Source organism: Hallella absiana, from assembly GCF_025457485.1.
Classification (GTDB): domain Bacteria; phylum Bacteroidota; class Bacteroidia; order Bacteroidales; family Bacteroidaceae; genus Prevotella; species Prevotella absiana.
In genome coordinates this window covers 1-54,289 of sequence record NZ_JAMXSP010000020.1, presented here as the reverse complement: position 1 = coordinate 54,289, position 54,289 = coordinate 1, and the positions used below count along the sequence as shown (strand labels likewise).

General features: G+C 52.9%; 36 protein-coding genes, 3 tRNA genes and 1 riboswitch. Of the genes, 13 read left to right on the top strand and 26 right to left on the bottom strand.

Annotation, left to right across the window (positions count from 1 at the left end; genetic code table 11):
* Nucleotides 1–452: 452 nt before the first annotated feature.
* Together panD and panC are read right to left on the bottom strand one after the other, a co-directional pair.
* A complete protein-coding gene (gene panD / locus NG346_RS10415) occupies nt 453–797 on the bottom strand; it encodes an aspartate 1-decarboxylase (RefSeq protein WP_262279129.1) in 345 nt (114 codons plus the stop codon).
* Nucleotides 798–842: 45 nt separating this feature from the next.
* Entirely contained in the window at nt 843–1,712 is an 870-nt protein-coding gene (panC, locus tag NG346_RS10410) for a pantoate--beta-alanine ligase (protein ID WP_154535071.1), read from the bottom strand.
* Between the two features lie 251 nt (nt 1,713–1,963).
* On the opposite strand from panC, the gene rplU reads away from it, so the two are divergent.
* Both rplU and rpmA read left to right on the top strand, forming a co-directional pair.
* The gene (rplU, locus tag NG346_RS10405) at nt 1,964–2,281 is read left to right on the top strand and encodes a 50S ribosomal protein L21 (RefSeq protein WP_154535072.1); all 318 of its coding nucleotides are present in this window, start codon (nt 1,964–1,966) and stop codon (nt 2,279–2,281) included.
* A 19-nt stretch (nt 2,282–2,300) separates the two neighbouring features.
* Complete coding sequence (gene rpmA, locus NG346_RS10400) at nt 2,301–2,591, top strand: 50S ribosomal protein L27 (RefSeq protein ID WP_154535073.1); 291 nt, start codon at nt 2,301–2,303, stop codon at nt 2,589–2,591.
* Nucleotides 2,592–2,896: 305 nt separating this feature from the next.
* Here the strand turns inward: rpmA and NG346_RS10395 are convergent, their stop codons facing one another.
* A complete protein-coding gene (locus NG346_RS10395; RefSeq protein ID WP_262279130.1) occupies nt 2,897–4,021 on the bottom strand; it encodes a DNA-processing protein DprA in 1,125 nt (374 codons plus the stop codon).
* Nucleotides 4,022–4,049: 28 nt separating this feature from the next.
* On the bottom strand, nt 4,050–6,092 hold the full coding sequence (locus tag NG346_RS10390) for a RecQ family ATP-dependent DNA helicase (protein ID WP_262288699.1): 2,043 nt from the start codon (nt 6,090–6,092) through the stop codon (nt 4,050–4,052).
* A 329-nt stretch (nt 6,093–6,421) separates the two neighbouring features.
* Here NG346_RS10390 and NG346_RS10385 point away from each other — a divergent pair, with 329 nt between their 5' ends.
* Nucleotides 6,422–6,895, top strand: a complete 474-nt coding sequence (locus NG346_RS10385; protein WP_262288698.1) for a hypothetical protein — start codon at nt 6,422–6,424, stop codon at nt 6,893–6,895.
* A 10-nt stretch (nt 6,896–6,905) separates the two neighbouring features.
* On the opposite strand, the gene NG346_RS10380 is transcribed toward NG346_RS10385, so the two are convergent.
* The 3 genes from NG346_RS10380 to NG346_RS10370 all read right to left on the bottom strand — a co-directional run bounded on the left by NG346_RS10380 (nt 6,906) and on the right by NG346_RS10370 (nt 10,220).
* Entirely contained in the window at nt 6,906–8,189 is a 1,284-nt protein-coding gene (locus NG346_RS10380) for a histidine-type phosphatase (RefSeq protein WP_262288697.1), read from the bottom strand.
* Nucleotides 8,190–8,254: 65 nt separating this feature from the next.
* Nucleotides 8,255–9,409, bottom strand: a complete 1,155-nt coding sequence (locus NG346_RS10375) for an OprO/OprP family phosphate-selective porin (protein ID WP_262288696.1) — start codon at nt 9,407–9,409, stop codon at nt 8,255–8,257.
* A 46-nt stretch (nt 9,410–9,455) separates the two neighbouring features.
* Nucleotides 9,456–10,220 (bottom strand): phosphatase PAP2 family protein, encoded by a 765-nt coding sequence (locus NG346_RS10370; protein ID WP_396266813.1) that lies wholly within the window; start codon nt 10,218–10,220, stop codon nt 9,456–9,458.
* Nucleotides 10,221–10,666: 446 nt separating this feature from the next.
* On the opposite strand from NG346_RS10370, the gene NG346_RS10365 reads away from it, so the two are divergent.
* The gene (locus NG346_RS10365; protein ID WP_262279136.1) at nt 10,667–10,984 is read left to right on the top strand and encodes a type II toxin-antitoxin system RelE/ParE family toxin; all 318 of its coding nucleotides are present in this window, start codon (nt 10,667–10,669) and stop codon (nt 10,982–10,984) included.
* Nucleotides 10,977–11,339, top strand: a complete 363-nt coding sequence (locus NG346_RS10360) for a HigA family addiction module antitoxin (RefSeq protein ID WP_262279137.1) — start codon at nt 10,977–10,979, stop codon at nt 11,337–11,339. The genes NG346_RS10365 and NG346_RS10360 overlap by 8 nt, the downstream gene beginning before the upstream one ends.
* Before the next feature lie 230 nt (nt 11,340–11,569).
* Here the strand turns inward: NG346_RS10360 and NG346_RS10355 are convergent, their stop codons facing one another.
* Entirely contained in the window at nt 11,570–14,701 is a 3,132-nt protein-coding gene (locus tag NG346_RS10355) for a hypothetical protein (protein WP_262288694.1), read from the bottom strand.
* 21 nt (nt 14,702–14,722) lie between these two features.
* Nucleotides 14,723–15,283: a 5-formyltetrahydrofolate cyclo-ligase gene (locus NG346_RS10350; protein WP_262288693.1), complete on the bottom strand. Its 561-nt coding sequence runs from the start codon at nt 15,281–15,283 to the stop codon at nt 14,723–14,725.
* A gap of 948 nt (nt 15,284–16,231) precedes the next feature.
* Between NG346_RS10350 and NG346_RS10345 the strand changes: the two genes are divergently transcribed.
* The 3 genes from NG346_RS10345 to NG346_RS10335 all read left to right on the top strand — a co-directional run bounded on the left by NG346_RS10345 (nt 16,232) and on the right by NG346_RS10335 (nt 19,539).
* Nucleotides 16,232–17,035, top strand: a complete 804-nt coding sequence (locus NG346_RS10345; RefSeq protein WP_262279140.1) for a DUF5106 domain-containing protein — start codon at nt 16,232–16,234, stop codon at nt 17,033–17,035.
* A 93-nt stretch (nt 17,036–17,128) separates the two neighbouring features.
* Nucleotides 17,129–18,100, top strand: coding sequence for a cation diffusion facilitator family transporter (locus tag NG346_RS10340; RefSeq protein ID WP_262279141.1), 972 nt, complete (start codon nt 17,129–17,131; stop codon nt 18,098–18,100).
* A gap of 164 nt (nt 18,101–18,264) precedes the next feature.
* On the top strand, nt 18,265–19,539 hold the full coding sequence (locus NG346_RS10335) for a D-alanyl-D-alanine carboxypeptidase/D-alanyl-D-alanine-endopeptidase (protein WP_262288692.1): 1,275 nt from the start codon (nt 18,265–18,267) through the stop codon (nt 19,537–19,539).
* A 61-nt stretch (nt 19,540–19,600) separates the two neighbouring features.
* Here NG346_RS10335 and NG346_RS10330 read toward each other — a convergent pair whose 3' ends face one another.
* The 10 genes from NG346_RS10330 to NG346_RS10285 all read right to left on the bottom strand — a co-directional run bounded on the left by NG346_RS10330 (nt 19,601) and on the right by NG346_RS10285 (nt 39,051).
* Nucleotides 19,601–31,756, bottom strand: a complete 12,156-nt coding sequence (locus NG346_RS10330; RefSeq protein WP_262288691.1) for a DUF1565 domain-containing protein — start codon at nt 31,754–31,756, stop codon at nt 19,601–19,603.
* A gap of 53 nt (nt 31,757–31,809) precedes the next feature.
* The gene (locus NG346_RS10325) at nt 31,810–32,847 is read right to left on the bottom strand and encodes a hypothetical protein (protein WP_262279144.1); all 1,038 of its coding nucleotides are present in this window, start codon (nt 32,845–32,847) and stop codon (nt 31,810–31,812) included.
* Between the two features lie 10 nt (nt 32,848–32,857).
* Nucleotides 32,858–33,898: a hypothetical protein gene (locus tag NG346_RS10320; protein WP_262279145.1), complete on the bottom strand. Its 1,041-nt coding sequence runs from the start codon at nt 33,896–33,898 to the stop codon at nt 32,858–32,860.
* A 56-nt stretch (nt 33,899–33,954) separates the two neighbouring features.
* Nucleotides 33,955–35,604 carry a hypothetical protein gene (locus NG346_RS10315; protein WP_262288690.1) on the bottom strand — a complete coding sequence of 550 codons (1,650 nt, stop codon included), beginning with the start codon at nt 35,602–35,604 and terminating at the stop codon, nt 33,955–33,957.
* A 263-nt stretch (nt 35,605–35,867) separates the two neighbouring features.
* On the bottom strand, nt 35,868–36,452 hold the full coding sequence (locus NG346_RS10310) for a DUF3575 domain-containing protein (RefSeq protein ID WP_262279147.1): 585 nt from the start codon (nt 36,450–36,452) through the stop codon (nt 35,868–35,870).
* A gap of 323 nt (nt 36,453–36,775) precedes the next feature.
* Nucleotides 36,776–36,847 (bottom strand) — tRNA-Glu (locus tag NG346_RS10305).
* Nucleotides 36,848–36,896: 49 nt separating this feature from the next.
* A tRNA-Glu gene (locus tag NG346_RS10300) sits at nt 36,897–36,968 on the bottom strand.
* Between the two features lie 23 nt (nt 36,969–36,991).
* Nucleotides 36,992–37,080, bottom strand: a tRNA-Ser gene (locus tag NG346_RS10295).
* Between the two features lie 252 nt (nt 37,081–37,332).
* Nucleotides 37,333–38,142 carry a hypothetical protein gene (locus tag NG346_RS10290; RefSeq protein WP_262288689.1) on the bottom strand — a complete coding sequence of 270 codons (810 nt, stop codon included), beginning with the start codon at nt 38,140–38,142 and terminating at the stop codon, nt 37,333–37,335.
* A gap of 243 nt (nt 38,143–38,385) precedes the next feature.
* Nucleotides 38,386–39,051 (bottom strand): ParA family protein, encoded by a 666-nt coding sequence (locus NG346_RS10285; protein WP_262279149.1) that lies wholly within the window; start codon nt 39,049–39,051, stop codon nt 38,386–38,388.
* Nucleotides 39,052–41,021: 1,970 nt separating this feature from the next.
* A riboswitch (cobalamin riboswitch) is annotated at nt 41,022–41,210 on the top strand.
* A 38-nt stretch (nt 41,211–41,248) separates the two neighbouring features.
* On the opposite strand from NG346_RS10285, the gene NG346_RS10280 reads away from it, so the two are divergent.
* The 4 genes from NG346_RS10280 (at nt 41,249) to NG346_RS10265 (ending at nt 48,078) form a co-directional block, all read left to right on the top strand.
* Nucleotides 41,249–43,210: a TonB-dependent receptor plug domain-containing protein gene (locus NG346_RS10280; protein WP_262279150.1), complete on the top strand. Its 1,962-nt coding sequence runs from the start codon at nt 41,249–41,251 to the stop codon at nt 43,208–43,210.
* A 197-nt stretch (nt 43,211–43,407) separates the two neighbouring features.
* A complete protein-coding gene (locus NG346_RS10275; RefSeq protein ID WP_262279151.1) occupies nt 43,408–44,478 on the top strand; it encodes a YncE family protein in 1,071 nt (356 codons plus the stop codon).
* Between the two features lie 72 nt (nt 44,479–44,550).
* A complete protein-coding gene (locus NG346_RS10270; protein WP_262279152.1) occupies nt 44,551–44,799 on the top strand; it encodes a hypothetical protein in 249 nt (82 codons plus the stop codon).
* Nucleotides 44,800–45,066: 267 nt separating this feature from the next.
* A complete protein-coding gene (locus NG346_RS10265) occupies nt 45,067–48,078 on the top strand; it encodes a ligand-binding sensor domain-containing protein (protein ID WP_262279153.1) in 3,012 nt (1,003 codons plus the stop codon).
* Nucleotides 48,079–48,609: 531 nt separating this feature from the next.
* On the opposite strand, the gene NG346_RS10260 is transcribed toward NG346_RS10265, so the two are convergent.
* The 5 genes from NG346_RS10260 to xylE all read right to left on the bottom strand — a co-directional run bounded on the left by NG346_RS10260 (nt 48,610) and on the right by xylE (nt 52,021).
* Nucleotides 48,610–49,143: a hypothetical protein gene (locus NG346_RS10260; RefSeq protein ID WP_262279154.1), complete on the bottom strand. Its 534-nt coding sequence runs from the start codon at nt 49,141–49,143 to the stop codon at nt 48,610–48,612.
* Entirely contained in the window at nt 49,100–49,237 is a 138-nt protein-coding gene (locus NG346_RS10255; RefSeq protein WP_262279155.1) for a hypothetical protein, read from the bottom strand. Before NG346_RS10255 ends, NG346_RS10260 begins: the two co-directional genes overlap by 44 nt.
* Before the next feature lie 81 nt (nt 49,238–49,318).
* On the bottom strand, nt 49,319–49,834 hold the full coding sequence (locus NG346_RS10250; protein WP_262279156.1) for an HU family DNA-binding protein: 516 nt from the start codon (nt 49,832–49,834) through the stop codon (nt 49,319–49,321).
* Between the two features lie 282 nt (nt 49,835–50,116).
* Nucleotides 50,117–50,410 (bottom strand): HU family DNA-binding protein, encoded by a 294-nt coding sequence (locus NG346_RS10245; protein ID WP_262279157.1) that lies wholly within the window; start codon nt 50,408–50,410, stop codon nt 50,117–50,119.
* 138 nt (nt 50,411–50,548) lie between these two features.
* Nucleotides 50,549–52,021, bottom strand: a complete 1,473-nt coding sequence (gene xylE, locus NG346_RS10240; RefSeq protein WP_262288688.1) for a D-xylose transporter XylE — start codon at nt 52,019–52,021, stop codon at nt 50,549–50,551.
* Nucleotides 52,022–52,313: 292 nt separating this feature from the next.
* On the opposite strand from xylE, the gene NG346_RS10235 reads away from it, so the two are divergent.
* Nucleotides 52,314–52,667: a hypothetical protein gene (locus tag NG346_RS10235; protein ID WP_262279159.1), complete on the top strand. Its 354-nt coding sequence runs from the start codon at nt 52,314–52,316 to the stop codon at nt 52,665–52,667.
* A gap of 132 nt (nt 52,668–52,799) precedes the next feature.
* Here the strand turns inward: NG346_RS10235 and NG346_RS10230 are convergent, their stop codons facing one another.
* Both NG346_RS10230 and NG346_RS10225 read right to left on the bottom strand, forming a co-directional pair.
* Nucleotides 52,800–53,357: a C40 family peptidase gene (locus NG346_RS10230; RefSeq protein ID WP_262279160.1), complete on the bottom strand. Its 558-nt coding sequence runs from the start codon at nt 53,355–53,357 to the stop codon at nt 52,800–52,802.
* Between the two features lie 356 nt (nt 53,358–53,713).
* A complete protein-coding gene (locus tag NG346_RS10225) occupies nt 53,714–53,881 on the bottom strand; it encodes a hypothetical protein (protein WP_262279161.1) in 168 nt (55 codons plus the stop codon).
* Nucleotides 53,882–54,289 lie beyond the last annotated feature (408 nt).

The window sequence follows — 54,289 nt, the reverse complement described above, 5'->3', positions numbered from 1 at the left end:
ATGTCCACTATAAAGATTTAGACGAATGGGCTGGCTTCAATTTATACGGAAACCCAACTCAGGAGAGGAAAGACCTTACCCGAAAAATTGGATAGAATTATGAGCACAGACTTGACACCCTAATTTGAGAATGAGAGAAATCTTTTGCCGACAGGAATAAAAAAGAATTATCAGTCGGAAGCAGCGAGCTGCCTATATTCTCCAATTCTTATCAATTCACCATGATGCGCGGGATATTCTATAATTCTCAAATTCCTATCAATTCATCATGACGCACGATATTCTATAATTCTCAAATTCTTGATAAAAACAGCGAGATGTAAGGCTTCACCTCTGTTTGCCGAATCGTTACCTCTCACTGCCAACATTCGATCTTTATTCGATTGTTTATCCAGCATATCACTCCCCTCTCCTTCGGAGAGGGGTTTAGGGGGTGAGGCTGTTGGGACTCCTTACAGTTTATTCCCTTCCTTGGGGAACACCACGACGGGCTGATAGTGCTTGGCTTCCTCGAAGTCCATGATGGCGTAGGCGATGATGATCACCGTGTCGCCCACCTGCACCTTGCGCGCCGCAGCACCGTTGAGGCAGATGCAACCCGAGCCGCGCTCGCCTTTTATAATATAGGTCTCGAAGCGCTCGCCATTGTTGTTGTCGACGATCTGCACCTTCTCGCCGGCAATGAGGTTGGCGGCGTCCATGAGATCCTCGTCAATGGTGATGCTGCCCATATACTGGAGGTTGGCATCAGTGACGGTCACACAGTGCAACTTGCTTTTTAATACTTCTATCTGCATGGGGTATGATATTGAGCTGTTTGCTGAATGATTGATGAGTCGCTATTACTTCGTCTCGGGGTCCTTGTATTTGATGTGGTCGATCAGGCGGATCGGCGTGTGTCCGCAGTAGACGGTGATGCAGCCCACCACATAGTCGCTGTCGTCCCAGTTGTTGACGTCGAGCAGCGTGTTGCCGTCCACAATCTCGAAATACTCCACGTCGAGGCCGTCGATGGCGTTGATGTCAGCCACCACCTTGTCGTGTGTCTCCTTCACGGTGTGATCCTTGGCATAGTCGACGCTGGCTTTCAGCGCCTTGTAGATGTTGGGTGCGATGGCGCGCTCCTCTGGCGTGAGCAGTGTGTTGCGGGAGCTCTTGGCCAGTCCGTCCTCGTCGCGCACGATGGGGCACTCTACGATGTGCACAAGCTTGTCGTATCCGATATAGTTGACCAGTCGCTTCACCACAGCGATCTGCTGCCAGTCCTTCTCGCCGAAGTAGGCACGGTTGGGCTTGACGATATAGAAGAGACGGCTCACCACCTGGCAGACGCCATTGAAGTGACCAGGACGCTTGGCTCCCTCCATGACCGTTGACTGCGGCGGGAATTCAAAGTGGCGGGTATCGGGAGTGGGATACATCTCCTCCACCGAGGGAGCGAAGACATACTGCGCCCCGCAGGCCTCGCAGAGCTTGCAGTCGGCTTCGAGCGTACGGGGATAGCGCTCGAGGTCGCCCTTGTCGTTGAACTGTGTAGGATTGAGGAAGATAGACACCACGGTAGCGCCGTTTTCCTTCACGCTACGCTTGATGAGAGAGGCGTGCCCCTCGTGTAATGCACCCATAGTAGGAACGAGACCAATTTCCTTTCCTTCCTTGCGCACAAGGAAGAGCTCGTTCTGAAGATCTACAATCTTTTTGAATACTTTCATTGCCTGTTTTTCTAACAGAGTGCAAAGTAACAACTTTTTTGCGTAACTGGCAAGAAATCACCGCTTTATTTTCCTTGCGAGGCATGGTAAACGTTAAATAGCTATAAAAGACCGCCGCCACTTATCTACGATAAGCCTTGTGTGCCAGTTTTTTCGTAACTTTGCAAGGTTATTTAGTCCGTGGAGGCTCAGTCAAGAGGTGCTGATGCTGCGCCCGCCTTGCGGAAAAACCCGTTTAATTAATCAATTCAATGTACGCAATCGTAGACATTAACGGTCAGCAGTTCAAAGCCGAAGAGGGCAAGAAGCTCTTCGTCCATCACATCAAGGACGCCGAGGAAGGCAAGACTGTTGAGTTTGACAAGGTGCTGCTCGTCGACAAGGACGGCGCAGTGACTGTCGGTGCCCCTACCGTAGAGGGCGCAAAAGTAGTAGTAGAAGTGGTGAACCCGCTTGTCAAGGGTGACAAGGTCATCGTGTTCAAGATGAAGCGCCGCAAGGACTGCCGTCGCAAGAACGGCCACCGCGCTCAGTTCACCGAGGTATCAATTAAACAAGTAATCGCTTAACAAGCAGGAGGTATTCATTATGGCACACAAGAAAGGTGTAGGTAGTTCCAAGAACGGACGTGAATCAGCTTCAAAGCGTTTAGGCGTTAAGATTTGGGGTGGACAGAGCATCATCGCCGGCAACATCATCGTTCGCCAGCGTGGCAACAAGCACTTCCCAGGTGAGAATGTAGCTCAGGGCAAGGACGACACGCTCTATGCTCTCAAGGACGGTGTGGTGTATTTCCACAAGGGCGCTCGCGACAAGAGCACCGTGTCTGTGCTCTCACCCGAAGCTTACGCAGCTAAAACGAAAAAGGCTGAAGCATAAACATTAACAAAAAAGACTTATTCCAAACAAACATAGAAGCCTGCTCCACCACGGAGCAGGCTTTCTACGTTTTATAGATCTGATGAACACCGCACTCTGGCAACGGAATACTTCGGGAGCAGTATATATTTCCATCGAAAAGATTCCAGGAGCAGCATAGCGATTAGACTGTTTGTTCACGGGCTTTCAATGCTCAAAATGCTATAGCCGAATGTACTCAAGAGAGGGCTCTGTACAAAGGGACGCATCCGGAAAATGCAGAGAAGCGGCATGCCGGGGCGGAAATATACCTGACGAGCATATATCTAAAACAGAGACGGGCCGGGATTGTCCATTGCCGTATAGACGTTGTATCGGCCTTTCTTTATCTTCATGACACCTTTGCTGGACAGTGAGTTTAAGAATCTTTTCACCTTGTCGTCGGACCAGTCCAACTTGAGATACGACGCGACCTCCTGGGGTCTTAGCTCATGTGTCTTCAACAAATCGATGACAGCGTTTGTGATCTTCTCTATATTCGACACAGCCTCTGATCTTGGTATTTCGTCTCCCTGGCTGTTGACCGGCTTAGCTCCGGCCTCAATCAGCTCTCGGTTGGCATTCTTTTCTTTTTCCTCCGGCACTCTGACATATATGGATATGTCGTCGCCGTTTTTCCTCTGTCGGTTGATGCCTTCGATAGCTCCGCTCCATGTTCCTCCCTTACTGTCGGACTCAGCCACAAAAATCTTGCTTGCCAGCGCATACACAATAGCATTTCTCGCCATGGCCAGTCCTACGCTCCATCCTGCCGTTGGCATAAAATAGCTCATGATCAGCACATGGCCGTCGATAATGTGTTTGTAGAGTTGCTTGTATCCACTCGTGAACGTGGTGATCCCTTGTGGCAAGACGGCAATGCTATAGCCATTGGCGGCTAAGGAGGCATCGAGCGCCTGGCGGTCTACGCCCTTGGCAAAACCGCTGACAATCACGTTTCCGGCAGAGGCTTCCCTGGCAGCGACGGTAGTGGTAAACGCTAAAGCCTGTGGTCCGGCTTTTCGTGAGCCGACGACAGCCACGCCCTGCTTTTGCAACAGAGATTTGTCGCCTTTGGTGTAGATGACCAAGGGTGAGTTGTATTTGAGATTCTTCTTGAGAGCAGGCGGATATTCCTCGTCACGTACTGTGATGATGTCGTAGCCCTGGTCCAGAAGGTTTTCCGCCATGAACGAGTAGTTGGGGACCAACGGCATACATGTCTTCAGCTTCGCGATATGATCTTTCGTCACATGGTATTCTTTTTCCTTCAGCTCGTCACTGGCGTTGAAGAAATCCGAGAGCTGCCTGTCATGTTTGAAACATTGCACGACAATCTCCATCTTATCCTTAGTGCGCATGCCTTCAAGATGAGCGAGGGCCATCCAGTAACTCAGTTCTGACTTTTCCATTGTTATGATTGTGTTTTTGACGAGTTTTTCAAATTCTGTCTCCTCCAACAGTTTTCGCTATGACAAGCGGCGCTACTTCCTTTGCGCCGTTCTTCATGAGCAGCGTTGCTATTGCTTTTATTGTTGCTCCGCTGTCGTAGATGTCATCGATCAGCAAAATGGATTTTCCTTCTACGCTTCCTATAATGGAGAAAGCGTCTTTCACGTTTTCTTTTTTCCCATAGGTGTTTTCAAAAATCTTTTGCGGGTCGGTCTTGCGCGTCTTTATCAGCATCTCGGAAACCGGAGTGCTGATCGCATTGCCTATTTTGCGGGCAAAGTTCCTGACGAGATTTCCGGATTCTGTCGGCGGAACGTAGAGGATAATGTCAAATTTGCTTTTGTCCTTAAACTGATGGTAATAGGCTTTTAGCGTCAGCCTTACCAGGAAATCGGGGAAGTCTCCGCCATTCTCGTATTTGCAATGGTGTATGGCTGCGCCTACATTCGTGGCTCCGTAGTAAGAGGCCGCAATGCCTTCCGCAATATTTCTCTGGGCCTTCAATATTGGGAACATGTTGTCCTTAAACGCTCTGGCCTCGTTTAAGCCGTCCTCAGTCATGCTGATTTCTTTTTTTTGCAATCCGCTGTTGTCGCATGTCATAGAGAAGTCAGCATTTGTTTCGTCACCAAGATATTGACAGAGATATTTCATTCGCGGCATCGTGGTGAAGACATAGTCGATCATCTTTTGCAGATCTTTTCTTTTGGCCTTGTTGAGAGCCTCAAATGTGGACATGTCAAATGTTGGGGCATCCATGCAGTATTCAAAGGTCTTGGTTTTGCCTAAGGCGATTTCTCTGATGATGCCCATGTCCTTCAGGTCCTCTTTGATAGTGCGTATGACGTTCAGTCTCAGGTTTGTGGCAAGAGCGATGCCTTTTTCTCCTAAGGGTTCATTTCTGACGGCGTCAATGACTTGCCGGTATTTGGTTTCCGATGGCCGTGCGCCTTCAATGAAAGATATAGGGAGGCGTAGGTCCTCGTAGATGCCGTCCTTGTTTTTCCTTTCGTTGAAAAACAGGATGAGGTAGGCTGTTTGTCCGTCACGCCCTGCGCGTCCTATCTCCTGATAGTAATGGATAGGCGATGCCGGCATTTGCAGATGAATGATAAAGCGGATATCGGGTTTGTCAATACCCATTCCCAAGGCATTTGTAGAGACCACGCACTTCCATCGGTTCTCTTTTAATCCCTTTTCTATCTCCTTTCTGCTGTCGGTATCCAGGCTCGCGTTGTATTCGACAGCGGATATGTCGTTGTGTGTAAGCCATCGGGCATACAGTTCTGTCTGTGTCCTGGTGCCGGCATAAACGATTCCTGTCCCCGGCATGTCGGCAAGGTGCTGTTTGAGCCACACCATTTTCTCTTCCTCGGAAGTTGTTCTGATGACGAAGAGACGGAAGTTTTTGCGCATCAGTTCTCCCCTGACAACAGTCAGCCTGCCGCCGAGCTGCTCTTCTATGTCTTGCTGTACGCGCGGTGTGGCCGTGGCCGTGACGGCGAGCACCGGCATGTCTGTCGGGAGGTAAGCGTTGACAATGTTTCTGATGCGGCGGTAGTCAGGCCGGAAGTCATGTCCCCACTGCGAGATACAGTGGGCCTCGTCCACCACGATCATGGAGATCTTCATGGTTTGCAACGCCGTTTGCCACTCCTGATTGCCTTGCCGCTCCGGCGCTATGAACAAGATCTTTATCTTTCCATGAATGGCGTCTGCCAGTGTCTGGCTGTTGGTCTCCGGTTCCTCACCGGAGTTGATGCACCCTGCGCTGACGCCCCGTTTGTTGAGATTCGTGACTTGATCACGCATCAAAGCGATGAGTGGAGAAAAGACGATGGTGACACCGTCGAAGAGAATGGCAGGGAACTGGAAACACAGGGATTTTCCAAATCCTGTCTTTTCTATCATCAAGATTCTTTGGCCGTGGAGCAATGCGTCGATGACTTTCCATTGCTCGTCATAGAAGTGCGCTATTCCGAATCTCTCTGATAGTATTGCTTCTGCTTCTGGTCTTGATAATTCTTTCATCTCTTTTGTTTTGAAGTGTTGCAAAATTAAGAAAAAACGGGGAGATAACCAAAAGATAGCTTTGAAATAAGCAGAAACTCACATGTCTATATCTCTGTGATCTGGTGTGGCGGCAACGGAATGGTGGCGGCGGCTGGATTTTCTTTTTTCGCTTCTTGACTGTGTCTTCTGAAGAGGAAAAGACACGTGCTTTTGTCAAACCTGCTACAAACCCGTGAAGATGGCGTGAAGAAGCAGTATGAAAGGGGAGAGCTGTTGTCTTGGAATCTCTTTTTTCCTTAACTTTGTAAGTGAACAAAGTCTCTATAATATAATAAGGAGAAAAGCGTATGAAAAGAATGATGATGACAGTCATGGCGGCTGTAGCTTGCCTGACGATGAGTGCAGAGAAGAACATAGTGTTGCCCGCTATGGGATGTGACGAGCAAGTGGTCGTGAAGATGTTGGGAACACCCGACGAGACAAATGCCGACGGCGACGAGGCTGTGTATCATGGTCTCATGTTCCGTGGCACACGTTGGGACCGTGTTGTTGTCAGGTACGAGCAGACTGGCAAACAGAAAATGATGAAGGGCATGACGCTGAGCGAGTCTTGCCGCAATGCGCAGGAAGCCTTTGATCTTAATGCCGGCTTGCAACAGCAACTGCGCCGCGACTATGGCTGGCTCGACCACAACGCCGACGACAACAGTTGGATGACCTGGCAAGGCGGCGAGGTTCAGGAAGGAAGCAATCACTATGCCTTCACGCTGAGCACAAAAAAAGAAGGCAAGACCAACATTGTCAGCCTTGCCTTGTATTGAATCATTATTTTTACTTGATATTGTCGTAAGCGTTGATGGCCTCGGTGAAGCGCTGTGCCACATCGTCAAACGAGTACAGACCGTCGGCGTTGGCCGTGAGTCCGCGTAGTTTGAGCGGATAGACCATTGGCGGATTGTTCAGGTCGAGCATCGTCAGACCGCGCAGCTGTGCGGTAGACTGGTAGACGAGGTTAACGGCTACGAACTGCTTGCCACTCTTGTCGGTCCATTTCTCAAAGACCACCTTCGAGCCGATAGGAGTCTTCTTCTCGATGGAGTTGGGCAGCGAATAGTCTTCCACGCCCAATGCGGCGTCGACGCTGGCAATGTTGCTGTCGTGACCGCAGAGGAAGGTGAACTTACGGTTCTTGGCGTGAAGCTCGTCGCTGATATACATCAGCAGTGGATGAGCCACATTGACCGCCACGATGGGAGCCGTGAAGAGCACGTCGCCATAGACATCCTTGATCTGCGCGATTTTCTCCCAGTCTTGGGCAGTGATGTCGTGTCCGAAGGCTGCCTTGCGGGCGTCCGGCTCCTCGTAGTATTGCAGGATAAACGCGTCGGAGGCAGAGTTGGCGAGTTTGAGTGAGCCTTTCATCTGCGGCTCGTCGCCTAAGCGGAAGATGATCTGCGTGTCGTCGTCCTTGAAGCCACAGGTCTCACCGCTCTTGCAGGCTGGCGAGTCCTTGAGGTCGAGGACCTTGGCGGTGACGGCATAGTTGTCCTTCAGCTTCTCACCGATACCTTTCAGCCCTTTCTTGCCGCCCATAGCCGCGATCTGCTTCATGGCCTCGGCCTGGAAAGCATCACTGACCTTGGTGAGCTTGGGACAGAAGACCGGGTCCATCGTGCTTGCCGAGAAGCGGTGGTTCACATGAATGTTGGCCAAGGGCATGAAACCGGAGGAGAAGTATTGTGCCGTGGCGATGGTGCGCTGCATGCTGTTGGCATAGAAGTTCACATCGTCGGCCGACGGTGTGGCGTTCTCCTTGAAGAGTCCTTCACTGACGAGCCATTTGCGGAAATACTGTCCCATCATCGTCTCCAGCACGCCGCCACGCAGTGTCAGTTCGCTGGCGGCAGAGGACCACTGTGTCCACTGATGAGGTGTGAGACGGCCCAGTGCGCTGCCATTGGTCGAGAGCGGTGAGCGGATGCTGTGGCGGCTCAGCACGACGACCTCGGTGAGCCGGTATTGCTGTCGGAAAGCCTCGCTGCGCTGTAGCTGAGCCCATGCCCACGAGGGACAGAGCATGAGGAGCAGCAGAAAGGCGGAAAATATCTTTCTCATAGTAGAATGAAGTTTTAGTCTGCATGATCCATGTCCTTTCACATGAATCATGCAGATAGGTTTGATTAGAACTTGATCTGCAGACGGGTCTCCAGTGCCGTGAAGTGGTCATCGTCGTATCCGGCGCGGTTGCTGACCTTGGTATAGGAGCCTCTGACACGCCAGATCATGTACTTGTTGATGTAATAGTTCATCGTAGCGGAGAAGTCGTTGCTGCGTCCACCGCGGATGCCTGCGTCGGGATCCGACATGTCGAGATAGTCGTAGGCCAGCACCAGCTCAAGGTTGCCGCGTGCGGGAGTGTCGATGCCGCCGTCCCAATAGTTGTATTTGTATTGGCGTCCGAGGATGAGACCGCGCAGGGCTGCGTAGCCGCCGGTGGCTTGGAAGCTGTGATTGCCGTTGTCGCGGGTGACCGAGTTGTAGAAGTACTGTGCCTCCAAGCCCAGTCGGTTGTAGGCAGCGCAGACTTCGGGCGTGAACTTATACATGGCTTTGGCGTGGTCGACAGTAGCCTGCATCGAGGTGACCTGCGCGATACGTGTGGGCCATGTGGTGGAGAGAACGAACGACTTATGGTTGAGTTCGTCGTTGCTGTTGTAGCGCGGACTCTCATAAGCACCGGAAACGCCCACGTGGAAGATACGGCCCGGCTCGGTGAGCGGACGGTAGAGGGCGCGTGCCATGACGCCGATGCCCTGGTTGCCAGTCTTGTCGCTCGACATCTTCATGGCGTCAGTCTCAGAGAAGAAGCTGGTGGTGACGAGATAGCGGAGATCGGAGTGCTCGAACATCACGCCGAGCAGACGAGAGTTGTTTAGTGCTTGGTTGCTGCGAGGTTCCTCCATGGAAATCTTGAAAGAAGAGCTTGTTGCGCTCTGTAAACCGTACTGGTGAACGAAGTAACCGGCGCGGATGAGGCTTTTCTTGCCTAAGGAGTGCTCAATGAAGACATCTTTCATGCCCACCTTGCCGTAGGCGTAGCCGATGTCGACCTTAGCGGTCCAGTCCTCATAGGTAGCCTTGAATCCCACACGCATGTCGGGGATGCCCATACCGTCGTTGAGTTTGTTGTTGATCTCGTCGCTGGCGTCAAAGAGTCCGGCGTCCAGAAGAACACGGCCCGAAGGCTTGACGACGAGTTTGCTTTCTGTCTTTTCCTGGGCCTGCAGCGTCGTGGCGGCGAGCAGTGCAAGTCCGAAGAGTATTGTCTTTTTCATGGTGTTTACTGTATATAGGATAATTTGCAGTTGTCCGAAATGTTGTTTATTTTGCAGTCTCTTCTGCCTTGCGCTCTACTTTGGCTACTTTTCCCTCCTTGACGAGTTTGGCAAACTCCTTCTTAGCCTTGCCGAGCTGCTTCATGAAGTTGTCGTTGGCGTGCAGACGGGCCACGACGGCACTGGCTACGAGGCGTGCGGCGTCTACGTCGCTCTGGAAGTGATAGCCACAGATCACGCGGCTCTGTCCCATCTCATAGCCGCGCTTGAGGATAGAGTCCTGACGGTCGGGGTTCACCTCTGCGAGAACGAGGGCAGTGGCCCAGCCGATGGAGGTGTGCCCAGAGGGGTAGCTGCCGTTGGTGGAGAGCTCTTTCTGCTGTTCGGGATTGCAGGTCATCTCGTGATAATAGGCGAAAGGACGCACACGCATATAGTGGTTCTTGGCAGCGCGTGTGGCGAGGTCGCCGGCATCCTCACGCATGTTGATGACGAGCTTATAGATTTCCGGTGTCTCTTCTTTGCTGATGCGCACACCGAAAGCGTCGGAGAAGGCGTTGGGCACACCATCGCCGTTGACACGTGCGTCGGCAGCAGCCTGGTCACCACGTGGCGTGTCGCGCTGGAGCTTGCCCCACTGATACTGTGCCTCGTCGTTGAGCCACAGGATGGAACCCTGCTGGGGAGGAGGCGGCAACAGCGAGAGACTGTTGGCAACTTCGTCGGCACGCAGGAAATAGAGGTCGGGGTTGGTGCGGACATCCTTGATCTTGGACTGACCGAAAGAAGAAACGGCGATGAGTGTCAGCATGAAACTGACAACAAGTGACTTGACGTTGTTCATGATCTGTAATATGTTTAAGTTTTGAAAATGTTGATTTCCGGTTTTTGCGATTACGCTGCAAAGTTATGATGAAAGGCGGAATAAAAAAAGTTGCATTTAATGTATTGTGCAATATCATCAAATGCAACTTTTTACAAAGTGCTGTTGTTAAGCGTGTTAAGGCAAAACAGTGGAAAGCAAAATAGTTTTCTACCATCAGCGTTCAATGCTCTTGGATGCACAAACAAAGGTAGTAATAGCAAGGAAGTAAGCTACGGAATAGTCCTTCGTTAACCTGCATCGTTCATGAACGCTTATATGAAATGATAATCGCTGAGTTGTTACCATGGAAGACTGGATGCAAAAAAAATCGCAAACATGCGAATATTCTCAATAAACTTTATTATCTTTGCAAGTGTGGGAATATCTATATTATGAATATAGATTTTAAAGACAAGGCTCTGGAAGAACTCTACATAAGCGGACGGACAAAGGATCATAAGTACAGTAAGCTGGCACCAGACGTAATTAAGAGATATGCGAAGGTAGTCAACTTTTTAAGATCTGCAAGAAGGTTAGAGGATCTGTTCCTAATAAAGTCTCTCCATTACGAAAAGAAAGAAGGAGACCTCAACGGCGTGGACGCTGTTTGGATAACGTCACAGTACAGGCTCCTCTTCTATAGCTCTCCAGATGAAAACGGAATAATCGTAAACGCATTAATTTTTGAAATATCCAAGCACTATGAATAATAAAGATTTAACTCCATTCGTAGCCACCCATCCCGGAGAAATGATTAGGGATGAACTTAAGGAGCGTGGCATGACGCAAAAACGGCTTGCAGAAGAGATGAGCGTCAAGCCATCTGTGCTGAGCGAAACCATTAACGGCAAGCGACCCGTATCAAAGAATGTTGCCATCGCATTGGAAAAAGCACTTGGTATACCTGCTGAGATTTGGATGAATTTACAGAGTCAATACGAACTTGACAAAGCAAGAATTTCCGAGCGCGACTGTAGCCATGAGACTTTCTCTGTTACAATTCCTACGAAGGACAAAAGTCTCTTTCAGGACTTGGTTCGTAAATTCGGATGGGCATGCCTGTAAAAGATAAAAAGACATAGTAACAGCTTAAACATAGTAACAGAGTGCTTTTTATGTTCACTCTGTTACTATGTCTTTTTTTGTTTATTCTGTTACTATGTCTTTTTTTTGTTTATTCTGTTACTATGTCTTTTTTGTTTATTCTGTTACTATGTCTTTTTTTGTTTATTCTGTTACTATGTCTTTTTTTGTTTATTCTGTTACTCTGTCTTCTTTCACCCTGTTACTCTATCTTACTCCGTCAGCCTGAGAATATAGTCAGCGATGCTTGACGGATGCCGCTCGGCGTACTGGCGGATGTCCTCCTCAGCAGGCACGAGCTTACCTTTGACGAGTCGGCTGATGACGGGGTTGAGATTACTGGCCACGTTGAGCATACCCGGCAGGAGCAGACGCTTGACATTCGGGTCGGCCAACAGCAGGGCAAGCACACGGGCAGGCTGGTTCTCTCCGGTGCTCCACTGGAGGATGGAGCCCGTCAGCCGCGGATCAGTGCGGAAAAGCGCGTCGTAGAAGCGGTCGATTGCCGACTTGATGGCATGAACCATGTCGTGGGTGTCGTCGCCACGGCGCTCCTCGCCGGTATATCGTGCGATAAGATGGCGCAGCTGCTGCAAGGCAAAGAGCTCGTGGTAGCGGTCGTCGAGGTGTTGGAGCCGTCGCAAGATGGCGATGCGGTCGGCACTTCCTAAGGTGGGAAGCATGTCGGTCCACTGGTGGGAGAGCGTGTCGGTCACCTTGTCCTGCTGTTCCAGTGCGGCGATGTCCCGGAGCCGCTGCTCGACGAAGCGTTGCAGACGGTCCTGCACTTCTTTGGACATCAGCCTTTCCATGCGCTGGCGGATGATGATAAGCGCCGGTGCCATGTCGTCAATCGTCTTGATGGCGAGTCCCTTGCGGTAGCTGTCGATGAGCGCGGGCAAGTCGTCGCTGATGCCTTCCACGGGCAGCGTGCCGGAGAGCTGGTCCATGTCTTTGTTCAGTTCCTGGCAGATGGCACTGATCTGCCGGAGCCACGAGGCATTTCTCGTCGCCTGCTCGCCCAACTGCTCGGGCTGTCCCTCGGTCAGCGCGTGCTGGCTGTCGTCGATGAGCTTATGGGCATCGAAAAGCTCTGTCTGCTTGATGTCGTCGATCTGCCGCAATACGAGGCGCACGAAATAGAGCGCCACGTGGCTGTTGAGGCGCATGATACGCTCCGAGACAGCCGCGAAATGTTGGTTCGAGACCTTCCATGAGCGTTTCTTACGGGTGCCGAGGCGGTGGATTTCCGCTTCTATTTTCTTCAGTTCACGGACTTCCTCATCGCTGAGAATATCGTGATATTTCTCCACGGCTTCCAGCCGTCGCATGAGATCACGCTGCCGTGCTTTCAGTTCCAGACGGTAGGACCGGCGCAGGCGCAGCAGGAAGAGATAGACGAGCAGCAAGGCACCCAGCACGATCACGGTAGCTTCAAGGAGACTGCGGCGTGTGACTATACTCGTCTCCATGGCGATCCATTCAGCCTGCCCTTCGTTTCCGGCCTTGAAACAGAGCACGCCGAGGTCGCTGCCTAAGTAGAGCCGGCCGTTGCTGACCAGAGACGCTTGTGGGTGGAACTTGATGTCGCGGAAATAGATACCCACTTTGTGTAGTCTCAGTCCTTCTACCTTGAGCCTCATGACGCCACGCTCCAGGAGAGCGTAGACGACGCTGTCGTTGGCAGGCAACAGAGCGGCTGTTCCCTCCACCCTGATCGTGTCGGGTCCGCCTTGCAGGTAGATACCGTCGTTGGTGGCCAGTAGTGTGGCAGGAGGGTAAGAGTTGATGATAGCGGTCAGCCGTGGATTGGAACTCTGGTGGGCGAAGACAGGCTGCGGTCCGTCGCCCCGGTCGGTCCACAGTCCGTCGTTGAGCGTGGCGATCATCATGCGCTGATTGTCGGGAGCCGTGTAGAACGAGGTGACATATTTGTCGCGGAACGAAGCCACACTATGCGCCTGGCGGCCGTCGAGCGGCAGTTTCATCATGCCGTCCTGCACACCTATATATAATATAGGAGTCTTTGTGGGCAGCAGTCCCATGGCGGTCACCTTTTTCTTTGTGGAGAAGATCTCATGGGGCACGTGAGAGAGATAGTTGCCCCAAAGGTGGTTGCCGAGGGTGAGACGGAATATCTGTTGCTGATTTTTGAGGTAATAGAGTGTGCCGTTGTCGGCGGTGCAGTCGATGATGGCGTCGGCGTGGATGAAGTCGAAGATCTTTCCTGCTTGCCTGCTGCCGTCGGGAAACGCGAAGACATTGCCGTGGTCATCGACAAAGCAGAGCCGGCCCTCGTCCTGGCAGGCGGCGACGAGAGGATAGGGAGCCGAGCTGGAGAGATGACGGGGCAACTGCCACACGGCGTGGTCGGTGACGAGCCATACGAAGTCGTCGCCAACGGACTGAGCGACCACGTGCGAGGACTTCATGGGCACCGGCCGTCGCAGCTGCAAGTGGGAGAAGTGGCGGAGGTCGTCGGTGAGTATCGCGTGTGTGCGGCTGATGAAGCAGTAGGTCTTGCCCGTACGGAAAAAGCTCGTAGCCACGTCGGGCAGGGTGTAAGTCTTCTCTTTGCCGTTCGGCTCACGCTCGTAGTATTGGTCACCGATGAGGTAGCAGAGGCGTTTGCCCTGACGTTCCACCCATGTCACCTTGCTTCCGGCATGGATCACCTGCGCCTTGCCGGAGTGAGCGTCTACGAGCGCCAGTCCGCTGTCGGTGGCGAGCGCCAGTCGTCGGGTGTCAAGGTTGGCGATGAGCGGTGTGGCGAATGACGCGCTGTTGTTGCGGTCGCGTGGGTAGACCTTTTCCAGTTGGTGATGTGCGGCATTCAGCACGAAGAGGCCCTGACTGGTGGCCGCATAGAGCCGTCCGGCTTTCCACCGGATGTCGTAGACCGAGTAGTGGAGGCCTTTGATGGCGATGGAATAGTGAGCGACGGGGCTGAACGCGCTGCCGTCGAACCGGTATTGCGCCAGTCCGCCGTTGCGGTGCCCGATCCAATACGTGCTGTCGTGTCTGACAACACAGTAGATGCGGTCGGAACCGAGCTTATAGTGCTTCCGGCCCCGTGCTGTCATGCTCCACAGATCACCGTATTCTCCGCCGATCCAGTGCACGCTGTCGCCCTCAGCCGAGAGCGAGGCGAGGGGCTCGTCGAAGTAGGTCTCTATCTCGTCCCAGCCCGATTTCTCTTTCTCTTTGGTGCAGCCGGTGAGGAGCACGGCGCTGAGGACGACGATGAGAGTCAAGGCCCATAGACGTGACTGTCGTGACGAACCGGCGGGAGAAGGCTCCCGGTGGTACAGGCGGTCGATATGTTGTGACTTAGAGGTCATCATCCTTTCTCTTCTTTAATAAAGTCAGCGTGCTTGGTTGCTGATCACCTCGTCCATCACACGGTCGTTGTCGTCGACGGGCACCTGCTCCACGCGCTGGAAGTCGAAACACACGCCGATCTTGTAAGCCTGCGGCACTTGCGCCAGAAAGCGGTCGTAGTATCCGCGCCCGCGTCCGAGGCGGTGTCCTTCACTGTCGAAGCTCATGCCGGGCACGATGATCAGCTCGATGCTGTCGAGGTTGCGGTAAGGCCTGCCGACGGGCTCGAGCAGATGGTATATGCCTTCGGCGAGGTCGCCGGGGCCCGTATATTGTCGTGGCTCGATATGCTCCTTGTCGACGCATTTGGGCAGGATCACGGTCTTGCCCTCCTTGAGCAGCGTGTCGACGAGACGACGCGTGTCCACCTCATCGTCCAGGGCGTAGTAGAGCATCACCACGTGCGCAGCTTGCAAGCGTGGGTGTTGCAGCAGCCTTTGCTCAATCTCTTTTGACCAAGCCTCGCGCTGTTCTGTTGGGTATTGTTGTTTCCGCTGCCGGATGACACGTCTGAGTTGTTGCTTTATGGTATGAAGGTCGCTCATATTTCAAAGTGATTACTTAATACTGACAAAGTTAGCAATAATTTTCTAAAAGGCTATATTTAATTGGAGATTTTAACGTATCACGTCCTCGTTTCCCTCACGCCATAGATTTGTGTCCTAAGTATAAATTCACTGGAATCTTTAGCAAAAATAAAAAACTGACACGAATAGCCGCTCTCATTCCCCACTTTCTTACACGAAAGCTTGCTATACCATCCATACACTTTCTTACACGAAAACATAGTGATGCGCGACTTCCTGCCTATGCACTCCCTCTCGGTATTGCTTTGGTCGGCAAGCCTCTCCTTATGTTATTTCCTTACAAAATCACCACCATGTGAACTTGCAATCCAGAGAGACCGAAAGCGAAAAAAACAGGATGAATGCCACAAAACCATAGGGCTGACTGACCAAACAACCGAGATGACCCGACGAAACAACCGAGATGACCCGACCAAACAACCGAGATGACCCGACCAAACAACCGAGATGACAGCATCAAAAGCCCTGTTTTGCATCATTTTCTATAAGAAATCACGATTCCAACAACCCATTTCCTATCTTCAAAAGCAACAAAAGCAACGTATGTAATTAACCATCAGCGCATTACAAAAACACCGCCATTTTTCGCGAAAATCGGCCCGACATAGCGTCTGGCCCAGAAAATCGCCGCCACGAGCCCGCAAAAATGTCAGTTTATCCAACAAAGCGAGAAAGTAATTCTTTTCATACCCACACGGAGACACTGAGCGCGCAAAGACGGCTACGCTGTGAAGAGAGCAGAGAGCACGATGAGCATCGCCCTGACATACCTCTCGCAAAGACACAAAAAGGACACAAAGAACGATTGTTGTGTGTCCATTCTATACTGATCTTTTGGACAAACCATGAGAAAAACTTATCTTTGCAATGTAATTATGTCATGAATTTGCAACCATGAAAGACGCGATGATGAAAAAACTACAGAGCATGGCTGTCGCCATGACCGCCGTGCTGTGGCTCTGCGCTGTCGCCGTGACGGCGCAAAACACTGCCTTCCCCTACCCTGCTGTCCCCGACACACTGCGGCAGCCACAGGCCAGGGCCGACTATCTGCTGCTGCACTACTGGGACAACGTCGACTTTGCCGACACCACACTCCTCGACTCGCAGGACTACGGCGAGCAGGGCTTCGTCGACTACATCGATCTACTGGGACGCTTCGGCAAGAACGTGGGACCACAGAGCGCAAAGATCTTCATCGCCAAGGCGTGGAGCTATGCACCGGCACGACGGCGCTTTGACAGCCTCATCGACCAATACCTCGACGACAACGCCTCGCCGCTGCGCAACGACCGCATCTACTGCCTGCTGCTCAACGCCATCGTCAACGACTGCCATACCGACTCCACCGAGCGCAGCCGCTATCGCTTCCGGGCACGACTGGCCGCGGCTAACCTCCCCGGAGACACGGCGAGCGACTTTGCCTTCACCGCCGACGACGGCAGCCGGCACAGCATTCGCGAATACAGCAACCAAAGGGTGTGCCTCTTCTTCTATGACCCCGACTGCGAAAACTGCCACACGGTGTGGACGTGGATGCAGGCCCACCCCCTGCCCGCCGACGTCAGGATCCTGCGCGTCAAGGTCAATGACAGACTCACCATGCAATACGCCATCAAAGCCACACCGGCTATCTATCTCCTCGACAAAGACAATATCGTCACTCTCAAAGACTGCACACCCGAACAACTCGTCAAACAGTTCAAATAACATTAAAAAGATATCATACCCTTGGCGGTCTCAGACGAAATGCTTATTTTTGTCGCTGATAAAATGATTGTTCATTCTTTGATCGTTAGTACCATGAAAACAGAAAGAGAGAAACGGGCCACGCGCGTGACACTCTACGGTGCGGCCATCAACATCATACTGGTCATCTTCAAGCTCATTGCCGGCGTCGTCGGACAGTCTGCCGCCATGATTGCCGACGGCATACACTCGCTCAGCGACCTGCTCACCGACGCGGTGGTGATCATCTTCATGAAACTCAGCTCACGGCCACAAGACGAAGACCATGACTACGGCCACGGCAAATACGAGACGCTCGCCACAGCCATCATCGGCATGGCGCTCTTCGTCGTTGGCCTCGGCATCTGCTATGGTGGCGTGGTGAAGATTTGGGCAGCCCTGCAAGGCCAGCAGTTGGGACAGCCGGGATGGATCGCGCTCGCCGCAGCCCTCCTCAGCATCGCGCTCAAAGAGTGGTGCTTCCAGTTCACCGTGCGCACTGGGCGTGCCATACAAAGCGAGACGGTAGTGGCCAATGCCTGGCACCACCGCAGCGACGCCCTGTCGTCAGTGGGCACCGCCATCGGCATCGGCGGCGCCATCGCGCTGGGACCGTCGTGGGCTGTCCTCGACCCTATCGCCGCCGTGATCGTCAGCGTGCTCATCGTCATCACCGCATGGAAACTCATGGCCAACGCCTTAGGCGAACTCCTGGAGAAAAGTCTGCCCGAGGCCATGGAGAAAGACATCGAGCACTCGGTCACCGAAGACCCAAGGCTCAGCGACATCCATCATCTGCGTACGCGCCGCATCGGCAGCCATATCGCCATAGATATGCACGTGCGTATGCCCGGCAGCCTGACGCTCGTAGAAGCTCACCAGATTGTCTCCAGCGCGGAGAAGCGCCTGCGCGAGCGCTTCGGACAAGGCACGTTTATCAGTATACACATGGAACCGGTGAAAGAAAAGAGCCTCACCCCCAAACACAGCCTCACCCCCTTGCCCCTCTCCAAGGGAGAGGGGAGTGAAATGCTGGATAAACAGTAAGGGGATAGCTCGCAAAGCTATCATTAATATGATGCTGAGCTACAAGTAATAAGATATACATATATAATAATAATCAAAATCATAGCCATCAACACCACCCGTTTAACCCTGTAATCACTCCCCTCTCCTTTGGAGAGGGGCACGGGGGTGAGGCTGATATTATCATGCACACTTATATCACACGCACTAAGCGAGAGAGAAGAATATACAAAGGACTCTTCTCCCTGGCTCTCACCCTTATGCTTTTTGCTTCCTGCGGCGGCAAGAAAGACGATAATGCCAAGACGGCAACACAAGGGAAGGAAAACAACATCCCAGTGGACACGGCACTGCAGTCACGACTGAAGAAGTTCGCCGCCGCGCCCCGCTGCAAAGGACTCTTTGGCTTCTATGTCTATGACCTCACCGCCGACAAGCCCGTCTATGGCGAGGGACAAAAGGTGACCATGTCGTCGGCCTCCTGCCTGAAGCTGATCACCGGCGTGGCCGGACTGCATCTGCTCGGCACCAACTACCTCTACCCCACTTCTATCTGGACTACGGGCAGCATGAAGGGCGACACGCTGCAAGGCAATGTCATCTTCAAGGCGCAACTCGACCCGCAACTCAACGAGCCTGACCTGAAGATGTTTCCACAGGCGCTGAAGAAGAAAGGCGTCAAACGCTTCAACGGCAAACTCGTCCTCGACCTCGTGCTCCACAAGCCCGTGACGAGCGAACAGCACTGGTATCCCTGGGACCTCTCGTTCTCGCGCTATGGCATCTTGTATAAGGGCGATCAGAAAGTGCGTAAGGCCGTGATGACGGCCTTCCGTCAGGCGGGCTATCAACTGGCAGACAGTCAGGTGGTCTATGGTGGACTGCCACGACGGGCCAAGCCTCTGTTCCGCTTCGGGCGCCCGGTAGACTATGTCATCAAGAAGATGTGGAAAAACAGCAGCAACACGCAGGCCACGTCACTGCTCTATACCATTGGCTACCATCTCGACAAGCGTGGCAACCTGCCTGCCGTCGGCGTGAACTATCTCCGCGGCTTTGTCCGTGACAGTCTGGGACTGAAGGACAAGCACATCGTCATCCACGACGGCTGCGGCCTGTGCACCCACAACCATCTGTCGCCCGAAGTGCTTGTCGCCGTACTGCGCTATGGCTATCAGCGTCCTGCCATCTATAAGAAGCTGCACACATGGCTGGCCATCTCCGGCGTCGACGGCACGCTGCGCGCCGAACTCAGTGACCCGAAGCTCAGAGGCCTGATACGTGGCAAGACGGGCACGCTCTCCCATCCCTTTGGCATCAGCTCGCTGGCCGGATACTGTAAGGGAGCCGACGGCCACACGCTCGCCTTCGCCATCATGGACAACGACATGAGCGTACTCGATGCCCGCGTGCTGCAAAAGAAACTCTGTCTGGCCATGACAGGGGTGGCAAAGAAATAAAGAAGCTCTTCATCAGCCATGACTAACCCCCAAAAAGGGCGGGCTTTATGCCCGACCTAACCTAAAGCCGTGTATGCACCGCTACCTTTTTGCTCCGGTTGTTCACCGTCACGATATACACACCCTGTACCAGAGGCTGGGTGACAAACGTGTCGGACACGGCCCGGCCGCGTGTCACTGACAAACCGGAGAGTGCGCGGACGATTACCAAGTCACCGGACTCAATGCCCCTGACTTGCAGACAACCGTCGGCCACACGCACCGTCCACGACACCTCGCCCTCATCACCATGAGCCTTTGTGCCGTCGGGCCGCACGCCGCCAATCTGCAATGTCAGTCGATTGTCGGTATAGCCCTTTGAGGCTTGCAACGTATAGGACGACTGCGTGAGGTCAGTCACCTCGCCCGTGGCCTTATCCCTGAGCCACACGCTCTGTCCGTCGAAAGCCTCTGCGTCGGGCAGCGAGACGGTGAGCGCTCCGGCCTTTGCGGCACGGTAGCCCATCATCATCTCCACGCCCACCGGCGCGTTGCCAGCCAGCGAGAGCGCCACCCCGCTGTTGTCCAAGAGGTAGACCTGCGGCACACTGTCGTTAAAGCTCTGCCACTTCACGCCGTCGGAGCCAAGGCTGAAGGCAAGAGCCTTAGAGGATCTCGTGGACGAGGGAGATATAGAAGCTATAGTTTCTATAGCATCAACAGGAGCTACAGAAGCCATAGAACCGGTAACCACTTCGACAGCATCGGAGGAGCCGTCGTCGTCAGAGACGGTTACGAAGGGCTTGGCGGCCTGAATCGGTGCCTTGCTCGGCAGTAGAGGAACAGCAAAGCTCAGCTTCTCGGTGTTGCCGTCACCGATAATGGCCGTCTGGGTGAAGAAGGCGGAGCCAAAGTCGAGCGACGAACCATCTTTCCAACTCTGCGAGGTGACAAAACTGTTGCCGTCGGCAGAGACCGTATAGAACACGTGCGGCGCGCTCATGTCGCAACTCTTGCCGTCGGCAAAGTGAGCCGTGTTGTATCCGCTGACGAGCCACGGCATGCCCTTGAGGTTCCAACCCATGTTCTCCAGTTTGGTGAAATGGGCGGAGCCGTCGGTCGCCACCTTATTATATTGTGTCAGCGTCACTGTCTTGGCGTTCTCGTCCTCGGTATAGACATAGTCGCCATTCTGACTGCCGAAGCCCGTGAAGCGCACAGTGACATCCTCTGTGAGCGGCGAACCTAAGTTCAGCAGCCAACCGTCGCAGGCAGCCACCTGCGTGGTGCTCATCTGTTCCCAGCACGGCGAGTCGGAAGTATGGAAGTCATAGTCCCAGGCCGAGCGTGTCTCGCCGTTGTAGGTCTTGCCCGTGGGAATCGTGTACTTTGTCTCCGTGAGGTTGCCGTCCTTGTCGGTGGCTGTTGTCAGCGCATTGGCGTAGTCGTAGGGGAACGGCATGGACATCAGCGTATACTGCATGTCCTTGGGGAACGTGCGCTCGGCGGCGACATAGGATGCCTGCACGATGTTGACGTTGCCATAGAGCGAGGCCCCCGGCTTGAGCAACAGATAGCCCGGGCGGAAGGCATTCTCACCCGTGAAGACCTTTGTCGTCGCGTCACTGCCCAACGACAGCGACGCGTTCTTGCCGATGTACACCACGCTGCCTTCATGGGGATAGCGGTTGTTCTTAGCGTCGGCATAACGGTTCTCACCGTCGGCGATGAGCCATGTCTCGAAACAGCCCATATCGACCTTACCGCCCAACGTGCGCGGATTGCCAAGGACATCACGGTCCGAGGCCAAGTTGACATACTCCTTGAACCTCTCAGGCAGTGTGAAGTTTTCCTTGTCCGCGTTGATGGCCAGACTGCTCTCATGCAACTGATAATAATAAGGTGCATGGTCGGTGAGGTACTCCGGCAGCTTATAAGCGTTGTCCGTCGTGAGATAGGGCGCGAAGGGATTGCCCGTAGCAGCGTAGCAGTTGGTATACGCCCCACTGCCTGTAGTAATCTCATCCGCAGACGACGCCTTGTCGGCACTGTTATAGTCGATGCAGTCGATAACCTTTCCAGCGTTGCTGACCGTCTTCTGTCCCGCGACGTCGGTTGCCACGGTGCAGTTGAGCATTGTGGCGCCGCTGCTCACACTGGCGATGGGCTGACCTTCAGCCACCCTGTTGCCATAGAGCAAAGCATTGTAGAGCAATCCGTGCTGAAGGTTGACCACGGGATGACCTTTGCCTTGGTCGTCAGCGTTCACCGTGTTGCCGTCAATCATCATATTGCGGAGCACAAGGCTGTCAATCTGGTCGGTGATGTCGATGGCCGGAGCTGTGAGGTCTTTGTCGCTGCGCACCTCCACACCGTCGACGAGTGCACCGAAGCCATAGCCCGTCTTCATAGTGATGGTATTGATGCCCGCGACGCGTGTGCGGTTCGTTGTCTTTGCCGCCAAGCCCGGGCGGCTGGCCTTCACCTTATTTATATAGGCCGCAATAGAATCATTCTCAAACAAACGCGCACCATTGTTGTAGATGACCTCATGGGTATCCTTGTCTCTCACGGCTCCAGGCTCCTCGGTATAGCTCGGCGCGACGCTGCCATAGACGCTCACGCCATTGCGCAGGGTGATGGCCTCCGGCACCGTATTGTCGGCAGCGCCCTTGACGAAGACATAGGACTTGGCCTGTGCCACTACGTCAGCCTTACTATTAAAATAGGTATACACCGCTGCGGCATCCACGGCACGCTGCACCATGCCACTGCCGTAGGCATTCTCCCACGACAGACCGGTCATCTTGCCCGTCACCTTACTCGGGTTGACGAAGAGCACACGCTGCATGGCCGACGAGCACTCGTAGGCACCGCGCTCCATGCTGCCGTCGTAGAGACGCACCTTGTTGGCAAGGTCCTTGGTGTAAGCCGTGTCGGCCAACAGCGTCAGCATCTTGGCAGAATCGAGCTGCGCCGTAGTGCCGTCCTTAAGCGCAATCGTCTGCCCTAACTTCCATCCGAGCACCTTCTCGGCATATATAACATAATTGGCGCGTGTCAGCGTGCGCACACCCGGATTGATATGGTAGTCGCGCTGGCTGATGTCCTTGCCGTCACCATTGACGAAGTTCGGACCTTCCATAGCATTGTAGTTGCGGCTGTCGAGACCCACGTTGTGCAGGTGTGTGTCGTCTTCGTCGGTATTCTCAATGCCCGTGATGGCGTTATACTGCACCGAGTCTGTCGCAACATTGTTGGCCGTAAAGCCCTCGTACTGCATCTTCATGCTGTTGCTGCGGTCGTCCTGCCAGATGATGGAGTTGTAGAGCGAGGACGTGCCCGTGGCCGCGTCGCTGAGCTTGATGTGTCCGCCGTTCATGGCGAAGGTGCAATTGACGATGCTCACCGTGTCGGTGCACTCCAGCGGATTGCCCGACCCGGAGTGGAACACGCTGTTGTAGATGAGCGTGCGGCCGCCACCCTGCTCGATGCGCACGGCGGGCACCGTCGTAGCACCGTCGGCACCGTTTTGCTGGAAGACACAGTTGCGAATGGTGAGTTTCGGTACGCCCGATCCCACCAGACGGGTGGTAGTCGACTTTGCTCCCGACTCACCACCTTCCGTCTTGAACTGCTCCTTGTAATAGATGGCCGCGCCACCCGTGAGGCTCTTTGTTTCCGTGTGCCTGGCATTGGCGTAGCTGTTCACAAATGTCAGACCGTCGAAGGTGACAGGCATTGCCTGCCCTGTCGTCAGACTGGACTTCGTCACTTTGTCGACTGTCGTTTCCTGATCTTTGACACCGCCCGACAAGTTGCCCTGCGTGCCCCACTGCTCAGCGTCGGAGATGAGGAAGAGGTGAGCCACGTTATTGTCGATATAGTAGCTTTTCTTGTCCATGACAAGCTTCACGGGATAGGCTTCGGGGTCACGCAATCCAAGGATGTTAGGCGCATAGCCACCCTCAATAGTGAGACTCTTCGCCTCATAGGAGTGGCCGGAGATGATTGTTTTCTTCAAAGCCACGATAGACGTGTTCGCCCCCGTGTGGATCTGGAAGCCGACGTTATTATCATCGAGCTGGTAGATTGGCGTGAAGACACCACCCGTCCCAGCCTCGTCGGCGCCGATGATCTTCACCACCTTCGGATGGTCGTTGCGGCTGAGAAGCAGCGTCTCGATGGCACGCTGCAGGTCGCTGGTGGGCGTTTCCTGCGAAGTGCCGTCGTTCTGTCCCGTGGTCTCGTTTTGTGCCACCCAGATGACGTCGGCCTCGGAGCCGTTCTCGACATGGAGCTGCGTATGCTGGTACTCATACACGCCGATGTCGATATAGTTCTCCGTCACCGTGCCCAGCGGGTCGGGCGAGATGCGGTGCATCTGTCGTGTGCCCTCGTTGCCGTTGTCGGCATAGTTCATATATTTGTCCTCGCCCAAGGGCAGCAGCATGAGGCCATAGGAATTGTTGTAGAATTGGGCTAAGTCGACATAGATGCCATGACCGGTATAGTTGCCTTTGTCATCCGTCTTAAACGTTCCGTCGGGATTCTGGTCGAGTTCTCCCCACCCCGCGTCGGTAAGGTTGTTGACACGATAGACAAGCCAGTCGGCACTCTGCATGTAGCCGTCGTAGCCCGCCTCCTGCGAGGGCGAGATGAAGTTAGGCCCGTCCACGGCATCGTTGTCGCCATTGATGATGACGTTGTTGTTGGTTTTGTGAAACGTTTCAGTAAAGAGTTTACTATAAGTAGTATTATCATGCACATCTACCTGTCGATAGTCATTGTTATCGACGCGTACCGGCAGTCCGTGCCCCTCCTCGTAGGCCGAGAAGAAAAGTGACTCCACAGGGTTGTCGTGACTGCCATAGTTCATCAGATGCACATCGCCACCGTCTTTGGTGTCGGCCTCATTGCCCCAGAAGATGCAATTGAGGCCGAAGTGTCGCAGATTGTCTTCGGTGTTGGCTTTGGTGTTGTAGACCGACGGATAGGAGAAGGCTTTGTTCTTTACCGAGTTGCAGTTCATCAGCGTGACCGACGCATCGTCACCCGCCCAGATGACACCGCCGAATCCTTTCAGCTCATCGCCCGTCTTGCCTGCTTCCGTGGTATTGGCAGGCTTGCTCACTGCATCATTGGTCAATTCATTGGGGGTGAGTATCGTTCCCGAACCACGCTTGGCTTCGTTGTTGGCGAAGATGGTGTTCACCACTGTCAGCGCATTATCCGTGGCGATGGCGCCGCCCCCCGAGTAGGTGACAAACTCACAGTCGTGGGCATCGGCAGCATCAGGACTGAGGCTCTCGTTCTGCACAAAGGAACAACCCACGATGTCGGCCGTGCCATCAGTATAGATGGCACCACCGAGACGCGCGTTGTTGTTGACAAAGAGACAGTTAGACACCACCAAGGGGATGTTGCGCACACCCTTGTCGTTGTCGTTGTCGTTTTTAAAGGTCGACGGCTGCACAGCCTGATCGCCGCTGACAAAGATGCCGCCGCCCTTGAAGTACCAGCTGCGGTTCTTCACCGACTCCACCTCATAGTCCTTGGCCGAGCCCTGTGTGACGGTGATGCCGTCGATGATGATGGCACGGTGCATCTTGGAGGCATTGTCCTCCTCATAGCTGTCGGCAACCACCTTGATCGTGCCGGTCAAAGAGCCGTCAGAGGTGTTGAGTGTGCCGCCGGTGGTGCAGTCGGGCAGCCTGCCTACCGAGTTCGGGTCGGCGTTGCAGGTGATGACGTGATAGACGTTCTTTGTCTCGGAGTCGTCGCCCACGGCATACCCCGAGAGGATGGTCTGACTTTTCATCTCCCACGGCTCCACGAGCGAGTTCTTGTTCATGTCGTAGCGGGCACGGGTCAGACGAATGTTGTCGATGGTGGCTCCTTTGAGCGTGACACTCTGCTCAGTGCCGTCGACAGTGCCCTTAACCGTCACGTCTTCATCCCTCGATTGGCAATAGTAATGGTTCGCATTGGAAACGTCGAGTCCGCCAATGATGGTCACACCTTCGGGCACGCCGAAGGTGTTGGTGCGCACATGGCCCTGTGTGCCGTAGAGGTCGGTATAGGGATAGTAGGTGCCACCCGCAAGGAAGATGGTGAAGCGGTGGTTACGTGCCTCCTCACTGTTGTTGCGTGCATTGACGACATACCGCAGGGCATCGTCGACACGCAGGAACGGGTTGGCCACAGAAGAGCCCTGTTGCGAATAAATCTCATCGCCACTGGCCTGCAACACCTTGGCCGCCGCGGTGTTCACCGAGTTGGTGTGAACCACGAAGAGGCGGTAGAAGAGGTGCTGGACATTCTGCGTGATGTCGAAGTTGGCGTTGATGGCACGGGCACCGATGTCGACATTATAGTTGTTTTTGTCGACAAGCGTGGTACCGTCGTAGGCCTGCTGATGGGCGCTCTCTGCTGTCTTCATGCCATGCGGCACTCCGGCAATGTCGAGACTGTCGGAGCCGGGCACGAGGCGGGCAAAGTAGCGGTAGGTGTCGTAGGGCAGACCGGCACGAGCCAGCACCGACGACTTGCTAATGCCATAGTATTGATAAGGGTGGTTCGTATCTGTCTTTCCTTTGTCGGACACCCAACGCACGGCTTCGTCGGAACTGCTTCCCACACTGATGTTGTTCACGCCGGCCACACGCGTGTTGGTCACGGCGGAATAGTTGATGGGGTAGTTGTTGATGTTCTGCTCGAGATAGACATTCGTCACGCCGGAGACGTCGCCTTGGTCATTGCTCTGGTTGAGCCAGTAGACGTTGCACACCGACCGCAGGTTGGTCTGGAAGTAAAGGCCGCCGCCGCGCGTCTTGCTCTCGTTCTTTGTCACAGTGCAGAAGATGATATAGGGATAGGTGTCCTTGTTCACCTTGTCGGGTTCCTCCACGGCGATACCGCCGCCGTAGCCGTCGCTGGTGTTGTTCTGAATGACGCACCCGGCGATCATAGCCCCACTTTCGAGATAGACGGCACCGCCATAGGCCGTGGCTTTGTTGTTTTGGATGACACAATTGTTGAGATAGCCAAAACTGGGCACCACGGCGGCACCGCCCCGCTGGTTTTCGGGAAGCGTACCCGTGGCCTCTCCGTTCTCAATGAAGACGCCGTCGATGCATCCGTAGGCATAAGGGGTGATGGGCTGCTTATCGCTGTTGGTGACCCAGTCGGGATGCGAGGTGGGCACCACGTCGCTGAGCAGTTTGGCCTTCACCGTGCCGTCGGCAGTTGTCGTGGTCATCGGCCGTCCGTTCTCGTCGAAGACGCGGTCGGTAAAGGTCACCACGTGATAAGCGTTGACAGTCTGGTCACCGCTCTGGAAGACACCGGTGAGCAGCGTCCTGTTGTTGAGCGGGTCGCGCGACTTGAAGTCCTCCGACCATCCGCCCTTCATCACCACGCCGCGAGGCACTTGCAGGCTCCACATGCGCGGGTTGTCGTCTTCATTTCCCTCATAGACAGTGGTGCGCGAAGGCGCATAGCCGCCACCCGTCGAGGTACCGTCGTACTTGGCGAGCTTCACGATGACATGGGCTGTGGGATGATCGTATTTGTAGCGTCCGGCGGCGTCGAGCACCTGCTGCAACTTCGTGCCGCAGGCGGCGTTGTCAGGACTGTCGGCCGAGGCATTGCCTTTAGCATTGCCGTTCTGCGTGACGTAGTAGGTAGCCACGGGCAACTCTCTCGTCGTCGGAGCCGTGGCTGTCGTAGTCTCATAGTAGCTGAGCTTCTCCGTTGTCTCCTCCGGCTTGATCTCGCTGGCACCGTTGAATTCATAGGCACCCTTGTCGATGGAGCAGTCCTGGATGCGGGCGGCACCGGCGATGTCCTCAGTGATGCCGTAGGTGGTCTTCAGCGTCTCGCCATAATCATCCGCACCCATGTTGATACAATACTGGGCAAGAAGTGAAGCCGAGTTGATGCTATAAGGATTGTCGGTCTCTATATACCCCAACTTTCTGGTCGTAGAATTGTCAGGATAGCCACTATATTGGCTCTCGTTGAACAAATCTTGCGCCTTGCATAAGGCATAATAATTATTAATCGACTTTACAGTATAATCAGATGCCGAAGAAAGATTGTTCGTATTATAGACGCGAGTAGGATCACTCACGGTCTTATTATCACCAGAACCTGTAACGCCCTCATTTGCATAATAGGCTCGAGGCACAGAATGATAACAGTTGAACATATAACCACTCACACCAAGAGCATCTCTCCAGCTTCCTCTACATATAGTATTGTAGTTTTCACCGGTGTTGCCATAGCCGAAATTACTCCAGAAAATAGTATTATAAAATCTTGAGGCATTGGGCACCCAATTACCATGGGTGTCGGTGGCTTTTGTAGCGTCATCCCAAACAGGAGAAATAGCTCCTGTATCATAACCTTGATTATAGGCGATGGTACAATCGTAAATATCTGATTTTGTGCCGATGTAAAGAGCAGAGCCTAAGATATTAGTCCCTGGATGGTCCTTGTCACTATGGTTTTCTACTATCAACGAATTGATAAGCGTTGCACCAGTCATAAAGACACCCGCCCCACTTCCTTTTTTATCACATCTTACCATGTTGTTGCGGATGATACTATTCTCAACTGTGCAGCCTTTCATATACAATCCACCGCCACCATGATTAAAGTCTGTCGCATAAACATAGTTTTTCCTGATAAGGCAGTTTTTCATTTTTATTCCACTACCATCCAAATAGGCTCCACCTCCAAGGCCATTGGTTGTTAGTGAGCCGTTCTGTATCGTCAGTCCTTCCCACATGGTAGCCGTAGTAATGCCAGAACCGTATACGACACGATAATTATTACCTTTATTACTTTCTCCATCCAATATCGTCTGGTACTCGCTCTTGAGGTTGGAGATATCGCGTTCTCCCTCCCGCTTTCCCGGGTTACCATAAGCCTTGAAGCCACCGTAGACGTTGATGCCGGCCTTCATATTGACAGTTTTGCCTTCCTTATAGGTACCTGCCGCAATCCAAATGTCTTGCCCAGCGGATGCCGTATTAAGGGCTTTGGTGAGCGTAGCGAATGCCGTTGCCCACGTTTTTCCATCGTGATTTTCGTCGTCGCCGCCCGTGTCTTTGGTGCGCACATAATACGTCGTGCCCGTCACCGGCAGCTTGCTGTCCTCGACGGCACCCACATCGGGCGCACCGCCAAAGGTACGGGTGTTGATGCCCGTGAGGTCATAGTTATAGTTCACCGCAGCCGTGCCAGCCGCATTGACCATCGGGTTCATATCCATTGGCTCATAGTCGGGCACACCGCCATAGAGGGCCACGTCGTCCTCGTTGCGGCGGTCACCAATGGTGCGCGTGGGGTTGACAAAGCGGGGATAAGTCTTGTCGTTGTTGCGGTCGTAGCCGAAGATGGGCTTGAAGCTCTCCTTACTGAGAGAGCCTATGCCCTTCTCTTTATATAACCGGTCGATGAGGTTACTGCTGCCGCTGATATTCTCACCCGAAGACAGCGGCGCAAGCGTCGTGGCTTTCAGACCACCGCGGTCGTCGAGCCGCACGGTGGCGTTGGCGTAGACGGCGGTGTTGTAGACCTTGATGGTACCCGTGCCATCGCCAGTAGTCGTTGTCTCAAAGGGAATGCCGACATTATTGGTGATGGTGCAGTGGTCGACGGTGAGCGTAGAGTTGCCCATGACGGTGATGATGCCGCGAAGCTGTGGCGTGGTCTGCGTGGAGTCGACCGACATATTGTTGCGCACGACACAGTTCACCAACTGCACGTCGGTGATCACTTTCGTTCCGTCGGCCTTTGGATAAGCATTGACAGACAGCGCCCCACCGCCGTCGCCCGAAAAGCCGTTGGCCAGGACACAGTTGCGGATGACGATACCATCAAGATTCTTACGGTCAGCTGCATCTGCGGCCCTGTTTCCGACGATGACGGCAGCGCCACGCTGCTGCCCAAGATCCAACGTGGACGACTGGGCACCCTTCGGTGCCTTTGCGTTGCCATAGTAGAGATGGAAGCCGTCGATGACGACATTGCTCTTGTTCGATATGGAGATGCAGTGGATGGAATTGATGGCCCACTGGCCGACAACATTTGCCGAGATGCGCGAAACGTATTCATGGGGGTTGCGCATGTAGGCGCCCATTAAGAGGTTGGTGCCCGTGAGCTGCGAGGGATAACCGCCATAAAGCCGCATATTGTCGAGCGGACGGATGGCAGCACTCTGCAGGTCGGCCTCGTCGGAACCGGCCTTATAGAGGTAGGAACTCGGGCCGGCCGTGGTCAACTCGCCCTGCTTAACAAGAATCTGTGTGTTACCAGTGTACTTTTTATTTCTAACGTAATTAGCCATCGTGTAGATGGCATCACTGATATTCTGCATCGGCGCGTCCCACGAGTTACCCATCTGCACGGAAGGGTCGGTGAACGTACGGTTAGGGTCAACGAAGAGGGTCGGTATTGGCGTTGTTGACGAGCCGTCAACGGGTGCGAGCAAAACAACTTTTCCTTCCTCTATGTCGGCACGGATGGCTCCAAGAGTAGAGACGGGATAGAAGCGTTGGCGGAAGAGATCCCTGCTCACGTGGGTCTTGTAGTTGAACGACGACAGCTCACTGAGCGAGCTCACCTGGATACCCAGACCGGCAATGTAGCTCTTGGCATCGGGCTTCCAGCCCGTGGCACTCCATGCACTGTGACCGGCACCGGAGAGCGGGGTGCCCTTGCTGTCGACGAGGGGATTGGTGAAAAGTACATAGTTGGCAGCTGCAGAGGTTTTGTCGTTGTTCTCCTTGAGAATGTCATAGACATTGTTCTTCTGCGTGCCGCTCCAGTCGGTGACATCGCGGTTGGTGAGGGCGGTATAGAAAAGCTGCGGCCGCTGGATGATGGCATCGGCCGACACCTTAGAACTGTAAGAAGCATACTGCATGTCGTTGTCGGCAGCGCAGGTGTTGCCCCACAGCACGGAGTTGAAGCACTGCCCGGCACCGTTGATGAAGAGTCCACCGGAACGTCCGTAGCGCACGTTGCTGATGACGATGTCGGTACCCGGACAGTCGTTGTTGACGATGGTGCAGTGGTTCATCACGCCACCTTTATATAATAGCACACCTCCGCCCTCGGTGGTACCGGTGTTATTGGCCACCACTGCGTCGGCGATATACGGGTCGAAGTTGTTGACTTTGAACTTCGTGCCACCCCGCGGATGGCTGTCGGGCTCGTAGATGATGGCGGCACCACCGCCGATACGCCCGACGTTGTTAGTAACGAGCACACGCTTCACGGCACCGTCGTTGTCCACGCACAGTCCACCGCCGTAGCCGTCGATGATGCCGAGGCCAAGCGTCTGACAACTGTAGACGAGACTATTTTGGAGCGTGCCGCCGTTGTCCATATACACACCACCCCCGCGCCTTGAGGCCGAACAGTTGCGGATGACGCTGTTGCGGATGGTGGCATGTTTCACCATGTAGGCGCCGCCACCCATGGTGGTATGGTCACGCCGGGCGATGGTCTTTCCCGAGGCGTTGCCCTCCTGGATGACAAAACCGTCGAGACTGGCGCCATAGACGAGGCTGTCGGCATAGCCGGTCTTGTTGGCGTCGCTGATGAAGCCCTTCGTGGCAAACCATACCACATGATAAGAGTTGCCGGGGAAGCGGGTGTCGAATTGCTTCTTCGTGTCGTTCCACTTAAAGGTCGTCTCCATGCTGCTGTTGTGGTTGCCGGAGAGGACGGTGGCGTACTTGAAGTCGTAGTCCATGAGGGTGTCGGAGGCTGCCTCACCGAATGTGCGTGATACCTCTGCCTCTGACGATTGTCTGGTGCCGCGCCAGGCGGGATGAGAAGAGAGCATACGCTTGTCGGGGGTAGTCTCCGGTGTCGTAGGGTTGAAGCCACCGTAGAGATGGATGCCGTCGTAGATCTTGAACGATGTGGAGAGGATGCCCTTGGCGCCGTCACCGGTACTCTCCGAGGGCTCGTACTTTCCCCCGGCCACATACACGCTGCCGGAATGCAGGTTGTTGCGCTGCATGTAGTCGTAGAGGTCGTTGATGGCGTCCTGGACGTTGTCCTTGGCCTTGTCCCACGACAGTCCGTCGTTGGCATACTTGCCACCGTCTTTCGCCATCTTCACGTAGCGGATGGTGTCGGTCTGGGCGGAAGCAGAGAACGGCAGAAGAAAGAAGAGGAAAAGGATAAGAACCAGTCTTGAATTCTTCTCTTTCATTCTATGTATCTTATTGCGTATGAGCATACCTATATGTATTTTCAATCATTGATTCACCATGCAGTCGATACCGTCACCTTGCCGTACATCCAAGGGACAAAGACGGTGCTGCTCGTCGGCGACGGTGTCACCGTGGCAGTCACGTCCCTGTCTGTAGCCACGGTGGCTGCGCCATTGGTGAGCGTCATGGGGATGGCATAACTGTCACTGGTCTTCACCGGTATGATATACGTGGCCTTCCGTCCGTACCACTGGCTGCCCGCGTCGAGCGTGAAGGTCTCACTGTAGGTTGCCGTCGATGTCGCGGTGTTTTCCAGAGGCTTGAAGAGTTTGCCACCGCCGCTGAGTCCCTTGAGCGTGATTTTGCTCAGCATGACATGGTGCTGCATGCTTGTGTCCACGTTCCACTGCATGTCGAACTTCGCCCCCACATGGTAGAGTACCATATCGATATAGGGGGAGTTGGTGCCGAAGTCGTTGACCGTGCCATAGTATTTCTTGTCGACATTGAGCAGGTTGTAAGGTGAGGAATAGAGGTTTTTCAATGCCTCCCCCTCATTACCCGCGGCTTCACTGCCGAGTATGAAACCGGCATTGGCAACATCGTTTCCCGTATAGCTGACTGTGATGGGCACCGATGACATTGCGGCGTAGACCACTCCCGCGGATCTGTCCTCAGGGATGATGATACCGATTTTGCCCGTATAGGTATAGACGGAGTCCTTCTGATAGTCGCTCGTCGTTACCTTCACCCAGTTCTCAGGCTTCAGCCTATAGCCGCCGGCTACGTCCATGCCCTCTGGTGTGAGCACCGTGGTTTTGGTACCATCCATAGAGGTCACCACAAGATATATATAAAGATGTGTGGGCAACACAAAATGCTCATACGTCCCCGGGTCGCCCTCTGCACGTGTGACCTTGGCACCGGTCCTGTCAGCCAGACTGGCATCATTAACCGGTATGGCAATATTGATCGGCATTCTCACCAGTCTGTCAGCCTCGCCCGACGGTGAGTCTGACGAGGAACAGGAGGCAAAGAACAATGCCCACGCACCTACTATTAATATTATGGTCTTATGAATATTCATCATTGTGTTTGGTCTATATCTCCGGATTATACTCTCCGCCTTTCTTCCAGTCGAGCGTTACGCTGGCACCGACGTTGCTGTTTCCGGTATCCACGCCCCCGTCATCGTTGACATGAACCCGGATGACACGGACATCGCCGGCTCTCAGTGGCTTACGCACATAGAGCACGGTGCGTGTGACACTGCCGCCGGGCATGTCGTTGAGGACTATGATACGCCACACAGCATCGTTGGAGGGGGACTCCGTGCCCTTGCCGACATTCTTTGCGGTTATTCCCCTACCCCACTTCGCGGTGACCTGAGAATCCGCTCGCGAAGGGAAGGCGATGCCACAATAGGCCACGGAGTCCGTGCCCGGGACATCAATGGCGTCGGTGCGTACGAGACTGTTATGGTCCCAGTGCCACGTACTGTCGTTGGGCGTGAAACTCGTGGCCAAATCGGCAAGAAAGACGCGGGTGCGCCGTACCATAGGGTTTTTCTTCAGTACCACGGACACAGAGGCATCGGCAGGATAGAGGTTGACTTCCCAGCTTTGGTTCACGTTGCCCAAGACATCCATGTCCAGCGTACCGGCAAGGATGGCATGGTTGTGACTGTCGATAGTGTCGTTGAGAAACTGCGTCAGGCGTACCGTTGCAGCCATCGTGGTGTCCGTGAGGAATATCGACGGATCCGCCTGGCCAATGACAGCGATATGCCGGTAGTTGTCTGCCGGGATAGAGATGCCGAGTGCTGTCCGACGTCCCTCGGTATGCAGCGAATAATAGATCGGCGCATCACCGTCTGTAGGAAAGAAGCCCAGTCGCACTTCCGAGGTGGCAGGCTGCATGATGGGCGAGAAATAGTTGTTGAGAGCCTTCAAAGTCATTGACCCCGTGCTGACCTGCAGCTGTTCACTGAGTTGCAGGTTGATATTGCTGACCACCTTCAGTTCATAGTTCAGCGAGTACGTGTCCTCGCAGTCTGAGCGGTCGTCATCAATAAACGTGCAACTTTGCGCCGTGAGCAGAAGCAAGAGTGCCGTGATCAGTGCCCTGATGTGAAATGTCATGGTTATCGAGATATTTATGTTAGGGCGGTTCCCCCGTGACCGCCCTAACAAATGTTCTACATGCCGATGGTGAAAGTCAGACCGCTCTGCCAGTTCAGATCCACACTCATGCCGATGCTCAGAGCAGGTGTCCGCAGATCCGGGATGACGTTGTAGGCGGCACCAAGACCCTTGTCGTGGTTAGTGTCGCTGTTTTCCGTGATCGTCAGGTTGGCAACCGTCGTATAGTCCTGCTGGAAGACCTTGGTCAACTTCACGCTTCCTGACTGCGTTGGCTGCGTCACCTCACCCTTGTCATTTGTCGGGTCGAGCTTGGCCACCATATAGAAGTTGGCACCTGCCTTGATGATTTCTCCATTATGCCCGGAAAAGTCCTTGCCTGTATTATTCTCCAACTCCACAACCATATACGCTGGCTGATTCGCAATCGTTTCCAGCACAAGAGTATGGTTCACAGCCGAACCGCCGGTCTTAGCTGCCATGTCACTGGGCACATTCTTGTCATAGATCGTATACTGAGTGGTACCGTCTGCCGACATCGCCTGGAACTGCCAGTCTACGGCCTTTTGTCCGCCCACAAGTATCGACTTGACAGGGAAGCCATCGGTCGTCACCACAGCACCCGTGTGATCCTTGAGCGTAGAGGCCAGCGTCACCTTTGTGTCGAGACGACCTACAGCATACTGTATCTGATTCTTCAGCGCGATAGAACGTGTGGATGCCTGAACGGAAGCATTGTCATTGGAATAGTTCTTAAGAATATTCTCCCACGAAGTACCATTCACATAGTCTCCGTTTCTTTCCGCGTTGTCGGTCTTGATCTTCGTGTTGACGAAATACCAGAGGTTGGCAGGGTAGACATAAGAGTCCATGGCTGCGATGCTGGTGCCATCGTCCAAGACACTCTTGTCAGTTTGAACAGTGAACTTCTTATCGCTGTCGCTCCACTTCACCGTAGCAGCACCATCAGGCAAGTTGTTATCCTCTGGATAGCCGTTGAGCGATGCGTCAAAAGTCAGATTACCGCCAGATTCTGAGGCATATTCACTTGCCGTGATAGCAGTCTCCACAGCCTTGATAATAGCCTGATTGTACTCGCTCTGGTCCTTCAACCCAACGAGCGAGGTGTAGAGATCCTGCACGGCAAGCTGGACATTCTTAGAAGAGCCGGCAGTCATAGAAGTGAAGTTTTTGTACAAAGTTGCTAAGGCCTTGCCTTGACCAGAACCTGCATCTTCTGTGACAGCGCTCCATGCCTTGCCGTCAGTGGTCTTCGCGTTGGCAATGCTTGTCAGATAAGCGGCAATCTTATCCCCCACTGTGGTTGATGGATTTGCGGCAATAGGTTCCGGCGTGAAAGTGATGCCAGACGGCACACCGGCATCCAGCCCTACAGCTTTCAGCGTACCAAACTTAAATTTGTCTGAAGTACCCGCCGTGGCATCAATAGCCTTGCCATAAAAGAGAAAGGCATTGGTACCCGTGGGCACGCTCACGTCGTTGTATACATGGGCATTACCGGTGCCCGTGATTTGGTCTTTTGCAAGCGAATTGACAGTAGTGTTGGGCAAAACGATGTTTTTGTCGCCATTGCGCGATGCCGTATTATCCACCCCTTTTTCTGAGACTTTAAACGGTATCAGCGAGATATTGTCAATGCCCCGGAACACGGGTGTCCCTTGCGCCTGGGTAACATCCTCGCTCATGCGTGTGCCAACATGTCCTTTGGCATTATTTGTACTACCCCCCCCCAGGCAAGCCTACCGACAGAGTGAATGATGTTTTCACCATTTCATCCGCAGGCTGAACCTTGCCACTGTCCGACGGATTGTCCGACGCGCAGGAAACAAGGAACAAAGGTGCGGCAAGAGCTAACGCACCCGCTCCAATGATAAAAAGTCTTTTCTGCATATCGTTTCGTATTTGAGAATTATATATATATATGTTCTATATCAACAACTGACAGTCATTAAAAAGCATACACGATGTCCACCGCCGCCTTGGGCAACAGATACACCTTGTTTTTTCGTGCCAAGGGCTTACCGCAGTGCACACAATCATATACCCGATAGTGTGTCCATGAGAGATCGAGACCAGCCTGGACATCAAGGCTGAAACCGCTGCCAAGATGCCAGGCGTAGCCGCCAAAGCCTCCCGCGCCAACCAAGTCGCCTTGGATGCGATGATCACGGGCATCCTCGAACATGCCGAAATAATGAAGCTTGAGATTGGAGAGATTGTAGTGCACCCACAGCGCGTCGAAACCATAGAAACTGCCTCGCCAAGGCGTAGCACCAGACCACCTGCGCGCATAAAGATCCATACTCATATGGCGGTACTTGCGTAATGTACTGTCGTCGCTGGGCCAGGGACGGAAACCAGCCGAGAGCCCTATCGTCCAAGCACTGTCCAACCGGGATTCCACACTAAGATTGGGAGTAAGCGTGGTCGTGTACACAAGATTGCTTCCCAACGCCACCCGTTGAGCACCACAACTCGTGCCTGACAGCAGACCTGCTGCGATCAACACGACTATCTTACTGCTTGACTGCATACATACCCTTGCCATAACACTACTATTATAAGTGATGTATCAGCTACGCCAATACAATGTTTTTGCAAATATAAGGTTTTTAAGAATACTAGAGGGCCTTTACAATGATTTTAACATCATTTTTTTCAAATTACGCGAAGGTAGATTTTTAAATTACGCGAAGATAGACACAAGAAAGTAAAGAATAGTCACCATAAAGCCCGATCCACTTTACTTCTTTTCTTTTTCTCCTTCTTTGCATCAATTACGAAGCATAGCAAAACATACGACAGCAGACAGAGCGTTGCTGAACACACAGTATGTAATATGTACTTTGGGGAAAGTAGTCGGTAAGAGAATCGAACTCTTATGCCAAGATTGAGAATCTTGTATCCTAACCGTTAGATGAACCGACCGTTAAGCGATAAAAAATCCTCTCTGTACGAGGCGGAGAGGCTTATAAAGTAGTCGGTAAGAGAATCGAACTCTTATGCCAAGATTGAGAATCTTGTATCCTAACCGTTAGATGAACCGACCAGTTCAAAGGTCTTAAACCTTTGCGGAAGCTGGGGGATTCGAACCCCCGGTACGCGAAAAAGCGCACGGCAGTTTAGCAAACTGCTGGTTTCAGCCACTCACCCAAACTTCCAAAGTTGGCAAACAACTTACAGCATTTTCCAAATGCGGTGCAAAGGTACTACTTTTATTTTGTTCCACCAAACTTTTGCCTAACTTTTTCTTTTCTAAACAACATTTTAAGCATAAGCTCAACCAGGAATTACCACAGTCAGCCATACCTTAATTCACTTATGCAGAGACTATTTCACGAATCACACAGATAAACCTTCCCATTTGCATCCGTTACTGCATATAAGAATATGCATCCGTGAAATCCGTGAGTCTACCACGGCAACGTGTTCTTGAAAAGCACATCCTTGATATCCTTCTCGTGGTCGTAGAAGAAGCGGGCCACGATCGAAGACAAGATCGCAGAGGTCGGCAACTTCTCGTCACCGGCATACTTCAGACGGTCCAAGACATTTTTCAGCGTCTCGTCGATATAGATGGTAGCCAGCTTGCCACCGCCCACCTTATAGTCGTGCGCCAGGTCGAGGAAGAGCTGCCACGAATCCTTGCTGTCGTCGCGCGTCACATGATACTCGCGCTCAGCGTCAGGGGCGGCTTTGGGTCGGCGTCCACGGCGCGCCTGCATATCATCCCTATTTGTCGCACCTTGCAGATAACCATTCGGCACCGGCCGTGATGCCTGAGACTCATTGCGTGCGTTCGCCGGACGTATCACCCCATTGCGCGGTGACGGCTGTTCAGCTGCACGATCCTGGTAGAGTTGACTGTCATGCACACCAACAGGCTGGTCTCCACGGCCTTCACTTCCGTCCATTGTCTGATAAGTTTTAGACTCGTCCGTCATATCTGGGGTAGGGGAGACCTGCCGACCTTCTTCCGTACCCTGCTCGTGGTTCTCCTGCAGGACTCCGTTCTCGCTATGCTCACCATCTGAGTGTAACTTCTCGTCGCTTTGTCGCAACTCCTCCTCCTCATGCTTCTCCTGTTCCTCACGCTTCTCTTCTTTCTTTTCCTCACTACCGTGATTGTTTGTATCATTGTTCGGCTGAGTTCCACTCTGAAGACCTTTCACGAGATCCGAGATGCTACCCGGAAGCAATACTGATGTTTTCTTCTTAGCCATATTTTATTTTTATATTTTTATATATTTAATTATTTATACCTATAGATTAATATATTATATATTCACAGAAGCATACATATATACTATCACACACAAATAACACATTCAGAACAAGTCATTTAGCCTTTTAACACCACACACATATACATATATATATAAATATAGTATAGAAAAGTATTCATATACATATATAATAATATGTGCATTGTCGTATCTAAATATGTATTTCCCGCTCTCGATGTGTTATTCTTTGATTCGACGTATAATAAACTCGAAGGCGGGTCTCACCGCGTCGCGTTGTGAGGGCGAGATCTCAAAGGTATTGATTCGCTTTAGTGCCGCACGTGCCGTGATACGCGGCGTCACAGCGCCGAGCTGTTTGAATATGGCATCGGTCTGCTTCCACATTTTGAGCTCATCATTTGTTCCGATACGCACATCGATACGGTTGGGCACGAAGAAGAGTTTAGCCTGCATCTCGGGTGTTAGTTTCCGCAGAGCATTGATCACCTGTACGAACATACCGGTGGAGTCGAGGGTTTTCTCCTCATATTCGTAAGGACAGATGATATAGTCAGCATTGGTAAACATAGGTACGAGTCCGTCTTCGGAAACATTACCAGGCGAGTCAAACAGCACATAGCCGTCGGTCTGTGACGCTGAGTCCATGAGTTGCTGCATAGTATCAGGATCCGCCACGTCGAAATCCTGCACATTGTATGGTTCCTCAGTATCGGGGTAGAGTTCACGATCTTTTTTTCTCTGCATCATGATGGTTTTCTGCAAGTCTGTGTCTATGATGCACACATCCTGCTTTTTCCACGCCAGATAGTTAGCAAAGAGGATACAGAGCGTAGACTTTCCGACACCGCCTTTTTGGTTGGCGAAAACTATCTTTTTATTTTTCATCTTTATCTATTCGTTTATCTATTCAAATATGTAAGTATATAAATAGTGGAGTAGGGCGGTATATGAACATATAAACCTATACATATATAAGTAAATAAAAACATATCCACACATCCACTGATTTACAGTTGCAAATATAAGAATAAAAAATGATATAGACAAATATACCTTTAAGTTTTAATACTTTTAAATATAAGGATAAAAGTATTTAAGCATATAGATATATAAAAACATTCATTTAAAGAAACGGATATATATAGATGTTTTTATGTTTTAAATTATATACGTATATACACAAAATTTTCTTTATACCTTTATATTTATATATATGAACGCAAATAGATCTATCTTTATATTACTATATAGTTATATATGGATGTTTGTATATATTTAAATAGATGCATAAAAAGACTTATAAGCAAATCAATAACTAAATAAACAAGATCTAAAAGAGAGCGACTGGTATCGATGAATTCGTTGAAAAAAGAGGTGGCATCTATTTCTTTAAATATTTATATAGATATTTCTTTAATTGTTTATATAGTTAGTAATTGTCTATCATTTAGGGAGTTAAACAAAAGATTTGCAGAATAGAGTAGGGGGACGACAATGATAATACGCATCGATTTCATCGAAAGTCCATGATGTCAGAATAAGAAAAGCTGGTGGAGAAATTGGTCGTAATACAGAAACATAAGGATTTATAAAAGTAAATATATGTTTATATAAAACATTGTATAGTTGGAAATATAGAAAAATATAACTATATCAGATTGTTTATATATGTGATAATATAAATCTTTATTTATATATAGATATACTTTAATAGAAAGTCTTATATATTTATAAATAGGTATATAGTTATGTTTTAAAATATAGATACGCAAAGATAAATAGATTCTTATATATGTATATAAAGACTTAATAATATATTTAAAGCTAAGAACAAATAAATGTATGAGTGTATACACTAAAGTATAAAGGAATAGATATATATTGCGATAGATAAAGGAATATATAAAAAGAGGTGTACGTAGATGGTTATTTAATTGTAGATACATACAAATAAATGAATTAACAAATGCGTGAACGGATGTATATCAAAAGAAAAATTTAATTTTGAAAACTTCAAAAGGTAGACTATCTTTAGAGATCTTTTAGTATCATTGATTAGTAGAACGCTGTATGATCCTTAAAACCAATTAGTTACAGGATTGTTCGGCGACATATTAGTAAGGTGGTGCGACATATTAGTAGGTTTACTGCGACATATTAGTAGGTTTGCTGCGACATATTAGTAACATGTTTGAGGCCTTTGCGACATATAGGGAAAGTGTTGGCGACAAATAGGGAACGTCTTGTTATTGTTATGATCTTTGTTTTACGATAACCCTTCTTTATTACTTGCTATTAGCGTTTACTCATTATCATACCTTCTTTTCATCGTATTTTATGTAATATTATAGTCTATTGATATATATATACTTATGTCTTGTCTGCGACAAATTAGTAGGTTGTTGATGATATGTCAACAGTCGTTTGTGCGACAAATTAGTAGGTTGCTGATTATCTTTTACATATTTGTGTTTTCTCATTTTGCGCGAAATTGCGGTCAGATGGTCGGGTGCTTCATTTTTTTCGATTCTCAGCGCGTTTTTTTCGGCGTGTTTGCCTTTATTTATTGGCCTTGGCGTGCATTTTTTCTGTTCTTTCTTTTTGTTGTTTTAGGTGATATTTGTGGTATCAGTGCGTCTGTTTCTCTCATATAGGCCGATGAGTCTTGGAGAACATCCCCCTCTGACGCATTGTTTTCGAGTCTCCAAGTCTCGTATCTTTTCGTGAAAGATATGTTTCTGTTTGCGTGAAAGACCTGTTTCTGTTTGCGTGAAAGATATGTTTTTGTTTGCGATGTGTGAAGTGTCGGTCCGTAATAAATCTTCTTGGCTACTCTGTTATTCCATCTTTTTTTGTAACTTTGCACCGCAATTGGTTCATGCGCCAAGCATGATGAAAAGGGAACCGGGTGAGAATCCCGGACAGTCCCGCTGCTGTGTGCAGTCCTTTGAGGAGCGAACACACGTGTCACTGACAGCTTTGTCGGGAAGACCGTTCGCCATCCGACTGCGAGCCAGAAGACCTGCCATTGCGAGCATTCTCCACTGTCCGTCCGAGGAGACGGCCACGGAAGTCAGATCAGATGAAAAGAAAGAAGAGCGCATCATTGCTGTTTCTCGTTGTCGCCGCCCTGCCCGCCGGTGCGCAACAGGTGTTCCCCGACACGACCCGCTATCTCCGTGAGGTGACGGTGGAAGCCCAGCGCATCCCTGTCAACACACAGGCTTCGTCACCGACACAGACGTTGACAGCCTCAGACCTGTCACGGCTGCCCTCGCTCGACGTGGGCGAGGCACTGAAGCATCTTGCTGGTTTGCAGGTACGCGACTATGGTGGCGTCGGTGGCATGAAGACGGTGGATGTGCGCGGACTTGGCTCGCAGCATACCGGAGTCGTCTACGATGGCGTGCAGGTGGGCGACTGCCAGACCGGTCAGGTAGACCTTGGACGCTACTCTCTGGGCAATGTTTCCTTTCTCTCGGTGACCGTGGGTCAGGACGACGACATCTTCCAGAGTGCCAAAAGTCTTGCTTCTGCCGCTGTGGTACACATCTCTACGTCTGCCTTCGACGTACCGCGTCGCTGTGAGGGCCTGCTGCGCACCGGTTCCTATGGTTTTGCCGAGAGCACCGTGCTGCTCTCCAATACATGGCATCGCCTGCACGCCTCGTTGTTTGCCGACGGTCAGCGTGCCGACGGCATCTATCCCTTTCACATGAAAAACGGAGTGCAGCGTATCGACGAACGGCGACGCAACAGCGATGTCAACCTTTGGCGAGGAGAGCTGAATCTGGGCTACGACCTCACACCGCGGCAGCAACTCAGGCTGAAAGCCTACGGCTATGAGGCGTGGCGCGGCTTGCCAGGCGCAGTCATCTACGACAATCCGCTGGCACAGGAGCGTCTTACGGACAAGAATGCTTTCACGCAGCTGACCTATCTCAACCGCATCTCGGATGACTTTCGACTGAAGGGAGCACTGAAGTGGAACTATTCATGGATGCGAGACCATGACGTGCAGGCACAGCGCACGGTGGAGAACACCTACAGGCAAAACGAACTCTACGCCTCGGCGACGGCTTGGCATCGCATCGCCGGATCGCTGACTGCCGCGCTGGCCGCAGATTTGCAGTACAACCATCTCAACACGACGGTGCCCAACTGCCAGTTCCCTACACGGTGGTCGAATTGGACCTCGTTGTCGCTCAACTGCCGTCTGCCGTGGCTCACCGCCGTGGCTTCGTTGCTCTCGACAAATATCTGGGAACGGGTAGAGGTTGGCAATGCCTCGCCTAACCTTCATCGGCTCACGCCAGCGTTCAGTCTTTCGGTGAGTCCGATGCGCGGCTTACACTTGCGATTGGGTTATAAAGACATTTTCCGCACGCCGACACTCAACGATCTCTACTATACCGGCGTGGGACGGCGGAGCCTAAAACCCGAGAAGAGCCGACAATGGAACCTCGGAGCTACGTGGCAGCACGACAGTCAAAGGCAGCATCTCGCACTGACGCTTGACGGTTACTACGGTCATGTGACGGATAAGATCGTAGCTGTACCAAAGATGTTTCTCTGGCAGATGATGAACGTGAGCAAGGTACGACAGCTCGGACTCGATGCCACGGCACGACTGGAGCAGTCGCTCGGCCGTCGGTGGTCAGTGAACGCAATGGCCAGCTACAGCTATATCAGTGCTACGGACCGCACAAACGCTACCGACGTCTACTATGACGACCAGATTGCATACACGCCGCGCCACTCGGGTAGCGGCGACATTTCGCTGTGCACGCCGTGGCTTACCGTGGGCTACAGTCTGCTTGCCGTGAGTCATCGTTACTTCCTCGGCTACAACATCCCCGACAACCGTGTGGACGGCTATACCGATCACAGCGTCTCGCTTTCGCGTTCATGGCGTTTCGGTCAGCATCAGCTCAGGGTAAAGCTCGACGCTCAGAACTTGGGTGGTCACAACTACGAAGTGGTGCGATACTATCCTATGATGGGGCGGAATTGGAAGATCAGCTTAGAAGTAGCCCTTCCCTAAGGCCCTAAAGCCCTTTCCTAACCCTCCCCAGGAGAAGGCAACCGTAATATCCGCAAGGACGGGGATCGCTGGTGGTGCCGTAGGCGGGCTTTACGCCCGCCCTAACCAGCTTGGAAGTATCTCCTCTCCTTGGGAGAGTGGGTACGGGGTGGGGCTATGCATGAAATCTTATAATTATCAATCATAAAAACGAAAGTATGAAAAAACAATTGTATTCACTATTGCTGCTCCTCTCTGCAGCATGGATGTTCACCGCTTGTAGCAGTGACGATGATAACAACACGGCCATCGACTGGGAGACTTATTCCCACACGATCTTCGCAGCCGCTGCCGGCAACTGGGGACAGAACAACGGTGCCGTTGGTGCTATCGATGCGGACAACAGCGGCAAATACTCCTACACCGACATCTATAAGACTGCCAACGGTAAGCTCGTCGGCGACGCGCAGGATGTGCTGCCACTCTATCATAAGCTCTATGTCGCCAGCACCACATCGTCTAAGATAGAGGTGCTCGACGAGAAGGGTAAGGTGGAGAAGGCTATTCTCAAGCCCGGCGCTCAGTTCCGCTATCTGGCTACCGACTATGATCATGTCTATGTCTCTGCCTACAACGGCTATATCTATAAACTCACCAATGGTGACCTCACGGACAGCGTGAAAGTAGGTGGCTATCCCGAGGCGATGTCTGTGGCCAACGGCAAACTCTACGTCAACATGTCGGACTACAAATACAATAACTCCGGCAAGAGCATCTCGGTCATTGACCTGAAGAGTTTCAAGAAGACCAAGGAGCTCGACTGCGAGCTCAACCCCTATAACCAGAGCGTGGCAGTGGGCAATAAGGTGTACTTCGTCAGCACCTATCACGCCGACCAGGACGGTGCCCTGCAGTGCATCGATGCCACAACGGACAAGATAACCAACACGGGCGTGAAGGCTTCCGCCATCGCTTATGATAAGGTAGACAACAGCATTGTCGCTCTGCTCACGGGCTATGACGCCAACTGGACGCTGTCGGTGAAGAGCTTCTTCCGCTACAGCCTCGCTGACGGCAAGACAACACAGCTCGACCACAGCGCGTTCACCTCTCCGCAGCAGGTCAACGTGGATCCTGTGTCGGGTCGTATCTTTGTCATCGATAACCCGAGCTACACGGCTCCCAGCTCACTCTATATCTACGACAACAGTGGTAAGCTACTTCAGGGTGGCTTGCAGATGAGCTACTCGGTTCAGAACATCCGCTTCTTCGCTGAGGCATATAAATAAGGAGTAAGGCGCACACCTACAGCCGCTCCGGCCTTACCCCATACCCATCTCCAAAGGGAGAGGGGGAGTAGTATGCTGCAAGGCTATGGCATGACCACGCCGGGCTATTTCCTCATGGACGACTTCAACGGTGTCTACGACGGACGCAGCCGCAAACTGGCAGCCATCAGCAAGAGCGACGCTCCGACAGCTATCTCCGCTGTCAGCGTGAACCGTGCTCAGGCTCACGATGGTGACGCTTACAACCTCGCCGGACAGCGTGTCGGCAAGGACTATAAGGGCGTGGTGATCATCAACGGAAAGAAAGTGGTGAGAAAATAATGGCTTACAAGTAAGCCGATACACCATATATAAATATAAAGCCTGCATGATTCACAGACATTCATGTGAAATATGATATTCATGAATAAAGCAGGCTAACATCAAGGGTATCAACGGACAGGCCGGCAACATATCCCGGCAGTCCGTTGATATTCTTTTTTCTGATAGAAAAATTTGGCGGCAGCATAAGAACAGAGTCCTCTTTTGGTACTTTCTTGTTTTTTTATTACCTTTGCGACAAGAATCTTAAAAAGAAGACCTTCCGCCTTGAACACATCATCTCATATTGTATCTTTGCGCACTGCGTCATCCCGCATTGCCTCATTTCTCCGTCTGTTGTCCCTGACCGTCATCTGGCTGGCCGGTGAGACAACGCTCAGCGCTTTCCAGCCCAAGCGCTATCATCTCGATGTGCTGGCCATGAACAATGGTCTGCCGAGCAACTTTGTCGACGACATCTATCAGGACAGCTACGGTTTCGTGTGGGTGTGCAGCCGTGCCGGTGGCCTGGTACGCTACGATGGCTACACCTTCGACTATTTCGACAGCAGGCAGTGGGGCGGCAACCTGCTGCGCAGCCACTCCTGCAAGAATGTCGTGGAGGACAACTACCACCGCCTGTGGATAGCCTTTGACGACTACACGGGCGTGCTGAGCCTCGATGCCATGAAGGAGCAGCAGCCTCCGTGCGCCACGCCGGCACTGACCAGGAGACTGCGCCAGGCGCTCCGTGAGGGCGGCATCAGAACCTATAAGGACGGTGTCGGCAACATCTGGGTGGCTACCATCGGCCATCTCTACCGCCTCTCCTTCGACACGTCGGGCACCGTTTCGGCCATCGCCGCCATGCCCTACCGGCTCAACGCGCCCGACGTGGCCCTCTACGATGTCGGCGGCAAGGGCAACGTATGGCTGGGCTACGACACCTCCATCGCGCAGCTCTCGGTGCAGGGCGACCGTGTCGTCGCCCACAACCGCAACGCGTGCTTCGCCCCCATCGTCGGCAGCATCTTCGCCATCATACCCTATCAGGGCCATCTGTGGCTGGGCACCTTCAGCGGCATCTACATCAACGACGCCGGCAAGACACATCTCTCCCACGGCATGTCGCCCATGAGCCTGTCACACAATCTTGTGACCAGCTTCGCCGTCGGCGCCGACCACGAACTGTTCATCGGCACGCTCGGCGGCATGAATGTCTACGACCCGCGGAGCCACCGCATCGAGCATTACGGCATGTCGTCGGCCGACCTGCCGCTTACCAGCGACTTTGTCAATTGCTTCCTGGTCTCCCAGGGGCAGATATGGATCGGCACCGAGTCAGGCGGCATCAACAAGCTGTCGCCGCGTCTGCTCAGTCTGGTCAACTACGTCCATTCCCCTGTCGACGCCGGCTCCATCTCGCCCAACTGTGTCAACGCGATGTATGCCCAGCCCGACGGCACGCTGTGGGTAGGCACCGTCGAGGGTGGGCTCAACCGCAAGGCACCCGGCTCCGATGTCTTCACCCACTACACCACCGCCAACTCCGCGTTGCCCCACAACAGCGTGTCGACACTCACCGCCGACCATGCCGGCCACACGTTGTGGATTGGCACATGGGGTGGGGGAGTCTGCTCGCTTGACCTGCGCCATCCGTCGGCCGTCCGGCCTCTGTCGCTGCAGAGGCCCATGCAGCGCATGCTCGACTTCACCGGTGCTCTCGCCGTCGATGAGCGCAACCAGGGGCTGTGGGTCGGCAGCAATGTCGGAGTCTTTTTCTATGACTTCCGCCGTGGCGTGCTCACCGATCCCTTCCCCGGCAACCGCATGGTCAACGGCTGCATCGGCAGCGTCATCACACGCGACCACCAGCTCTTCATCGGCTGTCAGCAAGGCATGATACAGGTCGACCTCACCTCGCGCCGCGGCCTGGTGTTCACCCGGCACCGCCACTACACCTACAAGCTCGACGACCCCAAGAGCGGCATACTGGAGAAGATACAAGCGTTTTGTGAGGGGCGCGACGGCACGCTGTGGATCGGCAGCAACGGCTATGGGCTCTACCGCGCCGTGCGTCGTGGCCGTGACTATCGCTTCCGGGTCTACACCACCGCCGACGGTCTGCCGAGCAATGCGGTGAAGGGCATCGCCGAGGATCGTGCCGGACGGCTGTGGATCACCACAGACCATGGCCTGTCGATGATGAACGTCAGGGACGAGAGCTTCGACAACTTTTCCGAGGCCGACGGTCTGGCCAGCTCACAGTTTTATTTCAATTCGGCCATTCTCTCCCCCCAGGGCATTGTCTACCTCGGCGCGTGCAATGGTTTGACGGCACTCATGGGACTGAACCGGCCGCCGGCCGCCGCCGCCCATCTGTGTTTCACGCGTCTCTTTGTCGACAACGAGGAGGTCAGGGCGGGCACGCTGATCCTCAGGGAAAACATCGCGCGGGCACGCACCATACGTCTCCACGAGAGCAACCGCTCGTTTGCCATCGAGTTCTCGACCCTGGACTATGGCCGTGGCCACGACGAGATCTACAGCTATCGCATGCGCGGCTACGAGGACGACTGGATACGTCTGAAGCCCGGACAGCACAGCGTGCGCTACTCCACGCTGCCGCCCGGTCGCTACCGCTTCGAGGTGGCCTACGGCAGCACTGTCGCCGGCCGTCCGCTGAAGACGATCGCCATCGACGTGGTGGTCACTCCCTATTTCTATAAGAGCTGGTGGTTTATGCTCCTCGTGCTGGCGGCCGTCATCCTCGCCGCCGTCTGGTCCTACCGCCGCCGTCTCGCCTTGATGCGCAACCGCGAGGCCGAGCGGCTCTACCGTCCCATCGAGACGGCACTCAAGGAGAGCGAAAACCCGCGCGAGCTGCAGTCGCGCGTGCAGACGATTCTCGACAATCAGAAGCGCTACACGCAGAGTGTCGCCAAGACGCAGCAGGCCGACAAGCAGCAGATGGAGCAGTCCGTGCATTCGTTCATGGATCGGGTGATGACGATCATGGAGGTGAACTATGGCGACCCGTCATTCGGCGTGGAACAACTCTGCCATCAGTTGGGCATGAGCCGCGCCACGGTGAGCAAGAAACTCAACGACGAGACGGGAGAGACCACCACCCAGTTTATCCGCGACTACCGCCTCGACCTGGCACGCCGCATCCTCAGGGAAAACGTGGGCAACCGCAACATCTCGGAGATTGCCTTCCGGGTGGGCTTCAACGATCCGAAATACTTCACCCGCTGCTTCACTAAGAAATACGGACTGTCGCCAAGCGCGTACCAATAATAAGCCTCACCCCCTTGCCCCTCTCCGAAGGAGAGGGGAGTAAAATGCTTCAAGAAATGAGAAGCACTCGTAAGGAAAGAAGGTGCGAGAGACGTGAGAAACGTCTGTAAGGAAAGAAGGTGAGAGACGTGTGAAACGTGAGAACGTCTGTAAGGAAAGAAGGTGCGAGAGACGTGAGAACGTCTGTAAGGAAAGAAGGTGAGAGTCTGTTCCTCGGTCATGTGAGGAACTCACAAAAAACGCCCGCCAAGAGGCTAAGTCCGCAAAGGATCTTACATGTCAGACCTCATAAATAAGGGATCTTATACACGTAACAGCCCTTATTAAATAAGGAACCTTATACATGTAACAGCCCTTATTAAATAAGGAATCTTATACATGTAACAGCCCTTATAAAAAAGGATCTTACACATATGTAACAGGCCTTATAAATAAGGAGTGTACCTTTGCTTTCTTAGCTTCTTAGCGAGCGTTCATTATTCACGTCTCATCTTTCTTTCCTTACAGACGCTCTCACGTTTCACACGTCTCTCAGATTCTTTCCTTACGAGTGCTTCTCATCACTTGAAGCATTTTACTCCCCTCTCCTTTGGAGAGGGGCAAGGGGGTGAGGCTGTAGGGGGTGAGGCTGTACGCCTCCACGACCGTCTCGTGTTTCAGCAGTCCGCGGCTCATGACATCCTTGCCGCACTCCTCCTCGGCCATTGCCTCGACGAGGAGCGGCCAGAAGTCAGATGCCGCGTCCATTGGCGGCAACGGCTTGTCGGGTAGCCAACCCGTGCGCAGACAGACATAGCCGAGATATGTCGCGGAATTGTTTTCCGGCGGCGGTGCCCACCGGTATATCACCGCCCGCAGCGTGCGGAGGTGGTGGCGTGCCACATAGGAGTGCAGCACGACGAAGGCAGCCCGCAATCCATAGCGCATCTCGCTGAATTGACAAAAGGCGGGATCGGTCTGTCGTGGCGACATGCCCTTCCATCGCGTCCGTCCGCGTCTGATGTTGAGCGGATTGTTGTTTCTAATTCCCCTTGGGACAATCTTCGTTGTGTTTTTCTTCCTCATCGTCGTCGTCTTTGAAACTCTTGGCATAGTTGATAACAGTGGACAGCACACTGGCCAGCAGGCCCAGGAGCCGGATGATTTGGTTTACTTTCATGTTTTTCGTGTTTCTTAGATAATGTGGTTGGAGAGGCCTCCCGTCCCCTTGTCGTTGGAGAGGGGGCGGGAGGCGAGGCTACTACGCGTTAGCGCCCTTGTTGTCGTCCGTGGTGGCACTGCTCTTGCTGCCCTCGGCCGAGCCGGCATTCTCGCTGAAGAGGCTGGCGCGCTTGGCCGAGATGCCCTCAAAGAGATAATAGCTGTTGACGTGCGAGCTGGTCGGCTTGCCGTCGACGTCGACGCCCTTAGCCTTGATCATGGTGTGCTCTGGCTCGAAGTTCACGCGGTAGCCCATGATGTTCGAACCCTTGAAGTCGCCGGGCGCGTCCACGCCGGTGGACTTCACGTTGATCTTGAAGATGCCCAGGCCGTTGATGCGCACCTTGTTGGAGCTTTGCATCTTGTCGCGCATCACCTCCACCAGCTCGGTGAGGCAGGCCTTCACGTCGGAGCGCTTCAGCGTGCAGTTGCGCTCGATGATCTCGGCGATGTCGTCGAGGTCCACCATGTCGGTGTGGACGGCGCGGGCAAAATACTTGCCGTAGACCTTGCTGTTCTTCAACTTGTTTTGATACAAACGATAATAAACTGACATAATACTAAAAATTTAAGATTAAAACAGGTTCCTCTTGCCTCGGTCTCTTATTAGGAGGGTAGGTGAGGTCTTGTGTTTACGTTTGCAAAGTTACTGCTTCCCGGCAGCGAGGTTGCATGTTTCTGTCAGTTATGGCGTGTTATTGCGTGTTTTTATTGATTATTCGCTGATATATGACTGTCATGCTTGCTTTTTCGGGCATAAAAAAAGCCGCAGCAGCCCGTGTGCTCACGGAGCTGTTGCGGTAGGATAGGGGAGAGAGCCAGCCTTCAGCGCGTCGTGTCACTTGTCGACGGCGTGTTTTCTGGAATAGTAGTTCATATAGTCCGAAGCCTTGAAGACAAGGCGTTCATGTGCTTCCACGGTGATTTTCTCTCCTGTGGCCGGGCTGACATACTGTCTTTCGGCCACGTTTTTGACGAAGAACCGTCCAAAGTCGGGAATGGCCACCTCGTGGTCACCATCGGTGAGATTGTCGGCGATAGCGCCCAGCACGGCATTGATGCATCTGCCGGCTTGCGCTTTCGACACCTGCAGTGAGCGTGCCACGGCATCGGTGAGTTGCGTTCTGTTCATGATAAAAAATGGTTGATTGGTGCAAAGGTAATCATTATTTTGCATTCAGCCTACAATCCTTCCTTCGTTTTTCGGCCGTGGCGCATTCCGCTGCCACCTTATTATATATATGGCGCTGCGCCACGCCGGTGCCGTCGCTTAGCGTCTGCCCTTCCACAGTTTTGTCATGTCCTCGAGCGTCTTGCCCTTGGTCTCAGGCACGAGGCGCCAGACAAAGAGGGCGGCCAGCACGCACATCAGGCCATAGAAGCCGTAGGTGAACCAGTGGCCGAAGTTGTCGCCGGCCTGTAGGTGCATGTTGAACATCGGCACGAACGTCGAGCTCACCAGGAAGTTGAAGATCCACTGGAAGGCCACGGCGATGGCCACGGCGGCGCCACGGATGGTGTTGGGGAAGATCTCGGCGATGAGCACCCAGCAGATCGGCCCCCACGAAAACATGAAGCTGGCCGAATAGACCATGATGCTCACCATCGTGACGATGCTCAGCGCGGCATTGCCGAAGGTCAGCGCCACGCCGAAGGCGCCGATCGCCATGCCGATGGACCCCCAGATGAGCAGGGGCTTGCGCCCCACCTTCTCCACGGTGAACACGGCGACGAGGGTAAACGAGATGTTGACAACGCCCATGATCACGGTCTGCACCATCGGGCTCTGCATGCCCATGTCCTGGAAGATGCGGGGAGCGTAGTAGAGCACGGCGTTGATGCCGACGATCTGCTGGAACACGCTGAGCATGATGCCGACGAAGATACACATCCAGCCGTAGGTGAGCAGTCGCTCGGTCTTGGTGGTGATGGTGGCCTTGATGTCTTTCAGGATTGTCTGTGCCTCGCCGCTGCCGTTGATGTGGCTGAGTATCGCGAGCGCCTTCTGGTCCTGTCCGACCATGACGAGATAGCGCGGCGTCTCGGGCACGAAGCAGATGAGCAGGGCGAAGAGTCCGGCCGGCACCATCTCGCTGCCAAACATATATCGCCATCCTGTGGTGATCGTCCACTCGGCGTCGGCCATGTTGGCGATGGCTCCGGCGGCATCGTAGACGGGGTTGGCATGAGAGCCCAGGATGAGGAAGTTGACAAAGTAGACCACGAGCTGGCCAAAGATGATGGCAAACTGGTTCCAGCTGACGAGCATGCCGCGGATGCGTGAGGGAGCCACCTCACCGATATACATCGGACAGATGGCCGATGCCATGCCCACGCCGATACCGCCGAGCACGCGGTAGAGGTTGAAGACGACGAGCAGTGTCCATGTCGGCTTGCCGTAGGGCAGCAGGCCGAAGGTCTCAGGCGTCATTGAGCCCCAGGCCGAGAGAAAGAAGCAGATGCCGGCGAAGATCAGTGAGCGCTTGCGGCCGAAGCGCGAGGCGAAGAGTCCTGAGAGTCCCGAGCCGATGATGCAGCCGATGAGGGCGCTGGACGATGTGAAGCCGTGGAGGAAGTCGTTGTACTCAAAGTCCTTGGCACCTTTGAAGAATGCCTGGAGGCCTTTCTCGGCACCACTGATCACGGCGGTGTCGTAGCCGAAGAGCAGGCCGCCGAGCACTGCCACCATGACAATGCTGATGAGGTAGGCACGGCTACCCCCTTGTTGCGATTGTTTTTCCATATCTTAGGTTTTCTTAGTTATTTGTTTTCTTGTCTTTGTGGTTGCAAAGATACGGATTTTTTCCGAGACGCATTTTGTCGTTTGTTACTTAATGGTGTATCCTATGTTTCATTTTCCCCTCATTGCGTGGAAAAATCCCCTTGCGGGCCGCGGCTTCATGCTTTTCCCGTGGTTGTCTCTTCCCCGTGGCAGTCTCTTTCCGCTCACAGATTCCTTCCACGCACGTGACATCCGCCGTCGAAGACCCGCCGTGACGGTCATGGATGCGGAGAGTCAGAGAGGCGGGGACAACATGAAAGAAGCGGACAAAACGTATGCATGGCGACTGTCCGTTCCAGAAAATCCGGCGGGGCGTGAAGAGGCCGAAACGGGTATTTTCAGAGCCAAACCGGCCCGATGTGGGGATCATCTCGGCGTGATGACCCGATCATCTCGGCGTGATGACCTGACCATCTCGGCGAGATGGTCGAATCATCTCGCCGAGATGATGACCCTGAAAAGGCTTTTTCGCTGGTCAGTACGCCACAAACACACGGAAAAGCAGCCGGCTCGTGAACAGCAAAGAGGTGGAAAAACTGTATCTTCCTGTCTTTCAGTCATATACAAAAAAACGGCCGAAATTGGCGAATTTCGGCCTCGCACATGACCCGCTACAGAAAAACGCCGTCACGCGGGCGGAAAAATGTCAGATTATTCAACAAGGAGGCATTTCGTGAGTCCACTCGTCGCGCGTCGCCCGACGCATGCCACAGCGGCCACGCCACGGGCGCTGTGCTCCTTAGTTGTTGAGGATACGTCTTGCTCCCTGGTAGCGGTTGCCGTAGTAGTGCTCGTTGATATCAGAGATCGTGATGCCATTGGAGCAGGAGGCGTGGATGAACTTGAAGTCGCCGTTGCCCTCGACCTCAGCCACGATGCCCACATGGCTGATGCGTGCCGACGAGCCGAAGAACACCAGGTCGCCCACGTGCACATCGTCGCGGTCGGTGATGGCCAGTCCCTCGCGCCACTGGTCGCGGCTGCTGCGCCCCAGGCGGATGTTGAGCGCCTTATAGACAAAGCTCGTGAATCCGGAACAGTCGAAGGCGTATGGCCCCATGCATCCACGGCGGTAGGGGCGGCCGATATAGTCCTTGGCTTTGTCGATGATCTGGGAACCCGTCACGCAGAACAGCGCTTCCAGTTCTGAGTGGTCCGTCTCGTCGGGCAGGATATAAGGTATCATGGCCTCATTGGTGGCTGAGCTGTTCTCAGGGGTGCCTGTACCGGCAAAGACGGGAGTGACCGCAAAGGCCACAAGCATGGAAGCGAGGGTGACGAGTTTCTTGATGTGCATGTATATGTCTCCTTTTCTGTATAGGGGTTGGTAAATGATCGTTTTGAAGAAACCGGCCGCGCAAGGCGCGCATCCTGCACGAAAAGGGCGGTCTGAATTTCTATACTGACACAAAAATAAGAAAAATAAATGAGAAATGAAAATGTGTGTTCACACTCTTTTGCACGAAAATGCTTAAATGTGCAGATGAAGCAGGGTGCGCTTATTTGACCTATATCAACTGTTTAGCTCTTTTTCTCGCTTGTTTTTCCCCAACATTGTTCTTGTTTTCCTTAAGGTCTTTTTTGGGATTTTAACGTCCTCAGAGTGGCAGGCGTGTCCGTTCTGAGGACGTATCTCTCACAGCGTCAAGGCTTTCAATCGTTCCTTCTCACGTTGCTGTCGTCGAAAGTGTCGTAGCCGCCCGTCTCGCCGTTGTCTCCGTCGAGGCAGTCGTGCTCGAAGTCCTCGTCGATATGGCGTCCGTGGTGCTTGCCGGTGTACAGTCGCTCCTTTGCAGTCAGTTGTTTGGTTCTTGTGTTCATAGTTGTTTGGTTTTGGTTGTCATACATTGTTGTTTACTCTGCGAATATACGAAAAAAAAACGATACGTGGTACTGTTTGTCCCACTTTTCTTTCATTTTCTTGCGTTTTCTTGGATTGTTCAGGAACGTATTGTATATTTGCAAAAAAATAAAGCAGTTATATCAAACGACCACAAATTCCTCTATTACAGACGGCAAGGGCTTGACCTTATCTATAATGAGAAATAAGGACGTATCGGAGCAGAAAGGGCTGTAACTATTCAGCGAATGGTTTCTATGACTATTTTATCAAGAATTTGAGAATGAGAGAATTATTCTATCGACAGGATTAAAAAGAATTATGAGAAAGAAGGCAGCGAAGCTGCCTATATTTTCCACATTCTTATCAATTCACTATGATGTGCAGGA

Excerpts from the sequence above, each read along its gene's own strand:
- NG346_RS10335 (WP_262288692.1), top strand. The coding sequence starts at position 18,265 with ATGCACACTTATATCACACGCACTAAGCGAGAGAGAAGAATATACAAA.
- NG346_RS10235 (WP_262279159.1), top strand. The coding sequence starts at position 52,314 with ATGAAAGAAGCGGACAAAACGTATGCATGGCGACTGTCCGTTCCAGAA.
- NG346_RS10330 (WP_262288691.1), bottom strand. The coding sequence starts at position 31,756 with ATGAAAGAGAAGAATTCAAGACTGGTTCTTATCCTTTTCCTCTTCTTT.
- NG346_RS10270 (WP_262279152.1), top strand. The coding sequence starts at position 44,551 with ATGCTGCAAGGCTATGGCATGACCACGCCGGGCTATTTCCTCATGGAC.
- NG346_RS10360 (WP_262279137.1), top strand. The coding sequence starts at position 10,977 with ATGAATAATAAAGATTTAACTCCATTCGTAGCCACCCATCCCGGAGAA.
- rpmA (WP_154535073.1), top strand. The coding sequence starts at position 2,301 with ATGGCACACAAGAAAGGTGTAGGTAGTTCCAAGAACGGACGTGAATCA.
- xylE (WP_262288688.1), bottom strand. The coding sequence starts at position 52,021 with ATGGAAAAACAATCGCAACAAGGGGGTAGCCGTGCCTACCTCATCAGC.
- NG346_RS10245 (WP_262279157.1), bottom strand. The coding sequence starts at position 50,410 with ATGAACAGAACGCAACTCACCGATGCCGTGGCACGCTCACTGCAGGTG.
- NG346_RS10290 (WP_262288689.1), bottom strand. The coding sequence starts at position 38,142 with ATGGCTAAGAAGAAAACATCAGTATTGCTTCCGGGTAGCATCTCGGAT.
- panC (WP_154535071.1), bottom strand. The coding sequence starts at position 1,712 with ATGAAAGTATTCAAAAAGATTGTAGATCTTCAGAACGAGCTCTTCCTT.
- NG346_RS10380 (WP_262288697.1), bottom strand. The coding sequence starts at position 8,189 with ATGAGAAAGATATTTTCCGCCTTTCTGCTGCTCCTCATGCTCTGTCCC.
- NG346_RS10375 (WP_262288696.1), bottom strand. The coding sequence starts at position 9,409 with ATGAAAAAGACAATACTCTTCGGACTTGCACTGCTCGCCGCCACGACG.
- NG346_RS10395 (WP_262279130.1), bottom strand. The coding sequence starts at position 4,021 with ATGGAAAAGTCAGAACTGAGTTACTGGATGGCCCTCGCTCATCTTGAA.
- NG346_RS10320 (WP_262279145.1), bottom strand. The coding sequence starts at position 33,898 with ATGACATTTCACATCAGGGCACTGATCACGGCACTCTTGCTTCTGCTC.
- NG346_RS10370 (WP_396266813.1), bottom strand. The coding sequence starts at position 10,220 with ATGCTGACACTCATCGCCGTTTCTTCTTTCGGTCAGTCCAAGATCAAG.
- NG346_RS10355 (WP_262288694.1), bottom strand. The coding sequence starts at position 14,701 with ATGATGACCTCTAAGTCACAACATATCGACCGCCTGTACCACCGGGAG.
- NG346_RS10260 (WP_262279154.1), bottom strand. The coding sequence starts at position 49,143 with ATGAGGAAGAAAAACACAACGAAGATTGTCCCAAGGGGAATTAGAAAC.
- NG346_RS10325 (WP_262279144.1), bottom strand. The coding sequence starts at position 32,847 with ATGATGAATATTCATAAGACCATAATATTAATAGTAGGTGCGTGGGCA.
- NG346_RS10275 (WP_262279151.1), top strand. The coding sequence starts at position 43,408 with ATGAAAAAACAATTGTATTCACTATTGCTGCTCCTCTCTGCAGCATGG.
- NG346_RS10340 (WP_262279141.1), top strand. The coding sequence starts at position 17,129 with ATGAAAACAGAAAGAGAGAAACGGGCCACGCGCGTGACACTCTACGGT.
- NG346_RS10385 (WP_262288698.1), top strand. The coding sequence starts at position 6,422 with ATGAAAAGAATGATGATGACAGTCATGGCGGCTGTAGCTTGCCTGACG.
- panD (WP_262279129.1), bottom strand. The coding sequence starts at position 797 with ATGCAGATAGAAGTATTAAAAAGCAAGTTGCACTGTGTGACCGTCACT.
- NG346_RS10345 (WP_262279140.1), top strand. The coding sequence starts at position 16,232 with ATGATGAAAAAACTACAGAGCATGGCTGTCGCCATGACCGCCGTGCTG.
- NG346_RS10230 (WP_262279160.1), bottom strand. The coding sequence starts at position 53,357 with ATGCACATCAAGAAACTCGTCACCCTCGCTTCCATGCTTGTGGCCTTT.
- NG346_RS10285 (WP_262279149.1), bottom strand. The coding sequence starts at position 39,051 with ATGAAAAATAAAAAGATAGTTTTCGCCAACCAAAAAGGCGGTGTCGGA.
- NG346_RS10280 (WP_262279150.1), top strand. The coding sequence starts at position 41,249 with ATGAAAAGAAAGAAGAGCGCATCATTGCTGTTTCTCGTTGTCGCCGCC.
- NG346_RS10315 (WP_262288690.1), bottom strand. The coding sequence starts at position 35,604 with ATGAGCGAGGATGTTACCCAGGCGCAAGGGACACCCGTGTTCCGGGGC.
- NG346_RS10225 (WP_262279161.1), bottom strand. The coding sequence starts at position 53,881 with ATGAACACAAGAACCAAACAACTGACTGCAAAGGAGCGACTGTACACC.
- rplU (WP_154535072.1), top strand. The coding sequence starts at position 1,964 with ATGTACGCAATCGTAGACATTAACGGTCAGCAGTTCAAAGCCGAAGAG.
- NG346_RS10250 (WP_262279156.1), bottom strand. The coding sequence starts at position 49,834 with ATGTCAGTTTATTATCGTTTGTATCAAAACAAGTTGAAGAACAGCAAG.
- NG346_RS10365 (WP_262279136.1), top strand. The coding sequence starts at position 10,667 with ATGAATATAGATTTTAAAGACAAGGCTCTGGAAGAACTCTACATAAGC.
- NG346_RS10390 (WP_262288699.1), bottom strand. The coding sequence starts at position 6,092 with ATGAAAGAATTATCAAGACCAGAAGCAGAAGCAATACTATCAGAGAGA.
- NG346_RS10350 (WP_262288693.1), bottom strand. The coding sequence starts at position 15,283 with ATGAGCGACCTTCATACCATAAAGCAACAACTCAGACGTGTCATCCGG.
- NG346_RS10255 (WP_262279155.1), bottom strand. The coding sequence starts at position 49,237 with ATGAAAGTAAACCAAATCATCCGGCTCCTGGGCCTGCTGGCCAGTGTG.
- NG346_RS10310 (WP_262279147.1), bottom strand. The coding sequence starts at position 36,452 with ATGCAGTCAAGCAGTAAGATAGTCGTGTTGATCGCAGCAGGTCTGCTG.